The organism is Luteipulveratus flavus (assembly GCF_029439465.1).
Taxonomy (GTDB): Bacteria; Actinomycetota; Actinomycetes; order Actinomycetales; family Dermatophilaceae; genus Luteipulveratus; species Luteipulveratus flavus.
Genome location: NZ_JAROAV010000028.1, coordinates 1 through 54,634, shown reverse-complemented (window position 1 = coordinate 54,634; position 54,634 = coordinate 1). Strand labels below are relative to the sequence as shown.

General features: G+C 71.4%; 58 protein-coding genes (1 of these 58 cut by a window edge). 30 read left to right on the top strand and 28 right to left on the bottom strand.

Translation table 11 applies throughout. The features are described from left to right. On the bottom strand, positions 1-855 hold the 5' portion of the coding sequence (locus P4R38_RS08980) for an alpha/beta hydrolase (protein ID WP_277191895.1). 132 nt of this gene lie to the left of the window's left edge; only the first 855 of its 987 coding nucleotides appear in the window; its start codon is at positions 853-855; its stop codon lies off the left edge, out of view. 106 nt (positions 856-961) lie between these two features. On the opposite strand from P4R38_RS08980, the gene P4R38_RS08975 reads away from it, so the two are divergent. From P4R38_RS08975 to P4R38_RS08960, 4 genes are read left to right on the top strand one after another with little or no spacing between them, the layout of a single operon-like run. Further along, positions 962-2,332 (top strand): WS/DGAT/MGAT family O-acyltransferase, encoded by a 1,371-nt coding sequence (locus P4R38_RS08975; RefSeq protein WP_277192269.1) that lies wholly within the window; start codon positions 962-964, stop codon positions 2,330-2,332. Positions 2,333-2,390: 58 nt separating this feature from the next. Beyond that, on the top strand, positions 2,391-4,082 hold the full coding sequence (locus P4R38_RS08970) for an ABC-F family ATP-binding cassette domain-containing protein (protein ID WP_277191894.1): 1,692 nt from the start codon (positions 2,391-2,393) through the stop codon (positions 4,080-4,082). A 48-nt stretch (positions 4,083-4,130) separates the two neighbouring features. Then, positions 4,131-4,388, top strand: a complete 258-nt coding sequence (locus tag P4R38_RS08965) for a FitA-like ribbon-helix-helix domain-containing protein (RefSeq protein ID WP_277191893.1) — start codon at positions 4,131-4,133, stop codon at positions 4,386-4,388. Next, on the top strand, positions 4,385-4,765 hold the full coding sequence (locus tag P4R38_RS08960) for a type II toxin-antitoxin system VapC family toxin (protein WP_277191892.1): 381 nt from the start codon (positions 4,385-4,387) through the stop codon (positions 4,763-4,765). The genes P4R38_RS08965 and P4R38_RS08960 overlap by 4 nt, the downstream gene beginning before the upstream one ends. Before the next feature lie 85 nt (positions 4,766-4,850). On the opposite strand, the gene P4R38_RS08955 is transcribed toward P4R38_RS08960, so the two are convergent. Continuing rightward, complete coding sequence (locus tag P4R38_RS08955; protein ID WP_277191891.1) at positions 4,851-5,417, bottom strand: winged helix-turn-helix domain-containing protein; 567 nt, start codon at positions 5,415-5,417, stop codon at positions 4,851-4,853. 199 nt (positions 5,418-5,616) lie between these two features. Between P4R38_RS08955 and rplM the strand changes: the two genes are divergently transcribed. The 3 genes from rplM to glmM all read left to right on the top strand — a co-directional run bounded on the left by rplM (position 5,617) and on the right by glmM (position 8,059). Then, complete coding sequence (rplM, locus tag P4R38_RS08950) at positions 5,617-6,066, top strand: 50S ribosomal protein L13 (RefSeq protein WP_275237759.1); 450 nt, start codon at positions 5,617-5,619, stop codon at positions 6,064-6,066. Between the two features lie 36 nt (positions 6,067-6,102). Then, complete coding sequence (rpsI, locus tag P4R38_RS08945; protein ID WP_275237760.1) at positions 6,103-6,609, top strand: 30S ribosomal protein S9; 507 nt, start codon at positions 6,103-6,105, stop codon at positions 6,607-6,609. A gap of 103 nt (positions 6,610-6,712) precedes the next feature. Beyond that, a complete protein-coding gene (gene glmM, locus P4R38_RS08940; RefSeq protein ID WP_277191890.1) occupies positions 6,713-8,059 on the top strand; it encodes a phosphoglucosamine mutase in 1,347 nt (448 codons plus the stop codon). 69 nt (positions 8,060-8,128) lie between these two features. Here the strand turns inward: glmM and P4R38_RS08935 are convergent, their stop codons facing one another. Then, a complete protein-coding gene (locus P4R38_RS08935; protein ID WP_275237762.1) occupies positions 8,129-8,683 on the bottom strand; it encodes an NADPH-dependent FMN reductase in 555 nt (184 codons plus the stop codon). A 96-nt stretch (positions 8,684-8,779) separates the two neighbouring features. Here P4R38_RS08935 and P4R38_RS08930 point away from each other — a divergent pair, with 96 nt between their 5' ends. The 4 genes from P4R38_RS08930 (at position 8,780) to pdxR (ending at position 12,506) form a co-directional block, all read left to right on the top strand. After that, positions 8,780-9,388, top strand: a complete 609-nt coding sequence (locus P4R38_RS08930) for a TetR/AcrR family transcriptional regulator (protein ID WP_277191889.1) — start codon at positions 8,780-8,782, stop codon at positions 9,386-9,388. After that, positions 9,385-10,539 (top strand): pyridoxal phosphate-dependent aminotransferase, encoded by a 1,155-nt coding sequence (locus P4R38_RS08925; protein WP_277191888.1) that lies wholly within the window; start codon positions 9,385-9,387, stop codon positions 10,537-10,539. Before P4R38_RS08930 ends, P4R38_RS08925 begins: the two co-directional genes overlap by 4 nt. A 36-nt stretch (positions 10,540-10,575) precedes the next feature. After that, entirely contained in the window at positions 10,576-11,001 is a 426-nt protein-coding gene (locus tag P4R38_RS08920) for an Ohr family peroxiredoxin (protein WP_277191887.1), read from the top strand. A gap of 71 nt (positions 11,002-11,072) precedes the next feature. Next, complete coding sequence (gene pdxR, locus P4R38_RS08915; RefSeq protein ID WP_277191886.1) at positions 11,073-12,506, top strand: MocR-like pyridoxine biosynthesis transcription factor PdxR; 1,434 nt, start codon at positions 11,073-11,075, stop codon at positions 12,504-12,506. Here the strand turns inward: pdxR and P4R38_RS08910 are convergent. The 4 genes from P4R38_RS08910 to P4R38_RS08895 all read right to left on the bottom strand — a co-directional run bounded on the left by P4R38_RS08910 (position 12,422) and on the right by P4R38_RS08895 (position 16,325). Further along, on the bottom strand, positions 12,422-13,762 hold the full coding sequence (locus P4R38_RS08910; RefSeq protein ID WP_277191885.1) for an APC family permease: 1,341 nt from the start codon (positions 13,760-13,762) through the stop codon (positions 12,422-12,424). The two genes, pdxR and P4R38_RS08910, sit on opposite strands and share 85 nt — an antisense overlap. Positions 13,763-13,851: 89 nt before the next feature. Next, positions 13,852-14,361, bottom strand: coding sequence for a beta-class carbonic anhydrase (locus P4R38_RS08905; RefSeq protein ID WP_277191884.1), 510 nt, complete (start codon positions 14,359-14,361; stop codon positions 13,852-13,854). Next, the gene (locus P4R38_RS08900; RefSeq protein WP_277191883.1) at positions 14,358-16,061 is read right to left on the bottom strand and encodes a fumarate hydratase; all 1,704 of its coding nucleotides are present in this window, start codon (positions 16,059-16,061) and stop codon (positions 14,358-14,360) included. The genes P4R38_RS08905 and P4R38_RS08900 overlap by 4 nt, the downstream gene beginning before the upstream one ends. A 30-nt stretch (positions 16,062-16,091) precedes the next feature. Continuing rightward, positions 16,092-16,325 (bottom strand): hypothetical protein, encoded by a 234-nt coding sequence (locus P4R38_RS08895; RefSeq protein WP_275237770.1) that lies wholly within the window; start codon positions 16,323-16,325, stop codon positions 16,092-16,094. A gap of 218 nt (positions 16,326-16,543) precedes the next feature. Between P4R38_RS08895 and P4R38_RS08890 the strand changes: the two genes are divergently transcribed. Genes P4R38_RS08890 through P4R38_RS08870 form a run of 5 tightly spaced genes read left to right on the top strand, consistent with a single transcriptional unit; the run spans position 16,544 to position 21,745 of the window. After that, on the top strand, positions 16,544-17,854 hold the full coding sequence (locus P4R38_RS08890) for an extracellular solute-binding protein (RefSeq protein ID WP_277191882.1): 1,311 nt from the start codon (positions 16,544-16,546) through the stop codon (positions 17,852-17,854). Further along, positions 17,851-18,816, top strand: a complete 966-nt coding sequence (locus P4R38_RS08885; protein WP_277191881.1) for a carbohydrate ABC transporter permease — start codon at positions 17,851-17,853, stop codon at positions 18,814-18,816. Before P4R38_RS08890 ends, P4R38_RS08885 begins: the two co-directional genes overlap by 4 nt. 3 nt (positions 18,817-18,819) lie before the next feature. After that, positions 18,820-19,683 (top strand): carbohydrate ABC transporter permease, encoded by an 864-nt coding sequence (locus P4R38_RS08880; RefSeq protein WP_277191880.1) that lies wholly within the window; start codon positions 18,820-18,822, stop codon positions 19,681-19,683. A gap of 27 nt (positions 19,684-19,710) precedes the next feature. Continuing rightward, the gene (locus tag P4R38_RS08875; RefSeq protein ID WP_277191879.1) at positions 19,711-20,997 is read left to right on the top strand and encodes an ABC transporter ATP-binding protein; all 1,287 of its coding nucleotides are present in this window, start codon (positions 19,711-19,713) and stop codon (positions 20,995-20,997) included. A gap of 22 nt (positions 20,998-21,019) precedes the next feature. Next, positions 21,020-21,745: an SDR family oxidoreductase gene (locus P4R38_RS08870; protein WP_277191878.1), complete on the top strand. Its 726-nt coding sequence runs from the start codon at positions 21,020-21,022 to the stop codon at positions 21,743-21,745. Positions 21,746-21,756: 11 nt separating this feature from the next. Here P4R38_RS08870 and P4R38_RS08865 read toward each other — a convergent pair whose 3' ends face one another. Together P4R38_RS08865 and glpX are read right to left on the bottom strand one after the other, a co-directional pair. Then, positions 21,757-22,674 (bottom strand): carbohydrate kinase family protein, encoded by a 918-nt coding sequence (locus tag P4R38_RS08865; RefSeq protein WP_277191877.1) that lies wholly within the window; start codon positions 22,672-22,674, stop codon positions 21,757-21,759. Between the two features lie 11 nt (positions 22,675-22,685). Beyond that, the gene (glpX, locus tag P4R38_RS08860) at positions 22,686-23,708 is read right to left on the bottom strand and encodes a class II fructose-bisphosphatase (RefSeq protein ID WP_277191876.1); all 1,023 of its coding nucleotides are present in this window, start codon (positions 23,706-23,708) and stop codon (positions 22,686-22,688) included. Between glpX and P4R38_RS20055 the strand changes: the two genes are divergently transcribed. Next, positions 23,611-24,414 carry a DUF4245 domain-containing protein gene (locus P4R38_RS20055; RefSeq protein WP_346770749.1) on the top strand — a complete coding sequence of 268 codons (804 nt, stop codon included), beginning with the start codon at positions 23,611-23,613 and terminating at the stop codon, positions 24,412-24,414. The genes glpX and P4R38_RS20055 overlap by 98 nt on opposite strands. Positions 24,415-24,424: 10 nt before the next feature. Here P4R38_RS20055 and P4R38_RS08850 read toward each other — a convergent pair whose 3' ends face one another. Both P4R38_RS08850 and xseA read right to left on the bottom strand, forming a co-directional pair. Next, a complete protein-coding gene (locus P4R38_RS08850; RefSeq protein WP_275237778.1) occupies positions 24,425-24,676 on the bottom strand; it encodes an exodeoxyribonuclease VII small subunit in 252 nt (83 codons plus the stop codon). A gap of 10 nt (positions 24,677-24,686) precedes the next feature. Continuing rightward, on the bottom strand, positions 24,687-25,910 hold the full coding sequence (gene xseA, locus P4R38_RS08845) for an exodeoxyribonuclease VII large subunit (RefSeq protein WP_277191875.1): 1,224 nt from the start codon (positions 25,908-25,910) through the stop codon (positions 24,687-24,689). A gap of 321 nt (positions 25,911-26,231) precedes the next feature. Here xseA and P4R38_RS08840 point away from each other — a divergent pair, with 321 nt between their 5' ends. Both P4R38_RS08840 and P4R38_RS08835 read left to right on the top strand, forming a co-directional pair. Further along, positions 26,232-27,509: a cytochrome P450 gene (locus P4R38_RS08840; RefSeq protein ID WP_277191874.1), complete on the top strand. Its 1,278-nt coding sequence runs from the start codon at positions 26,232-26,234 to the stop codon at positions 27,507-27,509. Positions 27,510-27,546: 37 nt separating this feature from the next. Next, complete coding sequence (locus tag P4R38_RS08835; RefSeq protein WP_277191873.1) at positions 27,547-28,578, top strand: 4-hydroxy-3-methylbut-2-enyl diphosphate reductase; 1,032 nt, start codon at positions 27,547-27,549, stop codon at positions 28,576-28,578. A gap of 35 nt (positions 28,579-28,613) precedes the next feature. On the opposite strand, the gene P4R38_RS08830 is transcribed toward P4R38_RS08835, so the two are convergent. The 6 genes from P4R38_RS08830 to P4R38_RS08805 form a co-directional block, all read right to left on the bottom strand. Then, a complete protein-coding gene (locus P4R38_RS08830; RefSeq protein WP_277191872.1) occupies positions 28,614-29,807 on the bottom strand; it encodes a DNA recombination protein RmuC in 1,194 nt (397 codons plus the stop codon). Positions 29,808-29,820: 13 nt separating this feature from the next. Continuing rightward, a complete protein-coding gene (locus P4R38_RS08825) occupies positions 29,821-30,777 on the bottom strand; it encodes a DUF389 domain-containing protein (RefSeq protein ID WP_277191871.1) in 957 nt (318 codons plus the stop codon). After that, the gene (locus P4R38_RS08820; RefSeq protein WP_277191870.1) at positions 30,774-31,490 is read right to left on the bottom strand and encodes an anti-sigma factor; all 717 of its coding nucleotides are present in this window, start codon (positions 31,488-31,490) and stop codon (positions 30,774-30,776) included. The genes P4R38_RS08825 and P4R38_RS08820 overlap by 4 nt, the downstream gene beginning before the upstream one ends. Next, complete coding sequence (gene sigK, locus P4R38_RS08815; protein WP_275237785.1) at positions 31,487-32,077, bottom strand: ECF RNA polymerase sigma factor SigK; 591 nt, start codon at positions 32,075-32,077, stop codon at positions 31,487-31,489. Before sigK ends, P4R38_RS08820 begins: the two co-directional genes overlap by 4 nt. 60 nt (positions 32,078-32,137) lie before the next feature. After that, positions 32,138-32,881, bottom strand: a complete 744-nt coding sequence (locus tag P4R38_RS08810) for a fasciclin domain-containing protein (protein WP_277191869.1) — start codon at positions 32,879-32,881, stop codon at positions 32,138-32,140. A gap of 88 nt (positions 32,882-32,969) precedes the next feature. Further along, positions 32,970-34,508 (bottom strand): molybdopterin-dependent oxidoreductase, encoded by a 1,539-nt coding sequence (locus tag P4R38_RS08805; RefSeq protein WP_277191868.1) that lies wholly within the window; start codon positions 34,506-34,508, stop codon positions 32,970-32,972. 68 nt (positions 34,509-34,576) lie between these two features. Here P4R38_RS08805 and ychF point away from each other — a divergent pair, with 68 nt between their 5' ends. Continuing rightward, the gene (gene ychF, locus P4R38_RS08800; protein WP_277191867.1) at positions 34,577-35,668 is read left to right on the top strand and encodes a redox-regulated ATPase YchF; all 1,092 of its coding nucleotides are present in this window, start codon (positions 34,577-34,579) and stop codon (positions 35,666-35,668) included. Positions 35,669-36,034: 366 nt separating this feature from the next. Here ychF and P4R38_RS08795 read toward each other — a convergent pair whose 3' ends face one another. Both P4R38_RS08795 and P4R38_RS08790 read right to left on the bottom strand, forming a co-directional pair. Next, entirely contained in the window at positions 36,035-36,652 is a 618-nt protein-coding gene (locus tag P4R38_RS08795; RefSeq protein WP_277191866.1) for a hypothetical protein, read from the bottom strand. A gap of 136 nt (positions 36,653-36,788) precedes the next feature. Then, the gene (locus tag P4R38_RS08790; RefSeq protein ID WP_277191865.1) at positions 36,789-37,673 is read right to left on the bottom strand and encodes a hypothetical protein; all 885 of its coding nucleotides are present in this window, start codon (positions 37,671-37,673) and stop codon (positions 36,789-36,791) included. A 340-nt stretch (positions 37,674-38,013) separates the two neighbouring features. Between P4R38_RS08790 and P4R38_RS08785 the strand changes: the two genes are divergently transcribed. Both P4R38_RS08785 and P4R38_RS08780 read left to right on the top strand, forming a co-directional pair. After that, positions 38,014-38,487 (top strand): SRPBCC family protein, encoded by a 474-nt coding sequence (locus P4R38_RS08785; RefSeq protein ID WP_277191864.1) that lies wholly within the window; start codon positions 38,014-38,016, stop codon positions 38,485-38,487. A 152-nt stretch (positions 38,488-38,639) separates the two neighbouring features. Then, a complete protein-coding gene (locus P4R38_RS08780; protein WP_277191863.1) occupies positions 38,640-39,173 on the top strand; it encodes a hypothetical protein in 534 nt (177 codons plus the stop codon). A gap of 125 nt (positions 39,174-39,298) precedes the next feature. Here P4R38_RS08780 and P4R38_RS08775 read toward each other — a convergent pair whose 3' ends face one another. Beyond that, complete coding sequence (locus P4R38_RS08775; protein WP_277191862.1) at positions 39,299-39,772, bottom strand: SRPBCC family protein; 474 nt, start codon at positions 39,770-39,772, stop codon at positions 39,299-39,301. 94 nt (positions 39,773-39,866) lie between these two features. Here P4R38_RS08775 and P4R38_RS08770 point away from each other — a divergent pair, with 94 nt between their 5' ends. Together P4R38_RS08770 and P4R38_RS08765 are read left to right on the top strand one after the other, a co-directional pair. Further along, on the top strand, positions 39,867-40,463 hold the full coding sequence (locus P4R38_RS08770) for a TetR/AcrR family transcriptional regulator (RefSeq protein WP_277191861.1): 597 nt from the start codon (positions 39,867-39,869) through the stop codon (positions 40,461-40,463). A 95-nt stretch (positions 40,464-40,558) separates the two neighbouring features. Continuing rightward, on the top strand, positions 40,559-41,530 hold the full coding sequence (locus P4R38_RS08765) for a GNAT family N-acetyltransferase (RefSeq protein WP_277191860.1): 972 nt from the start codon (positions 40,559-40,561) through the stop codon (positions 41,528-41,530). On the opposite strand, the gene P4R38_RS08760 is transcribed toward P4R38_RS08765, so the two are convergent. Genes P4R38_RS08760 through P4R38_RS08750 form a run of 3 tightly spaced genes read right to left on the bottom strand, consistent with a single transcriptional unit; the run spans position 41,492 to position 43,640 of the window. Next, positions 41,492-41,836: a VOC family protein gene (locus tag P4R38_RS08760; RefSeq protein ID WP_277191859.1), complete on the bottom strand. Its 345-nt coding sequence runs from the start codon at positions 41,834-41,836 to the stop codon at positions 41,492-41,494. The two genes, P4R38_RS08765 and P4R38_RS08760, sit on opposite strands and share 39 nt — an antisense overlap. Before the next feature lie 48 nt (positions 41,837-41,884). Further along, positions 41,885-43,294 (bottom strand): lipase maturation factor family protein, encoded by a 1,410-nt coding sequence (locus tag P4R38_RS08755; RefSeq protein WP_277191858.1) that lies wholly within the window; start codon positions 43,292-43,294, stop codon positions 41,885-41,887. A 34-nt stretch (positions 43,295-43,328) separates the two neighbouring features. Further along, positions 43,329-43,640: a DUF1905 domain-containing protein gene (locus P4R38_RS08750; protein WP_277191857.1), complete on the bottom strand. Its 312-nt coding sequence runs from the start codon at positions 43,638-43,640 to the stop codon at positions 43,329-43,331. A 70-nt stretch (positions 43,641-43,710) separates the two neighbouring features. Here P4R38_RS08750 and P4R38_RS08745 point away from each other — a divergent pair, with 70 nt between their 5' ends. Next, the gene (locus P4R38_RS08745; RefSeq protein WP_277191856.1) at positions 43,711-44,706 is read left to right on the top strand and encodes a helix-turn-helix transcriptional regulator; all 996 of its coding nucleotides are present in this window, start codon (positions 43,711-43,713) and stop codon (positions 44,704-44,706) included. Here the strand turns inward: P4R38_RS08745 and P4R38_RS08740 are convergent. Then, positions 44,679-46,205: an MFS transporter gene (locus tag P4R38_RS08740; RefSeq protein ID WP_275236548.1), complete on the bottom strand. Its 1,527-nt coding sequence runs from the start codon at positions 46,203-46,205 to the stop codon at positions 44,679-44,681. The two genes, P4R38_RS08745 and P4R38_RS08740, sit on opposite strands and share 28 nt — an antisense overlap. A 115-nt stretch (positions 46,206-46,320) precedes the next feature. Between P4R38_RS08740 and P4R38_RS08735 the strand changes: the two genes are divergently transcribed. The 3 genes from P4R38_RS08735 to P4R38_RS08725 are packed head-to-tail and all read left to right on the top strand — an operon-like array spanning position 46,321 to position 48,691. Continuing rightward, positions 46,321-47,376, top strand: coding sequence for an Lrp/AsnC family transcriptional regulator (locus tag P4R38_RS08735; RefSeq protein WP_275236547.1), 1,056 nt, complete (start codon positions 46,321-46,323; stop codon positions 47,374-47,376). A 44-nt stretch (positions 47,377-47,420) separates the two neighbouring features. Beyond that, entirely contained in the window at positions 47,421-48,173 is a 753-nt protein-coding gene (locus P4R38_RS08730) for a class I SAM-dependent methyltransferase (RefSeq protein WP_275236546.1), read from the top strand. A gap of 14 nt (positions 48,174-48,187) precedes the next feature. Next, complete coding sequence (locus P4R38_RS08725) at positions 48,188-48,691, top strand: OsmC family protein (RefSeq protein WP_275236545.1); 504 nt, start codon at positions 48,188-48,190, stop codon at positions 48,689-48,691. A 7-nt stretch (positions 48,692-48,698) separates the two neighbouring features. Here the strand turns inward: P4R38_RS08725 and P4R38_RS08720 are convergent, their stop codons facing one another. Beyond that, positions 48,699-49,163 carry a DUF1877 family protein gene (locus P4R38_RS08720; RefSeq protein WP_275236544.1) on the bottom strand — a complete coding sequence of 155 codons (465 nt, stop codon included), beginning with the start codon at positions 49,161-49,163 and terminating at the stop codon, positions 48,699-48,701. A 54-nt stretch (positions 49,164-49,217) separates the two neighbouring features. Continuing rightward, positions 49,218-50,972 (bottom strand): HNH endonuclease signature motif containing protein, encoded by a 1,755-nt coding sequence (locus tag P4R38_RS08715; RefSeq protein ID WP_275236543.1) that lies wholly within the window; start codon positions 50,970-50,972, stop codon positions 49,218-49,220. Between the two features lie 136 nt (positions 50,973-51,108). Between P4R38_RS08715 and P4R38_RS08710 the strand changes: the two genes are divergently transcribed. Beyond that, the gene (locus tag P4R38_RS08710; protein ID WP_275236542.1) at positions 51,109-51,645 is read left to right on the top strand and encodes a hypothetical protein; all 537 of its coding nucleotides are present in this window, start codon (positions 51,109-51,111) and stop codon (positions 51,643-51,645) included. Between the two features lie 10 nt (positions 51,646-51,655). On the opposite strand, the gene P4R38_RS08705 is transcribed toward P4R38_RS08710, so the two are convergent. Then, positions 51,656-52,717 (bottom strand): acyl-CoA dehydrogenase family protein, encoded by a 1,062-nt coding sequence (locus P4R38_RS08705; RefSeq protein ID WP_275236541.1) that lies wholly within the window; start codon positions 52,715-52,717, stop codon positions 51,656-51,658. A 1-nt stretch (position 52,718) separates the two neighbouring features. Continuing rightward, entirely contained in the window at positions 52,719-53,882 is a 1,164-nt protein-coding gene (locus P4R38_RS08700) for an acyl-CoA dehydrogenase family protein (RefSeq protein ID WP_275236540.1), read from the bottom strand. 184 nt (positions 53,883-54,066) lie between these two features. Between P4R38_RS08700 and panD the strand changes: the two genes are divergently transcribed. Then, entirely contained in the window at positions 54,067-54,525 is a 459-nt protein-coding gene (gene panD / locus P4R38_RS08695; protein ID WP_275236539.1) for an aspartate 1-decarboxylase, read from the top strand. Positions 54,526-54,634 lie beyond the last annotated feature (109 nt).

Genomic DNA, 54,634 nt, shown 5'->3' with positions numbered 1-54,634 from the left:
CGACGCCGGGACCCCGGACGCCGCGAGCAGGTCGACCATCTCCTCGCACTCGGACCGCAGGATCTCGCGCGAGCCGATCTGGATGAGCACGGGCGGCAGGCCGGTGAGGTCGGCGTCGATCGGCGAGACGCGCGGGCCCACGACCTCGTGCTGGGCGTCGACCGCCGCGGTGAACCTGGCCAGGCCGCGGCAGGCCCGCACGGTGAAGACGTCGCAGCGGTCGTTGTACGGGCTGGCCTCCTTGCGCTCGGTGCCCAGGTCCAGCAGCGGCGACATCCCGACCAGACCGGCCGGCATCGGCAGGCCCTCGTCGCGGATGGCGATGGCGGTGAGGAACGCAAGGAACCCGCCCGCGGAGTCGCCGATGACGGAGATCCGGTCCGCGGCGTACCCCTGGGCCAGCAGCCAGCGGTAGCCGGAGAGGCAGTCGGCCACCATGTGCTCGACGGTGACCTGCGGCATCATCCGGAAGTCGACGTTGAGCGCGGGCGCACCGGTGGCGTGCGAGACGTACGCGACCAGGCGGCGGTGGGTGGCCAGGCTGCAGGTGACCAGCGCCCCGCCGTGCAGGTAGAGCACCGCCCGGTCCTTCTTCCGCACGTCGACGCCCGGCCCGACGATCCACTCCGCGCCGCACTCGCCGAGCCGGACCCGCTCGACCGTGGAGCCGTCGGGTGCCGGGAGGTGCTCGGCGGCGCGGTCCAGGATCCGGGAGGGCCAGATGACCGAGGGCACGAAGCTCCAGGCGACCAGGGTGGGCTTGACGGTGTGGCGCAGGCCGGCCGCGAGGATCTGCGACTGCACGCTGCGACGCGGCCAGCTGGTCCGCACCGCGGTCACGGTCGCTGTCGGCACGTCGGCCCCCTTCGGCATGGCATGGTGTTCCAGGTCACACTCAGCAGCTCCACCTTACGTCTACTCGGCAGTAGATCGAGGAACCGGAGGCACGATCGTGGCCGTGATGGGACCCACCGACTCGATGTTCCTGCTCGTGGAGTCACGCGAGCACCCGATGCACGTCGGCGGGCTGCAGCTGTTCAGCCCGCCCGAGGACGCCGGACCCGGCTGGGTCGCCGACGAGCTGCTCCCGGTGCTGCGTCCGCCGGGTCCGATCCACCCTCGCTTCCGGTTGCGGCCGGCGCTGCCCGTCGGCACGGTCGGCAACGTGCTGTGGCGCGAGGACGAGGAGATCGACCTGGACCACCACGTCCGCCCCTCGGCGGTGCCGGCCCCCGGGCGGCTGCGTGAGCTGTTCGAGCTGACCTCGCGCTGGCAGGGCTCGCTGCTGGACCGGTACCGGCCGCTGTGGGAGTCCTACGTCGTCGAGGGGCTCGAAGGCGGCCGCGTCGCGGTGTTCAGCAAGGTCCACCACGCCCTGCTGGACGGGGTGTCGGCGCTGCAGCTGATGCAGCGCGCCTGCAGCCCCGACCCCGACGCGCGCGACTGCGTCCCGGCGTACGCCGCCCCGGAGACGTCCGTCGTGCCGAAGGAGAGCGGTCCGACGCCCGGCCCCCTCGCGCCGTCGACCCTCGCGCGCGGCGGGCGCGAGGTGGTCCAGGAGCTGGCGACGATCGGACCGCGGGCCCTGCAGGTCGGCTGGCGGTCCCTGCGCGACCCCGACCTCGCGACCGCCTTCGACGCGCCGCGGACGATCCTGAACGGCCGCGTCGGCGCCGCGCGCCGGTTCGTGGCGCAGACCTTCGAGCGCGACCGGTTCCGCGTGATCAGCAAGGCCGCGGACGTCTCGTTCAACGACGTGGTCCTCGCCGCCTGCTCGGGTGCCCTGCGGGCCTACCTGGACGAGCTCGGTGCCCTGCCCAACCGTTCCCTCACCGCGATGTGCCCGGTGGACCTGCGCGACGACCTCGCCGTCGTCGGCGGCAACAGCGTCGGCGCGATCATCGCGACGCTCGCCACCGACACCCCGGACCCGTTCGTGCGGCTGGAGACCATCCACGCCTCGACCACCGCGGCGAAGGCGACGATGCGGCAGCTGAGCCCGCTGCAGACGCTGCTCATGTCGGGGCTCAACATCGCCGGGCTCGGCCTGGCGTCCGTGCCGGGCTACCTCGACCTGTCCGGTCCGCCGTTCAACGTGGTGATCTCCAACGTCCCGGGGCCGCGCAAGCAGCTGTGGTTCAACGGCGCCCACCTCGACGGCACGTACCCCGCCTCGATCGCGTACGACGGGCTCGCCGTGAACATCACCCTCGTCACCTACGACGACCAGGTCGACTTCGGCATCACGGCGTGCCGGCGCAGCGCACCTCACGTGCAGCGGATCATCCACCACCTGGAGGACTCGCTCGCCGAGCTCGAGGCGGTGGTCTGACCGGGGGCACGGCATAACGACGTGACGTACGCGCGCGGCTGGGTCACACTCGAGCGCTGTGGGACACGTCGACGTCAACAGCATCAGCTACTCCCTGCCAGACGGCAGGCCGCTCCTGGGGGACGTGAGCCTGCGGGTCGGAGAGGGCGCCAAGGTCGCGCTGGTCGGGCCGAACGGCACGGGCAAGACGACGCTACTGCGGATCATCTCCGGTGACCTCGACGCGCACGACGGAGCCATCACCCGCAGCGGCGGCCTCGGCGTGATGCCGCAGTTCATCGGGAAGGTCGGCCGGGACGGGCAGCAGGTCACCGTCCGGGACCTGCTGGTCAGCGTCGCCCCGGCGCCCATCCGCACGGCGGCCGAGGCCGTCGACGCCTCCGAGCAGGCGATCATGGAGCGCGACGACGAGCCCGCGCAGATGGCGTACGCGCAGGCGCTCGCGGACTGGGCCGACGTGGACGGGTACGAGTGGGAGACCCTCTGGGACGTCTGCACCGTGGCCGCGCTCGGGACGCCGTACGACAAGGCGCAGTGGCGCGACGTCAACACCCTCTCCGGCGGCGAGCAGAAACGGGTCGTGCTGGAGGCGCTGCTGCGCGGGCCCGAGGAGGTCCTGCTGCTGGACGAGCCGGACAACTACCTCGACGTGCCGACCAAGCGCTGGCTCGAGGAGCAGCTGCGGACCTCGCCGAAGACCGTCCTGCTGGTCAGCCACGATCGGGAGCTGCTGGACCAGGTCGCCACCCGCATCGCGACCCTGGAGCCGACGGCCGCCGGCAGCATCGCCTGGGTGCACCCGGGCCGGTTCTCGACCTACCACGAGGCCCGGGCGGACCGGCACGCGCGGCTGGAGGAGATGCGCCGCCGCTGGGACGAGGAGCACGCCAAGCTCAAGGCGCTCGTGCAGATGTACAAGACGAAGGCCGCCTACAACGACGGGCTCGCCTCGCGGTACCAGGCGGCCAAGACGCGGCTGGCGAAGTTCGAGGAGGCCGGTCCGCCCGAGGCGACGCCGTACGAGCAGAACGTCACGATGCGGCTCAAGGGCGGCCGGACGGCCAAGCGCGCGGTCGTCGTCGACCGGCTGGAGCTCGCCGGTCTGATGAAGCCGTTCGACCTGGAGGTCTGGTACGGCGAACGCGTGGCCGTCCTCGGCTCGAACGGCTCCGGCAAGAGCCACTTCCTGCGACTCCTGGCCGCCGGCGGGTCCGACCCGGAGCCCGAGCACCGACCGGTGGGCGACGTACGGCCCGAGCCGGTGGTCCACCAGGGAGTGGCCCGGCTGGGGTCGCGGGTGCGGCCGGGCTGGTTCGCCCAGACCCATCAGCACCCGTCGCTGGTCGGGCGCACGCTGCTGGAGATCCTGCACCGCGGCGACGATCACCGGCAGGGCATGCCGCGCGACCTGGCCGCGCGGGCGCTGGACCGGTACGAGCTCGCGCACGCGGCCGAGCAGACGTTCGGCTCGTTGTCGGGCGGTCAGCAGGCGCGCTTCCAGATCCTGCTGCTGGAGCTGAGCGGGGCGACGATGCTGCTGCTGGACGAGCCGACCGACAACCTGGACCTGCACTCGGCGGAGGCGCTGGAGGAGGGGCTGGAGGCGTTCGAGGGCACCGTCGTCGCCGTCACGCACGACCGCTGGTTCTCCCGTGGCTTCGACCGGTTCCTGGTCTTCGGCGCCGACGGCCGGGTGTACGAGTCGGCCGAACCGGTCTGGGACGAGGGGCGCGTCCTGCGGGCCCGCTGACGGCCAGGATCATCCCGTCTGCATGCACATGCATGCTACCGTTGCCGTATGGCGACGAACATCCAGGTCCGCTCGGTCGATGACGACCTCGCTGAGGCGGCCAAGCGGCGTGCGGCCGAGACGCATCGCAGCCTGTCGGCGTACGTCCGGGACCTGATCGAGCGCGACGTCGCACAGCACGGCGCGCGCGCGAGGATGCAGGGCGTGCTCGATGAGATCCGCGCCGACGTGGTGCGGCCGCAGGCGACCCGCGCCCAGGTGCTCGAGGCGTTGGAGCAGGCTCGACGCGAGATGTACTCCGCGTGATCGTGCTGGACGCCTCAGCCTGGGTCGATGTGGTCGCCGGCGGCTCCCGAGGCAGCGTCCTCGAGAGCAAGGACATCACGGTGCCGCCGCACTTCGACGTCGAGGTGATCGGATCGATCCGGGCGCTGCACCAGCGGCGCGTGCTGACCGATGACGCAGCCGATCGGGCCGTCGACCGCCACCTGCGCGCACCGTTCGTCCGGTCGTTCGAGCCGGCCGACGCTCGCGCAGCGTGGACGCTGCGCGAGGCCATGTCCTCCCGCGACGCCTGGTACGTCGCACTGGCGCAGCGGCTCGAGGCCGTCTGGGTCACAGCCGACCTGCGCGCAGCCCGCGTCGCCGGACGACACGTCCGCGTACACGTCGTGGCGGACTGATCGACCGCGCGAACCACCTGAGGAGGCGGCCGGACCGGTCCGCGCACGAGGGCGACATCCAGGGCATGCGCGCCGCGGTGGGCGGTCACGCCGTCGGTGGAGGGTCGACCGGCAGCAGGCAGGTGTACGCCGCGACCCGGCGGGCGCCCGGCGTGCCCGCACCCGCTCGCCGGTAGCGGTCCAGCACCTCGGCCAGCTCGGCGGACAGCGCGGTGAGCTGCTCGGTGGTGACGAGCACGGCGTGGTCGTCCAGGCCGCAGTGCTGACGCCAGGTCGTGGGCCAGCGGCCGCGCTCGCCGACCCACGCGTCGGCCCGTACGGCGAAGTGCTGGACGTAGTCGCGCGCCAGCCAGTCGGCGGCTGCCTCGTCGTCGGCGTCCAGGGCCAGGTCCGGATCGCCCGCGCCGGGCAGCTCCGGCTCGGCCGCGGCGGCCCAGACACGGCGCCGGCCCGTGCCGGTCCCGGTGTCGGTGACCAGGCCGACCTCCTCGAGCTTGCGCAGGTGGTAGGACGTCGCTCCCGTGTGGGTCTCGAGCGCGGCAGCGAGCTCGGTGGCGGTGGCCGGACCGTGCACGCGCAGGTGCCCGAGCACCCGGGACCGGACCGGGTGGGCGAGGACGCGCAGGGCGGGACGAGTGGTCGGACGGGCCATGTGGATGCACAATAGTTGTGCACACTCACGCTGCACAACGGGCACGCGGGTCGGTCGGAGGGCCGAGATTCCCTTGCGGCGACTGGGATGTCCGCCGATTTGGAGGGGTACGCGCGGGCCCGGTAATCTTGATCTCTGCTGCAGTACGCGCGTTCGTCGCGCGGCGCAGCTCCCGGATACTCAAACGAAGGCTACGACTGTGCGTACGTTCACCCCGAAGCCGGCAGAGGTCAGCAAGGACCGCGCCTGGCACATCATTGACGCCACCGACGTCGTCCTCGGCCGGCTCGCGAGCCAGGTCGCCATCCTGCTGCGGGGCAAGCACAAGACGACCTTCGCCCCGCACGTCGACACCGGTGACTTCGTCATCATCATCAACGCCGACAAGGTCGCCCTGACCGGCGCCAAGCTGCAGAAGAAGGTCGCCTACCGCCACTCCGGCTTCCCGGGCGGCCTCAAGGCGACCTCGTACACCGAGCTCATGGCCAAGGACCCGGCCAAGGCTGTCGAGAAGGCCGTGCGCGGCATGATCCCGCACAACTCCCTCGGCCGTCAGCAGATGAGCAAGCTGAAGGTCTACGCCGGCGCCGAGCACCCGCACGGTGCGCAGCAGCCGAAGCCCTTCACCATCGACCAGGTCGCGCAGTAATAGCCGCGGCGACTGCCAGGAATACAAGGAGAACCCGTGGCTGACCAGACCCAGACCGAGGCCCTCGAGACCGAGGAGCCCCAGCTGACCGAGTACACCAGCGAGAGCGCCGCCGCTCCCGCCGAGGGCGAGGAGGTGCGTCGCCCGAGCGCGTCCGCGCCGAGCGCCGGCACCGGCCGTCGCAAGCAGGCCATCGCCCGCGTGCGCATCGTCCCCGGCAGCGGTGAGTGGAAGATCAACGGCCGCTCGCTGGACGAGTACTTCCCGAACAAGGTCCACCAGCAGATCGTCAACGAGCCGCTGAAGGTCCTGGAGCTCGACGGCGCGTACGACGTCCTCGTGCGCGTGCACGGCGGTGGCCCCTCCGGCCAGGCCGGTGCCGTCCGCCTGGGTGTCGCGCGTTCGCTGAACGACGTCGACCCCGAGCTCAACCGCCCGGCCCTGAAGAAGGCCGGCTTCCTGACCCGCGATGCCCGCGTCCCGGAGCGCAAGAAGGCCGGTCTCAAGAAGGCCCGCAAGGCGCCGCAGTACAGCAAGCGCTGATCGAGGACGTCTCGTCCGCAGCGTGACGTTCGTGAGCACCCCGGGCGCCCTTGCCACGTGCAAGGGTGCTCGGGGTGTCTCTGTGTGAGAGGAGTTGACGCCCATGGGGCGGATGTTCGGGACCGACGGCGTACGCGGCGTCGCCAATGTCGACATCACGGCCGAGACGGCCCTCGACCTGGCGATCGCGGCGGCGCACGTCCTCGGTGAGCAGGGCGAGTTCCGCGGCCACCGGCCCAAGGCCGTGGTGGGTCGCGATCCGCGCGCGTCCGGGGAGTTCCTCTCGGCCGCGACGGTGGCCGGCCTGGCCTCGGCCGGTGTCGACGTGCACGACGCGGGCGTCCTGCCGACGCCGGCGATCGCGTACCTGACGGCGCACACGGGCGCCGACCTCGGCGTGATGATCTCCGCCTCGCACAACCCGATGCCCGACAACGGCATCAAGTTCTTCTCCCGCGGCGGGCACAAGCTGCCCGATGCGGTCGAGGACGCGATCGAGACGCGCCTGCGCGAGGAGCGGGAGCGTCCCACCGGCGCGCGCGTCGGCCGGATCCGGACGTACGACGACGGTGGCCGCGACTACGTCGAGCACCTCATCGCCGCGCTGCCGCACTCGCTGGAGGGCCTGCACGTGGTCGTCGACGCCGCGCACGGCGCGGCGAGTGTGGTCGGCCCCCAGGTCTTCGAAGCCGCTGGTGCGAGGGTGACCGTCATCGGCGCCGAGCCGGACGGGCTGAACATCAACGACGGCCACGGCTCGACGCACCTGGAGCCGCTGCAGGAGGCCGTCCTGGCGCACCGCGCCGACCTCGGCGTCGCCCTCGACGGGGACGCCGACCGCTGCCTGGCGATCGACGCCTCCGGCCAGGTCGTCGACGGCGACCAGATCATGGCCGTCCTCGCGCTCGACCTCAAGGAGCGCGGCGTGCTCGCCCACGACACGCTGGTCGCGACGGTCATGAGCAACCTCGGCATGATCCAGGCGATGGACCGCGAGGGCGTCTCCGTCCTGCAGACCGGTGTCGGCGACCGCTACGTCCTGGAGGCCATGCGCAAGGGCGGCTTCTCCCTCGGCGGTGAGCAGTCCGGCCACGTCATCATGCTCGATCACGGCACCACCGGCGACGGTGTGCTCACCGGCCTCGTGCTCGCGGCCCGGGTGGCCGCGACCGGCAAGCCGCTGGCCGACCTCGCCGCGGTGATGACGCACCTGCCCCAGACGATGATCAACGTCGACGGCGTCGACAAGCATGCCGTTGACACGCACGCGGTCGTCCAGGCCGCCGTCCTGCAGGCGCAGACGACACTCGCGGGCATCGGCCGGGTGCTGCTGCGCAAGTCGGGCACCGAGCCGCTGGTACGCGTGATGGTCGAGGCCGACACGGCCGAGCGCGCGCACGAGGTGGCCGAGCAGCTGGCGTCCGTGGTCCGCCGCGAGCTGGCTCTTTGACCTCACGACGACGAAGGGCCCGTCAGCAGCACTGCTGCTGACGGGCCCTTCGTCGCGAGCGACTCGAGGTCAGGCGGCGGCGGTCTCCCGCGCCTGCTGCGTCAGGGTCTCCAGCGTCCGGGTGACGGCCTCGACGACGTCGGCCTGCTCCTCCGGGTGGCCCGAGCCGGTCCACTCGGTGACCTTGAAGGAGCCGGCCGGCTCCTCGTGCGGCTTCGCGCCGGCGATCTTGACCGACTTCAGCGAGTCCTGGTGGGCCCACACGCCGCCGAACTGACCGAAGGCCGCACCGAGCGCGGCGGCCGGCTTACCGGTGATCGAGCCCTGACCGTACGGGCGGGAGGCCCAGTCGATGGCGTTCTTCAGGACGGCGGGGAGGCCGCCGTTGTACTCGGGCGTGACGAGCAGCAGCGCGTCCGCGGCGGCGACCTGCTCGCGCAGGCGCTCGGCGGCGGCGGGCGCGTCGGCGCCGTCGATGTCCTCGTTGTAGAACGGGACCTCGCCGAGCCCCTCGGCGATCCGGACCTCGGTGCCCTCCGGGGCGAGGCGCTGCGCCAGCTCGGCGATCTTGCGGTTGGTGGAGTCAGCGCGCAGGCTGCCGACGAGGGCGAGGACGACGGTCATGAGAGGGTGCCTTTCGTGTGCCGTACGGGGGTACATTCGATCTAAACGGACTGTAGTCCGTTTTGTTCCGTCCATGTCGAGCTCGCGGGGTGTTCTGTGTCACGTACGGGTGCGGGGACCTCCCTGCTGGGTCCACCGCCGGGTAGCGGCCGACGGGACGCGCAGCGCAACACCGCCCGCGTGCTGGACGCCGCCGCGCTCCTGATCACCCGCTGCGGGCCGGACGCGCTCACGATGGACGCCGTCGCCGCGCAGGCGGGGGTCGGCAAGGGCACCGTGTTCCGCCGGTTCGGCAACCGGGCGGGCCTGATGGCGGCGCTGATGGACCACACCGAGCGCGAGCTGCAGGAGCGGTTCATGTCCGGTCCGCCGCCGCTCGGGCCCGGCGCGCCGCCACTGGAGCGGCTGCTGGCCTTCGGTGAGGCCCGGTTGCACCTGGTGGCAGCCCAGGGCCCGATCATGCGGGCGATCGGCGACCTCGACAGCAGGTTCGAGGTGCCGGCGCACGGGCTCGCGCTCACGCACGTCCGGCTGCTGCTGCAGGCCCTGGAGACCGGGGGCGACGTCGAGCTGCTCGCGAGTGCGCTGATGGCCCCGCTGGACCCCGCTCTGGTGAGCCTGCAGGTCCAGCACGGAGTGTCAATGGATCGCATCACGGCGGCCTGGCAGGACCTCGTCCGCCGGGTCGTGGGGTCGCGCCGATGAGGCAGCCGTCCCGCCGCGGGCAGGTCGAGCCGTTCCACGTCATGGAGGTGCTCAAGGCGGGCGCGCAGCGACAGCGCACGCACGGCGACGTCATCCTCATGTGCGCCGGGCAGCCGTCCACGCCGGCACCGCAGGTCGTGCTCGAGGCCGCCCGCAATGCGCTCACCGCAGGCCCGCTCGGCTACACCGAGACCGCCGGCATCCTGCCGCTGCGCCAGGCGATCGCCGACCACCACACGAGCACGTACGGCGTCGAGGTCGACCCCGAGCAGGTGGTCGTGACGACCGGCTCGTCGGGTGGTTTCACGGCGCTGTTCCTCGCGGCGTTCGAGCCGGGCGACGTGGTCGCGATGACCAGGCCCGGCTACCCCGCGTACCGGAACACGTTGCAGGCGCTGGGAATTGCGCCGTACGAGCTGGAGTGCGGGCCGGAGACGCGGTTCCAGCCGACGGTGGCGATGCTGGAGGCGATGCCCGAGCCGCCGGCCGGCGTCATCATCGCCAGCCCGGCCAACCCGACCGGCACCATCATCGACGCGGACGAGCTGGCGGCGATCGCCCGCTGGTGCGACGAGCACGACTGCCTGCTGATCAGCGACGAGATCTACCACGGCATCTCCTACGGGCGGTCGTGCGCGAGCGCGTGGGAGACGTCGACGTCGAGCGTCGTCGTCGGGTCGGTGAGCAAGTACTTCTCGATGACCGGGTGGCGGCTGGGCTGGATGCTGCTGCCGCGCACGCTCGCCCGCCCGGTGGAGCTGCTGTCGGGCAACCTGTCCATCTGCCCGCCGGCGGTCGCCCAGCACGCCGCGCTCGCCTGCTTCACGCCGCCGGCGCGGGCCGAGCTGGACGGCCACGTGCTCCGGTACGCCGAGAGCCGCGCGCACCTGGTCGAGGCGCTGCCGCGGATCGGTGTGACGTCGTACGCCCCGCCGGACGGTGCGTTCTACGCGTGGTGCGACGTGCGGCACCTCACCGACGACTCGACCGCCTGGTGCCGCGAGGTGCTGGCGCGCACCGGCGTCGCGATCACCCCGGGCGTCGACTTCGATCCGGTCGACGGGCGGCACTTCATGCGGCTGTCGTTCGCCGGATCGACCGCCGAGGTGACGAAGGCGATGGAGCGCCTCGTGGCCCACGTCGTAGGTTGAGACCGTTGATCGTTCACCTGACCGAAGGGAACCAGCATGCCGTTCGAGGAAGTCACCGAGACCCTGTACACCACTGCCGCCACCGCCAAGGGTGGCCGCGAGGGCGTCGTCAAGAGCGAGGACGGGGTCGTCGAGTTCCAGCTGGGCAAGCCCGGCAGCAAGAGCAACCCGAAGGCCAACCCCGAGACGCTGTTCGCCGCCGGCTACGCCGCGTGCTTCGGCGGCGCGATCAACCACCTGGCCGCGGAGGAGGGCATCGACACCACCGAGTCCACCGTCACCGCGAACGTCACGTTCGGCAAGACCGCCAGCGGTGTCGGCCTGGCCGTCGACATCAAGGCGACCCTGCCCGGCGTCGACCCGGCCAAGGCCGAGGAGCTCGTCCGGCGGGCGCACGAGGAGGTCTGCCCGTACTCCAAGGCGACCCGCGACAACATCACGGTGACGGTCGGCACCGCCTGACCCGCCTCCGTACGACCACGGCCGGTGCCCGCGCACCGGCCGTTGTCGTGCCTCGATGACACACTTTCTCGGTGGACCTCACCGTGCGGCTGGGCGAGCGGGGCGGTCGGACGAGCGCCATCTACGCGGCCCTCGTGGCGGCGATGACCGACGGCCGGCTGCACGCGGGCGACCGGCTGCCGCCGACCCGGCAGCTGGCGGCCGAGCTCGGTGTCTCGCGGACGACCGTGTCCGCGGCGTACGACCGGCTGATGGCCGAGGGCTACGTCGAGGCGCGTACGGGTGCGGGCACGTTCGTCTCCGCGGCCGCAGCGCCGGCGGATCCGCCCGTCGGCCGGGCGGACGGTGGCGCTCTGCGCCCGCGTGCCTCGTGGTCGCTGGAGCCCCTGGAGCGGGACGAGCGCACGAGGTACGCCTACGACTTCCGACCCGGCATCCCGGACGCGCGGCTGTTCCCGCTCGACGTCTGGCGGCGCCTCGTCGGTGCCCAGCTGCGGCGCAGCGCCCTGCCCGAGGCGTACGCGGGTCCGTTCGGCCATGCGGGCCTGCGGGCCGCGGTGGCCCGGCACCTCGGTCGCTCGCGGGGAGTGCTCGCCGAGCCGGACGACGTCATCGTGTGCAACGGCTCCCAGCAGGCGCTCGACCTCGTCTGCCGGGTCCTGGTCGAGGCCGGGGACCAGGTCGCGGTCGAGGACCCGGGCTACGACATGGCCCGCAGGGCGGTCGTCGCCCACGGCGCTCGCGTCGTGCCGGTCCCCGTCGACCGGCACGGGCTGCGCGTCGACCGGATCCCGCCCGGGGTCCGGCTGGTCCTCACGACGCCGTCCCACCAGTACCCGACCGGTGTGCCGATGACGCTGGCCCGCAGGCGCGCCCTGCTCGCCTGGGCGGACCAGCACGACGCTGCCGTCTTCGAGGACGACTACGACAGCGAGTTCCGTTACGGCTCAAGGCCGTTGGAGCCCCTGTACAGCCTCGACGCCACGGGTCGGGTGCTGTACGCCGGCACGTTCTCGAAGTCGCTGCTGCCGTCGTTGCGCCTGGGCTACCTGCTCGCGCCGGCGGGGCTGCGCCCGGCGCTCGCGGCCGCCCGTCAGGTGTCGGACTGGCACGGCGTGCTGCCGGTCCAGGCGGCCCTGGCGCACTTCATCGACGACGGTCTCCTCGGCGCGCACGTCCGTCGCGCGAACCGCGTGTACGCCGCGCGCCGGGACGCGATGACGGCGGGGGTCCGGGATCACCTGGGGGAGTGGTTCGACACGGTGCCCTCGGCGGCGGGGCTGCACCTGTGCGTGCGGCTGCGTGCCGGGCTCAGCGTCGACGACCGTCGGCTCGCAGCGGAGCTCGCCGGGGCCGGCGTCGGGCTGGAGCCGCTGTCGCCGATGTACGGCGGCGCGGCCCACCCCGGACTCGTCCTCGGCTACGGCCTCGCCTCGGAGCGGGCCATCGCGGAAGGACTGCCCGCCGCCCGCCGCGTGGTACGCCGGTGCGTCACCGCGTCGTAGACCAGCGCGGCGACCGCGATCCCGGCCGTCCACAGCACGTGCCGACCGGTCATCCAGAGGAGGGCGAGCGCACTCACGAACGACACGACCGCCGCCCGGTGGCCCCAGGTGCCGCGCGGGAGCAGGCGGATCGCCGCGGCCGAGCCGATCAGGTAGACCAGGGTGAACGACCCCGTCACCAGCAGCAGGGACGCGGTGAGCTCCAGGCCGGCCACCACGGTGACGGCGGTCGAGAGCAGGCACAGAGTGACCAGCAGGCCGAGCGAGCGCAGCGGGATCTCGCCGGCCTGGCTGCCCCGCGCCAGCCAGGCCGGCATCGCCCCGTCGCGGCCGAGCGCGGCGCCGAGGCGCGAGCCGCCCGCGAAGTAGGCGTTCATGGCGCCCGCGGTGAGCAGCAGCGCCGTGACGGTCGTGACGACGCGGGCGGGCTCGCCGAGGCCGGTCGCGAGCAGGTCGGACAGGGGCGCGTCCGAGGTCGCCGCTGCGGGGCCGAGCACCAGCACGCTGACCCCGGCCACCCCGACGTACAGCACGCCCACCACGGCGATGGCGATGCCGGTGGCGCGCGGGATGTCGCGCCGCGGCTCGCGGAAGTCGCAGGAGAGGGACGACGTCGCCTCCCAGCCGGCGAAGGCCCACACCAGCACGGCCGCGGCCGAGCCGACCGCCGCCCAGCCGTGCGGCGCGAACGGCGTCAGGTGGGTCGTGTCGGCGTGGGGGAGCGCCACGACGAGCGCGCCGGCGAGCAGCAGGACCAGGACGGCCGCCAGGGCCAGCTGGACCCTGCCGGAGAGCCGGATGCCGAACGCGTTCATGCCGCCGACCAGGACGGTCAGGGCGACGATGGTCAGCACCTCGGTGACGCGACCCCCGTCGGTGAGGTCGGCGAGGTACCCGCCGGCGAAGGACGCAGCCGGGGCGGCACCCATCGGGACGGCCAGGTAGAAGCACCAGCCCACGACCGCTGCCGCGCGCCGCCCGAACGCCAGCCGCGCGTACGTCGACACACCGCCGGTGTCGGGGTAGCGCGAGCCGAGCGCCGCGAAGGTCGTCGCCAGCGGTACGGACAGCAGCACGAGCGCCAGCCACGCGAGGAGTGATGCGGGCCCGGCCAGGTCGGCGGCGATCGCGGGCAGCGACAGCACGCCGGTGCCGAGGACCGCGCCCGTCGTCAGCGCGCTGCCCTGCAGCAGGGTCAGCCCGCCGCGGACGGGCGGCGGGACGACGGGAGGGACGGGCTGCTCGGTCGTGGTCACCGAAGTGACGCTAGGCGCGCAGCGGTCCACTCAGAAGGGCCACTTCGACCCCGTTCGACTGGGCCGCTGCGCGGGCGCGGACGGCCGGGTCAGCCGTGCTGGGTGAGCAGACCGGTGTCGACGTCGTACATGAACCCGCCGACCTGCACGGTGTCCGGGATGAGCGGGTGGCTGCGGACCTTCGCGACGTCCTGGGCCAGCGCGTCCAGCTGGTCGCCGACGACGTGGAAGCTCTGCCACGACGCGTCCTGGCCCGCCGACTCGCCGATGATCGTCCGCAGCTCCTGCTGCGAGCGGGACGCCATGGCGCACCGGGTGTGCGGGACGACCAGGACGCGCTGCACGTTGAGCAGGTGGACGCCGAGGACCAGGGCCTCGAGCGCGGAGCCGTCGACGCGACCACCGGGGTTGCGGAAGATCTTCGCATCGCCCGGCTTCAGCCCGATCATGCCGAGCGGGTCGATACGCGAGTCCATGCACGTGACGACCGCGACGCCCGCTCGGGCGACGCCGTCGAAGCCCTGCAGCGCGAACGAGCCCGCGAACTCCTCGTTCGCCGCGAGCAGGTCATCGAAGCCCACGCCGTTGCCGCCGCTCACAGGCCCGGCCGCTTCGTGATGGTGAACGCGGTCGGCTTGGCGGTCGCGGTGAAGAAGTCCTCGCCCTTGTCGTCGACCACGATGAACGCGGGGAAGTCCTCGACCTCGATCTTCCAGACGGCTTCCATGCCCAGCTCCTCGTACTCCAGTACCTCGACGCTCTTGATGCAGTCCTGGGCGAGCCGGGCCGCCGGCCCGCCGATCGAGCCCAGGTAGAAGCCGCCGTGGCTCGCGCAGGCGTCGGTCACCTGCTTGCTGCGGTTGCCCTTGGCGAGCATGACCTTCGAGCCACCGGCGGCCTGGAACTGCTCGACGTAGGAGTCCATCCGGCCGGCGGTGGTCGGGCCGAACGAGCCGGAGGCGTACCCCTGCGGCGTCTTGGCCGGGCCGGCGTAGTAGACGGCGTGGTCGCGCAGGTACTGCGGCATCTCCTCGCCGGCGTCCAGTCGCTCCTTGATCTTGGCGTGCGCGATGTCACGTGCGACCACCAGCGGGCCGGTCAACGACAGCCGCGTCTTGACCGGGTGCTTGCTCAGCTCGGCCAGGATCTCGGGCATCGGCCGGTTGAGGTCGATGGCCACGACCTCGTCGTCCCCGCCGGAGGCCTCCTCGCCACCGAGCTGGGCGTGCGTGGTGTCCGGCAGGAACCGGGCCGGGTCGCGCTCGAGCTCCTCGATTAACACGCCCTCGGGCGTGATCTTGGCCAGGCACTGACGGTCGGCCGAGCAGCTGACGGCGATGGCGACCGGCAGCGACGCGCCGTGCCGGGGGAGGCGGACGACGCGGACGTCGTGGCAGAAGTACTTCCCGCCGAACTGGGCGCCGATGCCGAACTGCCGGGTCAGCTCGAGGATCTGCTCCTCCAGCTCGCGGTCACGAAAACCATGACCCGTGTCCGGGTTGCCCTCCTTGGGCAGCTCGTCGAGGTACTTCGCGCTGGCGTACTTGGCCGTCTTCAGCGCGGCTTCGGCGCTGGTGCCGCCGATGACGACGGCCAGGTGGTACGGCGGGCAGGCGGCGGTGCCGAGCGCGCGGAGCTTCTCGTCCAGGAAGGCCATCATCCGCTCGGGGTTCAGGATCGCCTTGGTCTCCTGGTACAGGAACGACTTGTTCGCGGAGCCACCGCCCTTGGCCATGAACAGGAACTTGTACGACGTCTCGGCACCCGGCGCGGTGTTGGCGTACAGGTCGATCTGGGCGGGCAGATTGGAGCCGGTGTTCTTCTCCTCCCACATGGTGACGGGCGCCATCTGGGAGTACCGCAGGTTCAGGCGGGTGTACGCGTCGTACACGCCCCGCGCGATGGACGCCTCGTCCGGGGTGGACCCGTCGCCGACCAGGACGTGTGCGCCCTTCTTGCCCATCACGATCGCGGTGCCGGTGTCCTGGCACATCGGCAGGACGCCGGCGGCGGCGATGTTGGCGTTCTTCAGCAGATCCAGCGCCACGAACTTGTCGTTGTTCGAGGCCTCCGGGTCCTCCAGGATCGAGTGCAGCTGGGTCAGGTGCGCCGGGCGCAGGTAGTGCGCGATGTCGTGCATCGCGGTCTCGGTCAGCATCCGGATGGCCTCCGGGTCGACCTCGAGGAACGTCCGCCCGCCGGGGCCCTCGACCGTCCGTACACCGTCGGTCGTGAGCAGCCGGTACGACGTGTCGTCCGGCCCGGTGGGCAGCATGTCCTCGTACGCGAATTCCGCCATGCGCCGAGGGTATCTGCGCGCCCTTGCTGGTCAGGCGGTGAGGTCGACCTCCGCGGGGGCGAGCGCGCGCAGCCGACGGCTGATCCGGTCCGCTTCCTCGTGGAGCAGGTGCTGGCGGCGGCGCTCGCGCGTCGGTGAGCTGAGCGGGGTCCCCCGGAGCATCTGGTCCTCCACTGCCATCAGCTGCCGGATCAGGTCCCGGGCCGTCGGTGTCGTCTCCCGTTCCTCTGGGGTCCGGAGCGTGGGCAGTGCGGTGATGGTCATGGCGGTCCTGCTCTCGAGCGGTGTCACGTGTTGTCTGTCGTAGTACCCGTCGCGACGAATACTAACCCTCTACAAATCGATCGTTTTGTGGAGGGTTGCGTATAGGGTTTGAGAACGGCCCGGCGTGACGCGTGTGGAGAAAGTGGCGTCGGGCAGTGGCGTGGGTCACAGCGCCCGGTGTAGACCTGAGTTCACCTTCGGAAGGAACGAGGTAGCCGATGCAGTACGCAAGGAAGCGTCGTCGTCGGGGCACGGCACTCGTACTGGCTGCCACGATGGCGGCCAGTCTTGGTCTGGCCGCCTGCGGCAGTGACAGCTCCACCGGGGGCTCTCGCACTCTGACCTGGTACATCAACCCGGACGTGGGCAACGCCGACCCGACCAAGGGCGGGCAGGCCCAGCTGGCCAAGGAGTGCAGCGATGCCTCCGGTGGGAAGTACCGCATCAAGATCCAGCTGCTGCCCAACAGCGCGTCCGACCAGCGCACCCAGCTGCTGCGTCGGCTCGCCGCGGGGGACACCTCGATGGACCTGATGAGCATCGACCCGGTCTACGTCGCCGAGTTCGCCCAGGCCGGGTACCTCGCGCCCGTCCCGGCGGACCTGGACCAGCAGTTCCGCGAGGACCGCGTGAAGTCCTCGATCGAGGCCTCGACCTGGAAGGGCAAGCTGGTCGCTGTCCCGTTCTGGTCCAACACCCAGCTGCTCTGGTACCGCAAGTCGGCGGCCCAGAAGGCCGGCCTGACCATGGGCCCGGCCGTCACCTGGGACCAGCTGATCGGCGCCGCGAAGAAGACCGGCTCCGACATCGGTGTGCAGGCCTCGCTGTACGAGGGCTACGTCGTCTGGATCAACGCCCTCGTCGCCGGTGCCGGCGGCAAGATCGTCGAGAACCCGGGCGCGTCCGGCGAGGACACCAAGCTCGGTCTGGACAGCGCGGCGGGCAAGGACGCGGCCCGCATCATCAGCACCATCGCGGCCGCCGGGCTCGGCGGGCCGTCGATGGGCAGCAACGAGGAGACCGAGAGCCTCAACCTGTTCCAGAGCAAGCAGGCCAACTACCTCGTCAACTGGCCCTACACCTACAGCGCCCTGACCGGTGACAAGAAGGACGTCTCGGCGACGCTGTACCCCCGGACGGTGGCGGACAAGCCGTCCGCCCCGCCGTACGGCGGTATCCAGATCGGCATCGGCAACAAGAGCAAGAACCCCGCCGTCGCCTACCAGGCCGCAGCGTGCGTCACCGACGCCAAGCACCAGGCCGAGTACATGGCCGCCTCGGGCAACCCGGCGAGCCGGAAGGCGGCCTACCAGGACCCGGCGGTGCTCAAGGCCTTCCCCAACGGCATCGCCGCGACCATCCAGAAGTCCCTGGACCTGGCGACGCCACGGCCGCAGTCGCAGTACTACGGCGACATCTCCACCGGGCTGCAGCAGAAGTTCAGCCCGCCGAGCTCGGTGACGACCCAGACGCCGCAGTCGGCGCAGAAGTTCATCCTCGACGTCCTGAAAGGTGATGCCCTGCTATGAGCACCGTCGCCACCTCGGAGACCACCGGCGCTCAGCCCACCGGTGAGAAGGCGCCCAGGTCGCGCCTCTCGGACCGGGCCCGCGCCGAACGCTCCCTCGGCTGGAAGCTCGCCGGTCCCGCGTTCATCGTCATGCTGCTGGTGACGCTGTACCCGATCGCGTATGCCATCTACCTGTCGCTCTTCAGCTACCGACTGACCGACCCGCAGAGCCGGCGGTTCATCGGGCTGCAGAACTACATCACCTCCCTGACCGACCCGCTGTTCTGGGAGGCGTTCGTGACGACGACGATCATCGTCGTCATCACGCTGGTGATCGAGCTGGTCCTCGGCATGGCGATCGCGATGCTGATGAACCGGATCGTGCTGCCGCGCCGCACGCTGCGCACGATCGTGCTCATCCCGTACGCGATCATCACCGTCGTCTCGGCGTTCTCCTGGACGTTCGCGGCCTCGGTCGACACCGGGTTCATCAACCACTGGCTGCACACGCTCAGCTTCAGCCAGTTCCCGCTGGACTACGACTGGTTCGGTGGCCGGTGGTCGTCGCTGACGATCATCTGCCTGTCGGAGATCTGGAAGACCACGCCGTTCATGTCGCTGCTGCTGCTCGCCGGGCTCGCCCAGGTCGACAGCTCGCTGGAGGAGGCGGCCAAGGTGGACGGCGCCACCTGGTGGCAGCGCTTCCGCAGGGTGATCCTGCCGAACATGAAGGCCGCCCTCATGGTGGCCGTGCTGTTCCGCACCCTCGATGCGATCCGCATCTACGACAACCCGGTGATCATGACCGGTGGCGCCAACAAGACGACCACGCTGTCGATGCTGGTGGCCAACGAGACGATCAACCGGGTGGAGATCGGCATCGGGTCCGCGCTCGCGGTCATCCTGTTCATCATCGTGCTGATCGTGGCGTTCATCTTCGTCCGCGGGTTCAAGGTCGACCTCACCACCGGAGGCAAGTAGGCCATGCAGACCAACCTCAGCACCAAGACCCGGAACTGGATGGCCGTCGCCTCGATCCCGGTCATGATCTGGACGGCCATCCCGCTGCTGTGGATCCTCGCGACGTCCCTCAAGGGCACCGACGCGCTGGCCGACCCCACGAAGAACTCGTTCGGTAACTTCTGGCCGAAAGACCCGACCCTGGAGAACTACCGGGTCATCTTCACCGGTGGGGCGAGCGACCTGTTCAACCCGGCGCTGCGCAACTCGATCATCGTCTGCCTGGTCGCCACGCTGATCAGCGTCATCCTCGCGATGTTCTGCGCGTACGCCATCTCGCGGCTGGACTTTCCCGGCAAGAAGCTCATCCTGACCACGGCGCTGGCGGTGTCCTTCTTCCCGGTCATCGCGATGGTGACGCCGCTGTTCAACCTGTGGCGGCAGGTGGGGCTGTTCGACACGATCCCCGGCCTGATCATCCCCTACCTCGCGCTCACGCTGCCGCTGTCGATCTGGACCCTGTCGGCGTTCTTCCAGCAGATCCCGTGGGAGATGGAGCAGGCGGCCCAGGTGGACGGTGCGACCAGCTGGCAGGCGTTCCGCAAGGTGATCGCCCCGCTGGCGGCGCCCGGCGTCTTCACCACGGCGATCATCGCCTTCTTCACCGCGTGGAACGACTTCGTGTTCTCCTCCAACCTCACCTCCTCGAACAACTCGCGCACCGTGCCGGCGGCGCTGGCGTTCTTCACCGGCGCGAGCCAGTTCACCCAACCGACCGGGGCGATCGCCGCCGCCGCGGTCATCGTCACCATCCCCGTCGTCATCCTGGTCCTGCTGTTCCAGCGGCGGATCGTCGCCGGCCTCACCTCCGGCGCCGTCAAGGGCTGACCAGCGCTCACTCGTGAAGGAGTCCCCATGGCAAGCATCGAGCTGAAGAATCTCGTCAAGAAGTACGGTGACGGCTTCCCCGCGGTGAACGACGTGTCGCTCGACATCGCCGACGGCGAGTTCGTCATCCTGGTCGGTCCGTCCGGCTGCGGGAAGTCGACCCTGCTGCGGATGATCGTCGGCCTCGAGGACATCACCTCGGGCGACCTGATGATCGACGGCAAGCGCGTCAACGACCTCGCGCCGCGCGACCGCAACCTGTCGATGGTCTTCCAGAACTACGCGCTGTACCCGCACCTGACGGTGTTCGAGAACATCGCCTTCCCGCTGCGGCTGGCCAAGGGTCAGCACAACGAGGACGAGATCCGCAGCAAGGTCAACCAGGCCTCGTCCATGCTGGAGCTCAACGAGCACCTGGAGCGCAAGCCGGCGAACCTCTCCGGTGGTCAGCGGCAGCGGGTCGCGATGGGTCGCGCGATCGTCCGCGAGGCGGACGCGTTCCTGTTCGACGAGCCCCTGTCCAACCTGGACGCCAAGCTGCGCGGTCAGATGCGCACCGAGATCTCCCGGATGCAACGGCGCCTCGGGACGACGACGGTCTACGTCACGCACGACCAGATCGAGGCGATGACGCTCGGCGACCGGGTGGCGGTCCTGAAGAAGGGCGTCCTGCAGCAGGTCGCGTCGCCGCGTGAGCTGTACGAGCAGCCGGTCAACCTGTTCGTGGCCGGGTTCATCGGCTCGCCGCCGATGAACTTCCTGCCCGCCCAGGTGGTGGGCTCGACCCTGAAGCTGCCGTTCGTGGACGTGCCGATCTCGCAGAACCTGGCCGACCAGATCAAGGGCCACGAGTTCGTCATCGCGGGCATCCGGCCGGAGTACTTCAAGGACGCCTCGCTGGGCGGCGTCGAGGGCGTGCGGTTCTCGGCCGTCGTCGACCAGACGGAGTGGCTCGGCAACGAGCAGTACGCCTACATCCCGTTCGAGGCCCCGGAGGCGGTGCACTCGACGCTCGAGGAGCTCGACCGCGACCTGGACGGCGAGGGCCTGCGCACCCAGCTGGTCGTCAACCTGGACGCCCGCTCCCGGATCCGTGAGGGCCAGGAGGCCGAGCTGGTGTTCGACCCGGAGCTGATGCACGTGTTCGACCCGAACTCCGGGGACAACCTCACCCGGGACGACGCGAAGGCCACGGAGATCGCCCAGGACAGCGAGGACGCCCGCCGGGCGGCGCTGGAGCGGGCGCGGTCCCGTGAGTCGGTCAGCGACCGGCAGGCGGGCGAGGACGCGGCCGGGAGCCAGGAGGCGTCCTGAGCGGTAGCCGTACGGTGGCGGGATGACTGACTCCTCCGGCCGTCCACTCGTCCTCGTCACCGGCGGCACCCGCGGCATCGGCAAGGCGGTGTGCGACGCCCTCGCGCCGGACCACATGCTGATCGTCGGCGGGCGCGATCGCGCCGCCGTCGAGAAGGCTTGTGCGGCTTACGATTCCGCGCGCCCGTTCGTCGTCGACCTCGCCGACGAGGACTCCACGACGGATGCCGTCGCCGCGCTCGGGCTGGACCGGCTGGACGGCGTCGTGCATTCGGCCGGGCTGGGCGGCGGCGCGCGGACGGAGGAGTCCTCGCGGGCCCTGTGGCGGGAGATCCTCGAGGTCAACGTCATCGCGGTGTCCGATCTCACCCGGCTGCTGCTGCCCGCGCTGGTCGCGGCGCAGGGCACCGTGGTCACCATCAACTCCGGCTCGGGCCTGCGCGCCAGTGGCGCCGGCGGGCACTACCCGGCCTCGAAGTTCGCGCTGACCGCGCTCTCGGACGTGCTGCGCGAGGAGCTGCGTCCGGACGGCGTCCGCGTCTGCTCCGTGCACCCGGGTCGGGTGGACACCGACATGCAGCGCGAGCTGGTCGCGTCGGAGGGTCGGCCGTACGATCCCAAGGAGTTCCTGCGTCCCGAGTCGGTGGCCACGGCCGTCCGTACCGCGCTCACCGCCGGCCCGGACGCGACGTACGAGACGATCTCGATCCGCCCCGGCCCGGCCGCCACCCACCGACGGCGCGACTGAGGTCGTCCGGGTCAGCCGAGCTCGGCTCGCGTGGGCGGCTGCGCCCCTGCTCGCGACACGGTGATCGCCGAGGCCTGCACGGCGCGGTCGAGCGAGGGGCGTACATCCTCGAGGGTTGCGCGGCGCAGGCGCTCGCGCGCGTCGGGCTCGCCCAGCAGGCCCGCGTCGAGCAGGCCGGACAGCAGCCCGGACATGAACGAGTCGCCGGCGCCGACGGTGTCGACGACCTCGACCGCGCGCCCGGGCAGCTCGGCCGGCTCGTCGCTCGCGGCGAGGTGCAGCAGCGCACCATCGCCACCACGGGTGAGGACGACCAGCGACGGGCCGAGGCGCGCCCACAGGCGAGCCACCTGATCGATCGGGGCGTGCTCGCCGTAGAGCCAGCGCACGTCCTCGTCGCTGGCCTTGACGACGTCGGACAGCCCGACCAGCTGCTCGATGTCGGACCGGACGTCCTGCGGCTCACCCATCAGGGACGGCCGTACGTTCGGGTCGTACGACACCGTCGCGTGGGGCCGCGCCCGCTCGACCGCCTCCCGCACGGCGGTCGCCCCCGGCTGCAGAGCCGCCGCGATCGAGCCGGTGTGCAGGTGGCCGAACCCGTCGGACGGCAGCTCGCGCGGCGCCCACTCGATGTCGAACTCGTAGGTGGCAGAACCGTGCTCGTCCAGCGTCGCGGTGGCCGTCGGCGTACGGGACGCGCCGTCGCTGCCCACAGTCAGCGGCACGCCGTCGGCGGCGAGGTGGGACCGGATCGCGTCCCCGTGCTCGTCCCGCGCGATGGACGTCGCGAGCTGCACGGGATGGCCGAGCCGGGCCAGCCCGACCGCGACGTTCAGCGGGCTGCCGCCCGGGTGCGTTCGTTCGCTCCCGTCCGGGCGGCGGACGATGTCGACCAGGGCCTCGCCGACGACGAGCGTGCGGGTCATGGCGGTGGGGCTCAGTGCTCGAAGTCGACCGCGGCGTACTCCCGCAGCTTCGACAGCTGGTGGTAGCCGTCGATCAGCCGGATCGTGCCGCTCTTGGAGCGCATCACCAGCGACTGCGTGGTGCAGCCGCCCGAGCGGTACCGGACGCCCTTGAGGAGCTCGCCGTCGGTGATGCCGGTGGCGACGAAGAAGCAGTTGTCACCGGTCACCAGGTCGTTGGTGGACAGCACCGCGGTCAGGTCGTGACCGGCGTCGACGGCCTTCTGCCGCTCGTCGTCGTCCTTGGGCCACAGCTGGCCCTGCAGCACGCCGCCGAGGCACTTGATCGCGCAGGCGGCGATGATGCCCTCCGGGGTGCCGCCGATGCCGAGCAGCAGGTCGATGCCGGTGTCCTCGCGCGCCGCCATGATCGCGCCGGCGACGTCACCGTCGGAGATGTACCGGATCCGGGCGCCGGCGGTACGGATCTCGTCGGCGATCTGCTCGTGGCGCGGCCGGTCCAGCAGCACGACCGTCACGTCGGACACGCTGCGGCGCTTGGCCTTCGCCACCCGCTTGATGTTCTCGGCGACCGGCAGCCGGATGTCGACGACGTCGGCGGCCTCCGGGCCGGTGGCGAGCTTGTCCATGTAGAACACCGCGCTCGGGTCGTACATCGAGCCGCGTTCGCTGACCGCGAGGACCGACACGGCGTTGGTCATGCCCTTGGCGGTCAAGGTGGTGCCGTCGATCGGGTCGACCGCGACGTCGACCTCCGGGCCGGTGCCGTCACCGACCTGCTCGCCGTTGAAGAGCATCGGGGCGTCGTCCTTCTCGCCCTCGCCGATCACGACCGTGCCGTTCATGCTGACCGAGGCGATCAGGCTGCGCATCGCGGCGACGGCGGCACCGTCGGCGCCGTTCTTGTCCCCCCGACCGACCCAGCGGCCACCGGCCATGGCGGCCGCCTCGGTGACGCGGACGAGCTCGAGAGCCAGGTTGCGGTCGGGCACCTCGGCGCCGGTCGTTGAGGTGGGCGTGCTGTCCGCAGACATGGATCTCCTCGGGCAGGTCGGTGGCGGCTGGTCACCGCAGGTGGGCCGACTCTATCGAGACGCCCGCCGGTGGGCCGGGCCCGGTTCGACGGCGTACGACCTGATCGGCGACCATGGAGGGGTGAGCACTGCACCGGACACCACACCCGCGCCGTCTGGTTCTCCGGCGCCGCGACGCCGGGGGATGGGCGGTTCGGCACGCTCGATGATCATCTCGATGGTGGTCCTCATTGCCGCCTGCGCCGTCTGGGTGGCGATGGTGCCGCGTGTCAGCACCGTGCCCCGCAGCGTGCAGGACGTCCCGGGCATCGCCCGCGAGGTGAGCGCCCAGCAGAAGTGGCAGGTCGCGCTCCCGCAGGGGCTCTCCTCGGACTGGGTCCCCACCAACGTCCGGCTGCTGCGGTACGACGGGAAGGCCCCCAGCTGGCACGCCGGCTACCAGGCGCCGTCGGGGAAGTTCGTCTCGCTGGAGCAGACGAAGAACGGGACCGACGGCTGGGTGAAGGACCAGACCGGGTTCCGCGCCGAGACCGGTCAGCAGATCTCGCTCGCCGGTGTGGCCTGGACCAAGGTAGAGAACAAGGACAACGACCAGCGCAGTCTGGTCCGTGTCGAACCGCTGGCCGGGCTCGACACCGTGGTCACCGGCAAGGCCGGGTGGGCGGAGCTGCAGCGATTCGCCGGCTCCCTCCAGGCGGGTCGCTGAGGGCGGACCGTCAGTCCGAGGCGTCGTCCTCCTGAGCGGTCAGCCGCTGCTCCGCCTCGTCGAGCCACGCCTGACAGTGCTGCGCGAGCGCCTCGCCGCGCTCCCAGAGCTTCATCGACTCCTCGAGGGAGGCGTGGCCGCCCTCGAGCTTGGCGACGATGGCCGTGAGCTCCTCGCGGGCCGCTTCGTACCCCAGACCCGCGATGTCGGGGTGCGCCGCGAGGGCGACCTGGGAGGGCGGGCTCTGCTCGGTGCCAGACATGGCGGTCACCCTACGTGGCCTGCCTGACAGTGAGCTCGCCGCGCGCCACCGAGACCCGCAGCAGATCAGTGGGCTGCACCTGCGCCGGGTCGATGACCACGGTGTCGTCGGGGCGGCGCACGACGGCGTACCCGCGTTCGAGCGTGGACAGCGGCGACAGCGCGCGGATCTGCGCTCGCAGGTGGTCCACCTGGTCGGCCGCGCGCTCCAGCCGCGAGCGGAGCCGGTAGGTGGTGCGCTCGAGCAGCCCGTCGATCTCCTGCCGGCGCAGCCGCACGATCGTGTGCGGGTCGGCCAGGACGGGACGGCTGCGCAGCGCGTCCAGGTGCCGACGCTCGGAGACCAGGCGATGGCGCAGGGCCCGGGTCGCGCGCTCCCGAGTGGCCGTCAGCCCGGCCAGCTGCTCCTCCAGGGCCGGGACGATGTGCTTGGCCGCGTCGGTCGGCGTGGACGCACGGACGTCCGCGACGAAGTCGAGCAGGGGAGTGTCGACGTCGTGGCCGATCGCCGACACCACGGGAGTGGTGGCCTCGGCCACGGCCCGGACCAGGCTCTCGTTGCTGAACGGGAGCAGGTCCTCGAACGACCCGCCGCCCCGGGCGATGACGATGACGTCGACCTGCGGCATCCGGTCCAGCTCGCGCAACGCCTCGGTGACCGCCGGCACCGTGTCGGGCCCCTGGACCGCGACCTCGCGGATCTCGAACCGCGTCGCCGGCCAGCGACGGCGGGTGTTCTGGACGACGTCCTTCTCCGCGGCACCCCGGCGTCCGGTGATCAGGCCGACCGTCCGAGGGACGAACGGCAGGGGGCGCTTGCGCGACCGGTCGAACAGCCCCTCGCTGCGCAGCAGCTGCTTGAGGTGCTCCAGGCGCGCGAGCAGCTCGCCCACGCCCACCGGGCGGACCTGCCGCGCGTCCAGATGGAGGGTGCCCCGCTTGGTCCAGAACGTCGGCTTGGCGTGGACGACGACGCGCGCGCCCTCGCGGACCGCCGCGCCCATCGCGTCCAGGGTGTTGGCCGGGACGGTGACCGACAGCGACATGTCGACCTCGGTGTCGCGCAGCGTGAGGTAGCAGGTGCCCGGGCGGCGGTTCAGCTGCACCACCTGGCCCTCGACCCACAGCGGCGCCATCTTGTCGACGTAGTCGGAGATCTTCAGGCTGAGCGTGCGCACCGGCCAGGGCTGCTCGGCCGTGGTGTCCGCGGCGCGCTCGGGGAGGGGGGTGCTCACCCCGGCAGGCTATTGGCTGAGGACGACAGCGCCGACCAGGCTCGGACCTGACGGGGCAGACGAACTCTTGGGCAACTGTTGGTCTGCGCCGGAGGGAGCGCCGCTGGTGCCGTCGATACGTTGGCGACGCCAGCTCACCGGACGACAGTCCACGACGAGAAGGAGTCACATCATGGCCAGGATCGTCAAGCAGGTCTTCGCTCGTGCCACCGGCCGAACCAAGCTCGGTGGTCGCTACACCTACTGGAACTGACGCTCCGGTCGTCGGCCCGCGGTCCCGCCCAGCAAGGGCGGACCGCGGGCCGACGTGGTGAGTCCGTCATGAGTGCATCGACCTCCCGCCCGCCCGGCCCACGGGCCTCGCGGCTCCTCGGCAACACCCTCGCGTACGACCGCGACCGCCTGGGATTCCTGCGCGCCGCGCAGCAGGAGTACGGCGACGTGCTGTCCTACGACCGGCGGACCACGCTGATCGGCGACCCGGAGCTGATCCACCAGGTGCTCGCTCGCACGAACACCGACTTCGACGGGGACGGCAGCCCGTTCAGTGACGAGGTCGACCTCGAGGGCGCTGCCGCGAGCTCGGACAGCTGGATGGCCGCTCGTCGCGTCGGTTGGCACCGCCTGTCCCGGACGGCCGTGACCGCCCACGTCGGTCGGCTGCGCGAGCTGGTGGACCGGACGTTCCCGGGCCCGGGCGTGATCGACCCGATGCCGACGTTCGAGCGGCTCATGGGCGCGGCGACCGCCGACCACTGCCTCGGCCACAGCGCCGCCGGCGTGCCCGAGCTGGTCGCTGCGAACACCGCTGCCCTGGTGCCGGTGGGCGGGACGTCCTACCGGGTGCCGTCCTGGTGGCCGGGGCGCCGGCAGCGCAGCTTCGTCGCCCTGCGGGCCGAGCTGATGGACCGGTTGGGCGAGGCCGTGGCGGGCCGGATCGCCGAGCGGCGCGGCCGGAGCGGTGAGCCGCGCGACCTGCTCGACCAGCTCCTCGCCGGAGCGGAGCCGGTCGACGCGGTCAGCGCCCGGCGGTTCGTCCGGGGTGTGCTGATGGCGGGGTACGGCGTGCCCGCAGCGGCGATGGCGTGGGTGCTCGCCGACCTGGCGGCGTACCCGCAGGAGGCCGAGCGGGTACGGGCCGAGGCCGATGCCGCGGGTTCGGACGGTGTCGCGGAGCTGCCGGTGACGTCGGCGTTCATCCGGGAGGTGCTGCGGCGGCGTCCGCCCACCTGGCTGATCGGCCGACGGGTCCGGAGCGGGACGCAGCTCGGGCGGTGGCCGCTGCCCGCCGGGTACGAGGTCGTGTTCAGCCCGTACCTGCTGCACCGTGACCCGCGCTGGTGGCGCGACCCGACCGGGTTCGACCTGGACCGCTGGCTGCCCGGTGCGCCGGCGCCCCGAAGACACACCTACATCCCGTTCGGAGCCGGTCCGCGGGTGTGCGTCGGCGCCCAGCTCGGGATGCTGCAGCTGGCCCTCGTGACCACCTGGCTGGTGCGGCGCTTCGACCTCGTCGTCGAGACTCCACCGGCCGAGCGGTTCGAGGGGCTGCTGGTCCCCGGCGACTTCCGGGCGGAGCTGGTCGAGCGCCGAGGGTGAGGTCGGCGGCCGCGCACCGCCACCTACCATGGTGGTCATGACTGTCCCCACCGACGCCCAGGCCCAGACCCGGACCAAGCGCGTACTGCTCGCCGCCCCTCGCGGCTACTGCGCCGGCGTGGACCGCGCCGTGGTGACGGTGGAGAAGGCGCTGGACCTCTACGGCCCGCCGGTCTACGTCCGCAAGCAGATCGTGCACAACAAGCACGTCGTCACCACGCTGGAGAAGCGGGGCGCGATCTTCGTCGACGAGACCGACGAGGTGCCCGAGGGCGCCACGGTGATCTTCTCGGCGCACGGTGTCGCACCGGTCGTGCACGACGAGGCCAAGCAGCTGAGCCTGAAGACGATCGACGCCACGTGCCCGCTGGTCACGAAGGTGCACCGCGAGGCCGTCCGGTTCGCCGACGACGACTTCGACATCCTGCTCATCGGCCACGAGGGGCACGAGGAGGTCGTGGGCACCTCCGGTGAGGCGCCGGAGCACATCACGCTGGTGCAGAGCCCGGCGCACGTGGACGAGGTTGAGGTCCGCGACCCCGAGAAGGTGGTCTGGCTGTCCCAGACCACGCTGTCGGTCGACGAGACGATGGAGACGGTCCGCCGTCTGCGGGAGAAGTTCCCGAAGCTGCAGGACCCGCCCTCGGACGACATCTGCTACGCCACGCAGAACCGCCAGCTCGCGGTGAAGCAGATGGCGCCGGAGACCGACCTGATGATCGTGGTCGGCTCGACCAACTCCTCCAACTCGGTGCGGCTCGTCGAGGTGGCGCTCGAGCACGGCGCGCAGGACGGTCACCTGGTCGACTACGCCGACGAGATCGACGAGGCCTGGCTGGAGGGTGTGACCACCGTCGGCGTCACCTCCGGGGCGTCCGTCCCCGAGGTGCTCGTCCGCGACGTCCTCGACTTCCTCGCCCAGCGCGGGTACGGCGATGTCTCGCCGGTCGTGGCCGCCGAGGAGAGCCTGCTGTTCGCGCTCCCGAACGAGCTGCGTCGTGACCTCAAGGCGCGCGACGGCAACGAGGCGGCGGCCAAGGTCCGCCACGACGCGGGTTCGCTGCACTGAGTTCGCTGCACATCTCGCTGCGCTGAGTCGGCGGCTCAGCCGACCTCGCGGTCGCCGCGCGGCTGAGCTGAGGACGAGCGACCCAGCTCGAGCTGCGGGCGGGCGACGTCGTCGTCCACGGCGTCGATCAGCTCCTGGGCGGTCAGCGGTCGCGGCGCGGTGGTGACCGGCGCGATCAGCGGCAGCGGGTCGGCGGTGAGGTCCAGCTCGCCCATCCGACGAGCCGTCACCAGCACGCGCGACTCCAGCGAGCCGACCATCGCGTTGTACGTCTCCACCGAGCGCCGCAGCGAGGCACCCATGTCGGCGGTGTGCTTGCCGAGCGTGGCGAGCCGGGCGTAGAGCTCCTTCCCGAGCGTCAGCAGCTCACGGGCGCTGCCGGACAGCGCCTCCTGCTGCCAGGCGAAGGCGACCGACCGCAGCAGGGCGAGCAGCGTGCTGGGGGAGGCGAGCACGACGCGCCGGCTCATGGCGCGGTCGAGCAGGCCGGGGTCGGCGGCGAGGCCGGCCACCAGGATTGCGTCTCCGGGGACGAAGCAGACCACCATCTCCGGGGCGGTGGTGAAGGCCGACCAGTACTCCTTCGCGGCGAGCGCGTCGACGTGGCCGCGCAGCTTGCGGGCGTGGTCGGACAGGTGCCGCGAGCGCTCCTCATCGGAGAGCCCGTCGGCCTGCGCGGCGAGGAAGGAGGTCAGCGGCGCCTTGCTGTCGACGACCAGCACCTTCTCACCGGGCAGCCGGACCACGACGTCCGGGCGGACGCGTACGTCGTGGTGGGTGGTCGCGCTGACCTGCTCCTCGAAGTCGCAGTGCGCGAGCATGCCGGCGTGCTCCAGGACCCGGCGTAGCTGGACCTCGCCCCACGCGCCCCGGGTGGTGGAGGAGTTGAGCGCGCCGGCGAGGCTGGCGGTCTGGTCGCGCAGCGCCGTCGTGGTGCTGGCCACGTCGGTGAGGCGCGCGGCGAGCTCGCCGAACTGCTCGACCCGATCCCGCTCGAGGGTGCTGACCTGGCGCTCGACCCGGCCGAGCGCGTCCCGCAGCGGCAGAAGCACCGAGGCCGTCTGGGCGTCGTCGCTGACGGCCGCCTCGAGGTCGACCACGCGCTCCCGCAGCAGGTCCCGCTCGGTCGCCAGGCCGGCGGAGTGGGCGGCGTGGGACTGCCGGAGCCAGGCCGTGGCGCCGAGCGCGCCGAGCACGATGCCACCGATGAGGGCGAGCGCGATGATCATGGGTCACACCCTGTCAGCGACCTCCGACAGGCGGTCCGAGCCGCGCCACACGCGCCCAGGCCAGTTTGAGGGCCGCGACCGTCACGATGCCGGCGAGCACCATCCCGACGATGTTCACGCCGAGCTGGGTGGCGCTGCCCACGATCTCGCTGCGGTCGCCGATGGCCAGGCCGAGTGCGAGGTTGCCCGCGGCAGGCACGGTGGTGACGGAGATGAAGACGCCGACCATGGTGCTGCTCTTCCGGGTGGCCACGGCGAGGACGCCCGCGGCGCCGGCGACCAGCGCCACGACGAACGACCAGCGGTCGGGGTGCCAGATGAACCCGGTGAGTGGGCGCGGCCGGGTCACCATCGCGTCGCTGACGAACCCGGTCGCGACGGCCAGGAGGGCCAGGACGGTCACCAGCGCGATGGCGGCGGCGAAACCGGCGACCAGCAGGAGGAGGCTGCGCGCCGCGAGCGACCAGCGCCCCATGACCAGCCCGACGCAGACGGCCGCGACCGACACGAACTCCGGGCCGACGACCATGGCCCCGACGACGAGGACGGAGGAGTCGGTGATGACGGCGATCGAGGCGAGCACGGTCGCCAGGACGAGGAACGCCAGGTAGGTGATCGTCGGTCGGCTCGCAGCCTCGGCATCGTCGAGGACGGCACTCCAGATCACCGCGTCGTCGGGGTCGCCGGGAGCCGCGCGGTCCAGCTCCCGGGCGGCGGCGAACGGCGTGTCGGTCGGCTCGGAGACAACGATGCCGCCGCGGTCCGGCAGGCCGGTCGCAGCGAGGTCGTCGAGCACGCTGCTGGCCGCCTCGCGGGCGACGTCCGCCTCGATCACGTCACCGGCCGGCTTGCGGGCGGCGCCAGTGAGCACGACCACGTTGGTCGCGCACTCGTGGTCGACGAGCAGTCCGCGCACCTGGTCGGCGAGGTCCTCCGGCACGACGAGCCGGAGGTGGACCAGACCGGTCATGTCAGGGCGACGAGCACGACCGGCTTGGTGGTCGGGGCCTTGGAGCCACCGCTGGGCTCGACCGACAGCGCCAGCGATGGGCCGGGTACGCCGGTCAGCAGCTGGGGCCCGTCGTCGCGCAGGAGACCCGCGGACCGCGGCGTACCGGACGCGTCGAGGAACCACGCCTGGTACGTGCGGTCGCTCCCGACCGGCGGGAGGCGGTCGGTCGTGATCGTGGCGGCGCGCTCGGCGGCGGACGCGGTCACCAGCACGAACCCGTCGCCGACCCGGCCCTGGTACTCCTTGGCGTCCGGGGCGAGGCGGACGCGCTCGGCGGGTGAGAGCGACGCGACCGAGGTGGGCTGCTGCCAGGGCTGCGCGATCCCGACGCCGACGCCGGCGAGGAGCGCCACGACCGCGGCGGCGACGAGGAGGCGCGTCCGGCTCGCGAACGTCCGGCGCTCCGGCCGGTGCGCGGGCCGCGCACCGGCTGGAGCGGGTGCCGGCGCCTGCTCGGGGAGCGCGTCCATGATCCGGCTCTTCAGCGCCGGTGGCGGCGCCACCGGACGGGCCGTCGAGGCCAGGGCGACGAGCGCGTCGTCGTACGACGCGACCTCCTCCTGGCAGGCAGCGCAGGTCTTCAGGTGCCGCTCGAAGGAGGCGCGCTCGATGTCGTCGACGGCACCGAGGGCGTACGCCCCGGCGAGCTCGTGGATCTCGTCGTCGTTCATCGTTCACCTCCGATGTGGTCTCGAAGTCGGCGTAGTCCGTCGCGGATGCGGGACTTGGCGGTGCCGAGCGGTATCCCCAACGTCTCGGCTATCTCAGTGTGCGTCCGGCCGCCGAAGTACGCCATCTCGACGGCCTCGCGCTGGTGGTCGGTCAGCCGGGCGAGCGCGCCCCGGACCTGCTCGGCGTCCAGCAGCGCGGTCACCGTCTCGGCCGTGCTGTCGTACGGACCGGCGGACGCCTGCCGCTCGTACGTCACGTCCCGCGTACGGGCGGCGGCGCTCGAGCGCACCCGGTCCACGGCGCGGCGGTGCGCGATCGTCAGCAACCAGCCGAATGCGGAACCGCGTGCGGCCTCGAACCGCGGTGCGGTCCGCCAGATCTCCAGGAAGACCTCCTGGGTGACCTCCTCGGCCTGCGCGGGGTCGGCGAGGACCCGGAGCACGAGGCCGTGCACGCGGGGCGCGGTCTCGTCGTACAGGCGCTCGAACGCCGCCCGGTCACCGCTCGCGACGGCCGTCAGCAGCCCGCTGACACCGCTCCCCGAGGCTGCGTCCTCGCGCGCACGGGGCGACGACGCGGGAGCCATGCCGACCATCATGGCCGATGACCTCGGGAAAGCGGCGACTGCGGTCATGTCGGTGCGCCGTCAGCCCTTCGGGAGCAGCACGGAGTCGATGATGTAGACCGTCGCGTTGGCGGTGGGGACGTTGCCGCACACGACCTTGGCAGTGCCGTCGGCCGTGAACGACTGACCCGAGCCGGTGATCTTCACCATGCTGCCGGACAGCGTCTTGTGCGTGCCGGCCAGCTGCTCCGGCGAGAGCTTGCCGGGGATCACGTGACCGGTGAGGACCGTGGTGAGCAGGCCCTTCGGGTCACCCATCGCCTTGTCCATGGTGGCCTTCGGCACCTTGGAGAACGCGTCGTTCGTCGGGGCGAGGACGGTGATGTCCTTGGCGTTGTTCAGGGTGTCGACGAGGCCGGCCTTCTTGACGGCGGTGACGAGGGTCGACAGGGCGGGGTTGTTGCTGGCGGCGGTCGCGACCGGGTCCTGGGCCATGCCGGAGAAGGATCCCTTGCCCGACTTCGGGACGGCTGCACAGCCGGATCCGAACGGCGCGGCGGCGCCACCCATGTCGTGCGACATGCCCGAGTGGGACATGCCGCTCATCCCGCTCATCCCGCTGGAGGACGAGCCGCTGCCCATGCCGCCCATCGTGCTGGACGAGCCGGCCGACGACGAGCCGGCGGACGACGAGCCGCCGGCGGCGGACGCCGCGGCACTGGGCGTACCGGAGCTGCTGCTGGAGTCGCTGGACCCACAGGCGCCCAGCGCCAGCGGCAGGCTCAGGACGAGTGCTGCGGTGAGCCCGCGGCGGGTGGTCTTCATGGTGGTGCTCCTTCACGTCGGTCGTTCGCGTCGGCAGGGGTTCGGCGCGGACGACCATTCGGATCGGTTTGTGCAGCAACGTTTTTCGTCAACCCACAAGAACGACCACCTCCTGGATGCCCGAGGAGCCCGACGGGAAGACCGGGGCCCGCTCGTCGTTCTGGACCTGACCGCGGCCGTCGGTCACGCGGGCCCGGATGGAGTGGCGTCCGGTGCCGCCGAGGTCGGCCTTCAGGACCCACTGGCGCCAGTAGTCGACGCCGACGTCGGGGCCGAGCGTTGCGGGTCGCCACGGCCCGTCGTCGATCGACACCTCGACCCGCACGACCCCGTGCCGCTGTGCCCAGGCGACACCGCCGATGGTGACCGTTCCTGGGGGCAGGCTCGCCAGGCTCGCGGGCGTGTCGATCCGGGCCGACGGCTTCACCGGGGCGTCGGTGGCCCAGCCGCGCCGGGTCCAGTACGCCCGGGCGGCGTCGTACGTGGTGACGGTGAGCCGGGTGACCCACTTGGTGGAGCCGACGAACCCGTACAGGCCGGGTGTCACCAGCCGGGCGGGGAAGCCGTGCGTGGCCGGCAGCGGGGCGCCGTTCATGCCGATGGCGAGGAGGGCGTCCCGGTCGTCGGTCAGCGCGCCCAGCGGCGTGCTGACCGTGAACCCGTCCACCGACCGGCTGAGCACCTGGCGACCCGGCCGGCCCGGGTCCACGACCTCGGCGTGCCGGAGCAGGTCGGCCACCCGCACGCCCAGCCAGCGCGCCGCGCCGACGTACTGGCCGCCGACCTCGTTGCTCACGCAGGTCATGGTGATGTCGCGCTCGATCAGCGGCATCGCGCGGATGTCGTCGTAGGTGAGGGTGTACGGCCGGCGGACGTCGCCGTCGATCCGCAGCTCCCAGGTGTCCGCCTTCACGCGGGGGACGACGAGGGCGGTGTCGACGCGGTAGAACCCCTGGTTCGGGGTGCGCAGCGAGCTGATGTCCCGGTACGTCGGCTCCAGGCCGCGGGGGAGCGCGGGTTCGGTCCGGGCAGCCTGCGGGAGCCGCACGTCGCTGCTCGGGTCGCCTCCGGTCAGGTGCTGCCCGAACGCCGCGGCCCCGACGGACGCGGCGGCGACGGTGCCCGTCCCGAGGAGGAACCCGCGGCGGGTGTCCATGCCGGACGGGTACGCGGAGAGCTCGGTCGCGCGCCCGGGCACCCGGAAGCGGGCCGGCAGCAGGGCCAGCAGGACGGCACATCCGACCACGGCGGTGACCACTGACGGCAGGACGTACTGGCCGTCGGCCGCGGGTCGGTTCAGCGCGGCGGCCCCGGCGACCGCGGACAGCAGGACCAGGAGGGCGACGCCGGCGAGCGGGCGACGCCGCGCCAGCAGACCGGCGGTGGCCGCGAGCAGGAGAGTCACCAGCGACACCGAGCCCAGCAGGACGGGCTTGTCCCAGGTGCCGAGGGTCCGCACCGCCCACTCCTTGACCGGCGTGGGTGTGCGGTCGATCACGGCCGACCCGACCGCGGGCACGGGGGAGGCCTCGGGACGGGTCAGACCGGCGGCGAGATGGCCCGCGGCCATGCCCGCTGCGGCGGCGAGGACGCCGGCGACCAGGGCGCGCGGCGCGGAGAAGTTCACCGATGGAGTTCGGCGCCGAGCGCTCGGCGGATGGGAAGACGCGCCGGAGCACCTAGACTCTTGTGCCCGTGGCCCTCACCATCGGAATCGTCGGACTGCCCAACGTCGGCAAGTCGACCATGTTCAACGCCCTGACCAAGAACAACGTGCTCGCGGCGAACTACCCGTTCGCGACGATCGAGCCCAACGTCGGGGTCGTCCCGCTGCCCGACCCGCGGCTGAAGGTGCTCGCCGACCTGTTCAGCTCGGAGAAGGTGCTGCCCGCGACGGTGTCGTTCGTCGACATCGCCGGCATCGTGCGCGGCGCGTCCGAGGGCGAGGGTCTGGGCAACAAGTTCCTCGCCAACATTCGCGAGGCGGACGCCATCTGCCAGGTCGTGCGCGCGTTCGTCGACGACGACGTCACGCACGTCGACGGCAAGATCTCGCCCTCCTCGGACATGGAGACGATCAACACCGAGCTGATCCTCGCCGACCTGCAGACCCTCGAGAACGCGGTCCCGCGCATCGAGAAGGAGGTCAAGGGCAAGAAGACCGACAAGGCCGTCCTCGACACGGCGCTGGCAGCGCGCGCGGTGCTGGAGGAGGGGCAGACGCTCTTCGCGGCGATGTCCGCGGGCAACAAGGACATTGACCCGGCGTACACCCGCCAGCTCGGGCTGCTCACCACCAAGCCGTTCCTGTATGTCTTCAACGTGGACGAGGACCAGCTGACCGACGAGGCGTTCCAGGCGCAGATGCAGGCGCTCGTGACCCCGGCGGACGCGATCTTCCTCAACGCCAAGCTGGAGTCCGAGGTCGCCGAGCTGGACGACGAGGACGCGGCCGAGCTGCTGGAGTCGGTCGGTGTGACCGAGCGCGGGCTGGGGCAGCTGGCGCACAAGGGCTTCCACACCCTCGGCCTGCAGACGTACCTGACGGCGGGGCCGAAGGAGTCGCGCGCCTGGACGATCCCGGCCGGCGCGACGGCGCCCCAGGCGGCCGGTGTGATCCACACCGACTTCCAGAAGGGCTTCATCAAGGCCGAGGTCATCTCCTACGACGACCTGGTCGACGCCGGCTCCGTCGCCGAGGCCCGCTCGCGCGGCAAGGCCCGCATGGAGGGCAAGGACTACGTGATGCAGGACGGCGACGTCGTCGAGTTCCGCTTCAACGTGTAGAGCGGCCGTGTAGGGCTGATGATGCGTCCTCCGCCCCTCACCAGGGCTGAGGATCTGGGCGGCAAGCCCTTGAGGCGGCGTCGCGCACCCGATTCGTGGCGGTCGGACACCATTGGTGGGCCTAGGCGGACGGTCTAGTCGTGGATGTGGCGTGGCCGAGGGCGCGCTGGGCGGCAAAGCCGTCGCAGCGGGATGCGATCGGGCCGGAGGCGAAGAGTGCCTCAGATCGTGGAGTCTCACGCCCGCCACGCCTGCCCTGGTCAACGTCGTGCGCCAGCGGTAGCCGAATGCCCGGTGCAACACCGGCCACTCGGCCATCGGCCCCCATGTGATGGCAGCCGGGGGATCGAAGGCGAACCTCGAGAGCTACCCACCCAACAGCGCCTCCGCGGCTGCGACGCCCGGCGGCAGAAGAATCACGGTCTCGCTGTCCTTGTCGTACTCGACCAGGCGCTCCTTATGCATTGGAACGATTACGCGGGCTCTGAAGTGGTCAAGCCGCGGCGCTTCCACCCACGAGCACAGGTCCTCGACGGGCGTTGCCTCCTCCTTCTCTGAGTACAGGAGGGTGAGCACCTGGTTGCTGCGCGACAGTTGTGGTTTCAGCACGCGCTTGCCGCCTGCGCCGGACCAGACGAGTGGCAATTCCCGCTCGGCGAGGGCGTCGACGACCCTCTGCGCATCCTCCATCGGAAGGGTCGATGTGACGCGGATCAGTTCCGCGACGCACCAATTTGCCAAGGCTACGACCGCTGATGCATCTGCCTCGTGCGAGTTAACCTCCTGGCCCTCATGACCCATGCCGCGCTTGTTTCGCATCGTGTACACGAAGTTCAACGCACGCGGGATCAAGATGCGCAACTCGTCGCCACCGGCCGCCTTCGGAGACTGCTCCATGCTCTTGCACAGATCTGAGAAATTGGAGAGCGGAGTGCCGAACGGCGTTGGTTTGCCTAGCAACGTCGCCTGGAGGTACCGGATCATGGTCTCGCAGATCTTTCCTGCCTGGACCCCGCAAGCGTCGTGCTCCTGCGCTCGGTGGGCCGCCTTCATCTTCGTGTGCGCCCTGGCCAACCGATTTCTATACAAGGCGGGAACCCCGCTGAGCGCCGCTTCGAGATCAGACTGCGCTGTAGACATACTGCTTGTCCGCTTTCTCGCGCCGGAGCTTGCCTTCCCGCAACAGCCGGGTGAGTCCCGGGGACAGGTCCGTAGCTTCGAAACTCATGGCCTTTTGGTCGCGCAGTTGTGTCCTGATGTCGCCGATCGTGCGTGGGGTAGCGAAGAAGCCTTCGCCGATCAGCACCTCCAACATCGCCTTTGGGCCCTTTCTGCCTCGGCCAGTGGAGGCTGCCTTAGCCGTCGTCGGCGCCCCTTTGGCCTTGGCGCCGGTCGGCGTCGTTCCCGTCGCCTTGGTTGGCGCAATGGTCTTCTTCGTGGTCGCGCGCCGACGGGTCCGAGCGGCCGTGGGCTTGCTTCGCTCGTCCACTGGAGTGGCCAACCACTCCTCACCCGCCCTCATGACGCGGTAAACCGCGGCGGCTGTGCCGCTCTTGTGCCGGTCAACCATATTTCCCGCATTGTCTAGCGCCATGATCACCGCTTGCCGGGTCGTCCTATGGCGGAACTTCTCGGTCAAAATCTGTGCGAGGTCTTTCGCAGTTAGGCCATCTACGCCGGCTTCTCGGCTCGCAACAACTAGCAGCGCGATTGACCGTCCCAGGACTGCTTTTTCTTGGTCGACTTCCGTGGCCTTATCTCGCGACACCGCCATAACCCTCGCCAGGCCGTCAACCGAATCCTCGGACGGTTGGCCCTCTTGCTCGACTCTCCGTCCGTCCGGGTTCTCAGGCTTGACCACCGCAGGTCCGGCATTTGAACTTCCAGTGCCTGTGAGCAGATCCAAGGCTCGATGAAAGGCTGCCTCTTGCATAGATGGAGGCACCACTGAGGCGATTTCGGCTGCCTTCTTGAAGAGCCCTTGCATGTCGTCGGCCTTTGACATTTGCCCACCCTCTCCAGTCGCCAATGTCAGCATGGCAGGTGGACGCGTGTGAGGTTGTCCTTCCGCCCGAGCTTGGCGTGTCCCGAGCATTCCCCTGAGGTCTATCGAGAGGGCTCCAACCGATCTCGACTCCGTGCCGCGGAGCATGGCGCGGCCGACAACGACGTCCAGCAGCCCACGACCGCACGTTACCGGGCAAGATCCAGCGTGGGAATGCTTCGCGCTTGCGAAAGCTGGCGGCGTACAGGAGCGTGACGGAGGCGCGCCGTCCGTCGGCGACTTCGCCGCGGCGATGAGATACGACGGGAGAGCCGACGCGCCGCGCCCGTACGGTGACCTGGTGCCTCTCGTGATCGCCGACGTCGTGGACAACCGGGTGCAGATGACGTGGCGGGTCGATGCCGCGCCCGAACGTGTCTGGCAGGCGCTCACCAGCCCTCCAGGGATGGCCGAGTGGCTGGGCGAGGTCGTGTCGGGCGCGGTCGCCCCGGACGAGTCGTTCGTGGTCGATCACGGGGACGGGCACCGCTGTGCCTCGACGGTGACGGCGCTCGTGCCCGGCGAGGCCCTGACGTACTCGTGGGAGTTCCCGGACGAGCCACGCAGCGAGGTCTCCTGGACGCTGTCGCCCGCCGACGAGGGGACGATGCTGGAGGTGACCCACGCCGGGCTCGGCGACCTGGCCCGCTCCTACCGCGACGGGTGGACGGTGCACCTGACGTACCTGGAGGCCTCGGCCCACGGCGTACCCCTGCCGTCGGCGATGTTCTGGCCGCTGCACGCCACGGTCGTGCGGCTCAGCCAGGACAGGTGACCCGGCACGGCCGGTCACCCCTGGGTGGCGGCCCTGATGCCGGCCAGGTCCGACGCCCTGAGTCACGCGTCGGTGTCGGTTCGCGTGAACCGCGTCCCTCTCCCACCCGGCGACGCGCGAAGATGGGCGTTCCGATCAGGATGGAGAACCAGATGAAGGTCATGATCGCCGTGCTCACCGCGGTGGCGGCGTCGGTCGCGCTCAGCGGGTGCGGCGGCGGCAGCAGCTCGGCGCCCACGTCGCAGGCTGCCGTCACGGTGAACGCGACTCACGACGCGCCCACGGCCACGCCGTCGGACGTCGGCGTCTCCCCGTTCGGTGAGGCCCGCGCGTCGACCACGGGAGCGACCGTCATGCTGGAGAAGCCGCGTCTGGTGGCGCTGAAGGACGACGACGTCGACCACTCCCGCAAGTACGCCGACGTGCGGATCACCCTGTCCAACAGCAGCAAGGACCCCTTCCCGTCGTCGGACGTCTCGTTCCAGGGCATGTGCGGCGGGAAGAAGGCGACCTCGCCGAAGGCCGACATCGGCGAGGCAGGTCTGGCGTACGGCCCGGTGAGCCGCTACGTCCAGCCCGGGCGCGAGGTCCACTTCCGGCTGGTCTACGCGTGCGACGAGATCGAGTCGCTGACCGTGTCGGCGTCGATGGCCGAGGGCACCTTCGCCACGTTCGGGAGCTCATGAGCAGAGTGCTCGGGCCGTGTCTCGTCAGGCGTGCGACCCCACCTTGACCATCCGGCCGGAGCCGCCCCGGTAGAAGGACCGGCGCACGCGCTCGATGCTCATGGGTCTCCTGACGAGAGAAGGGCTCAGGCCTCGGCGGCGGCTTTGATGCCGGCCAGTGTCCGGCGTGCACCGTCGCGTATCGTGCTGCCGAAGCTCTCCAGCCCGCCCAGGTTGCTGGCGACCCAGCGGGCCGCGTCGGGGGAGACGCCGTCCGGTGTCTCACGGCGCTGGACGAGACGGGTGCGGTCCGCACCGAGCGGCTCGACGACGAACGACCAGATCACCCAGTTCTCCGCGATCCGGAACGCCACCTCGCGCGCCGGGTCGTACCTGACGATCTCGCCGTGGGTGACCCACGCGACCTCGCCCGCGACGTTGCGGTTGGTGAACTCGGTGCCGAGGGCGATGTCGTCCCAGCCGGCCCGCAGACGTGTCGACTCGACCTGCGGGCTCCACTCGGGGATCCGCCGCACGTCGCGCACCAGGTCCCAGACACGCTCGGGCGGCGCATCGATCTCGACGCTGTGCTTCAGGGCCAGGTCGTCGAACGTGATCATCACGGGCTCCCTCGATATGCGACCGAACGGTCGTACTGGTGTCGTCGCCGAGCGTAGCCGACTTCACGTCCGATCGGTCGCGTAGCCTGGGGCGATGACCATGGACGGCCGCCGGGCGCGGGGAGACGCGACCCGGCGTACGGCGGCGCGCCACGCGGCGAAGATCGCCACCACGCACGGGCTCGACTCGATCACCGTCGGGTCACTGGCGTCGGCGACCGGCTTGAGCAAGAGCGGCATCCTCACCGTGTTCGGCAGCCGTGAGGCGATCCAGGTCGCCGCCGTCGCCGAGGCGCGCCGCATCTACCGGGAGACCGTCATCGCGCCCGTGTGGGACCGCGAGCCAGGCGTGCCACGGCTGAGCGCGCTGCTGGACGCGTGGGTCGCGTACCTGCGCGCGTACGTCTTTCCCGGCGGCTGTTTCATCGCCGCGACCACCGTCGAGTACGGCCACCGCGAGGGCCCCGTGGCCGACGCCGTACGCCGCCTCAAGCGGGAGTGGCTGGACCTGCTGGAGGCCGAGCTGGCGACGGCCGGCGCGACGGACCCGGCCGGCGACGCGTTCCGGATCGACGCCTACCTCAATGCCGCCAACGGCCGGCGCGAGCTGTTCGGCGACGACGCGGCGCTTGACCGGGCGCTCGCCATGGCGCGCGACGTGGTGACGGCCGCTTCCGGCGTGCATCAGTAATCGGTTGCTCGGGACCTCGCATCCCCGGCACGCTGCAGGCGACCCCGCCCTCGAGCACCGCCCGCATCACAGGAGCCGACCTGACCACTGCATCCGTGACCTACCGACCGCTGACCGGCCCCGAGGAGATCGACCTCTTCTGCCGGCTCTCCTACGTCCTGGACCACGAGCTGACCGACGACTTCGCGAACGGGTGCCGACAGCCCGGCTGGACCTGGGTCGCTCTGGACGGCGACCGCCTCCTCGCGCGGCTCGCCTGGTGGACGCCCCCGGGCGGCGACGCACCGCAGCAGCTCGACGTCTTCGACGTCGACGACAGCCTGCCCAGGGCTGAGCGCCACGAGATCGGCCTACGACTGTTCCGGACGGCGGTAGCCGCCGTGTTCCGGGCAGGAGCGCGGCTACCGGAGTACGGCCGCTTCCTCCCCGCCGACTGGCGCGAGGACCCCGCAGCCCGCGAGGTCGTCGAGTCCCGGACGCGCGTGCTGGAGAGTACTGGCGCCCGGCTGCTGGTCGAGCGGCTGCGGCTGCAGTGGGCATCGCCCTCCCCACTCCCGAGGCCCGACGGACGACTCGTGTTCCGCCCGGTGGCCGGCCGCGAGGACCTGCTCGCCCTGATGACCCCGGTCATGGAGGGCACCCTCGACGCGCACGGCCAGGCGGACCTGGCGTCCGGGCTGAGCGCGCGAGCGGCGGCCGAGCAGCACTACGACGACGAGCTGGTCACGTACGAGAGTCCGCAAAAGTGGTGGCGCATCGCCGAGCTGCCCGACGGTGGCGGCCCGGTCGGCTTCGGCGTCCCGGCGCACAACACCTACAACCCGATCATCGCGTACATCGGTGTGCTGCCCGCTCACCGCGGGCACGGCTACATCGACGAGATCCTGGCCGAGGGCACTCGCATCCTCGCCGCCGAGGGCGTGGACCGGATCAGGGCCTCGACGGACGTCGGCAACGTCCCCATGGCGAAGGCGTTCGCCCGCGCCGGGTACGACACCTTCCAGCGCTCCATCAACCTGGTCTGGGACTCAGGTGTGCATGCCGACGTTGATGACGCGACCGGATGAGTCGCGGTAGAAGAAGCGCGTGACGCCCCACTCCTCGTCGGTCAGCGGGTGCACGATCTCGACGCCGGCTGCCGCCGCAGCGTCGTACGCCGAGCGCACGTCGTCGACGAAGACCGACACGTCGGGGTTGACCGGCGCACCGGCGTCCTTGGTCATCAGACTCAGCTGCCTGCCTTCCTCGTCGGCGAGCGTGACGATCCAGCCGTGGTCCATGACGACCTCCAGCCCGAGGACGGCCCGGTGCTCACGCACGGCGGCGGCGAGGTCGGTGACGGTCAGGTCCGGGACGATGCGCTCGATCCTCATGGACCCCATTGAACAAGTGGACCCGTTGAGCAAGTCCGCGAGCGCGCATCACAGGCTCATCGGCGGGACGAGCTCACCGCAGCGCTCGCGGTGCCACCACGCGCCGGTGGCCCGTCGCTCGGCTCGCGTCGTGTACCGGTACTCGTAGACGACCGCGCGGATCGCCAGAGGCGGTGCGTCGGGAAAAGGGTTGTGCCGCAACAGCTTCAGCGTCGCCTCGTCGCCGGCGAGCAGCTTGCGCAGGAACGGCATGAACCAGGACAGGTGGGACGTCCGGTCCAGCGCGAGGAACCACATCAGCCAGTCCAGCCGCAGGTGGTACGGCGCGAACTGGCGCGGGCGGTACCACGGGTCGCCAGGCTTGCCCTTGAACTCGTACTCGCGCCACGCGTCGTCCTCGAACGGGTTGTCGCTGCCTTCGACGACGATCTCGCGACGCACGCGGGTGATGGACCCGAACGCGCCGTACGCGTTGACCAGGTGCAGCCGGTTGAAACTGGCGTTCATCAGCTGCCGGCGGGCGACGAGGTTGCGCGCCGGCCACCAGCTCAGGACCAGCACGACCGCCGCGAACGCGATCACGACCGCCTCGAACCACGCGGGCGAGGAGGCCGTGCCGCTGGCCGAGAGGCCGACCCGCGACCACAGCGAGTCCGGCACCACCGAGAGCGCGATGACGACGGCCAGCCAGTTGAGCCAGGAGAAGTTGCCGCTGGCGATCAGCCACAGCTGGGTGACGATCATGACGACCGCGGCCACCGTCGAGACCGGGCGAGGGAGGAAGAGCAGGACCGGCACCACGAGCTGGGTGACGTGGTTCGCCAGCACCTCCGCGCGGTGCAGCGGCTTGGGCAGGTGGTGGAAGTACCAGCTGAACGGGCCTGGCATCGGCTGCGTCTCGTGGTGGTAGTACAGGGCGGTCAGGTCGCGCCAGACGTGCGAGCCGCGCATCTTGATCATCCCCGCGCCGAACTCCAGCCGGAACAGCAGCCAGCGCAGCGCGATCAGCGCCAGCCACGGTGGTGAGACATCGTTGTTGCCGAGAAAGACCGCGTACCAACCACATTCGCACAGCAGGCTCTCCCAGCCGAAGCCGTACCAGACCTGTCCGACGTTGACGATGGACAGGTACAGCACCCACGGCACGAGCCACAGCAGCATGCCCGCCCAGAGCGGCAGCAGGTCGGCCAGCCCGAGCAGCAGCGCCGCCGAGACCGCCGCGCCGGCCCACGCGACGGCGGCGAAGAGGCCGTCGGAGTAGCGCACCCGGAACAGCGTCGGGGAACGACGGCCGTACGCACGCCTCAGGTACGCCGGGACCGGCGTGAGGCCCTGCGCACCGATGAGCACCCGGAACTGGTTCGCGGCGCACACGAACGCCACCAGGTAGACGACCGCGAGCGAGCGCTGGAAGAGCAGGCGCCCCATCCAGTACCCGTCCGCGGCGAACCAGTCCACCCCTCAGGTGTACTCGCCCGCGACGGGCGGTGGGTCAGTGACGCTCGATGATCGTCAGGGTGACGGTCACGACGTCATCCAGCTCGATGCTCTCGGTGGCTCGGACCCTGTCCTTCAGGGGGATGACGTACCCGCCGTCCTTAGGCCATAGCGCGGTCTCGAACTCTGTCGCGCCCAGCCGACCGCGGACGGGGATCATGCCCCAGCCGTACGTCACCTCGGCGGCGACCTCACGGATCTCCTCCGACTGCTCCGGCGGCACCGTCACGAAGTGGTACGGCGCCGGCCCGCGCCAGTGCCAGACCTCGCCGGTCACCTCCAACTCCATGACCTCCACCGCTGTCATGGGGTGAGGCTACGGTGTTTTCCGGACGAGTCCCTTCCGGATCAGGGAGACGCAGGATGAGGGCGACACCATGGTGAGAGCGGAGACCAGCCCTACCGCCCGGGCGCTGCTCACGCTGGAGCTCATCCAGGGCAGTCCCGGCATCAGCGCCGAACGCCTCGCGGACAAGCTCGGCGTCTCCGAGCGTGCCGCGCGGCGCTACGTCGCGATCCTGCGCGAGGCGGAGATCCCGATCGAGTCCGAGCGCGGCCCGTACGGCGGGTACCGCGTCGGCCGGGGCCTGCGGCTGCCGCCGCTGATGTTCAGCGCGACCGAGGCGCTCGGCCTGGTGATGGCGGTGCTCGATGGGCACCACGCGGCGGGCGACCCGACCGACCCGGTGGGCAGCGGGCTAGGGAAGATCGTGCGCGCCCTCCCGGAGCCGGTCGCGGCCCAGGCCGAGGTGGTCCGGCAGCGGGCCGCCGCGGCGGTCGACCGCTCCGCGGCGCGGCCCGACCCTGCGGTCACCAGCACGCTGGTGCAGGCCTCGGTCGACCGGTACCGGGTGCAGCTGGACTACCGCACCGAGGCGGGCACCGAGTGGACCGCGCAGGTCGAGCCGTGGGCGGTCGTCGTCCGCCACGGCCGCTGGTACCTCCTGTGCCACTCCCACGCCGTGGACGCGCAGCGGGCGTACCGCATCGACCGGGTCCGCGCCGTCGAGGTGCTGGCCGACTCCTTCGAGGCACCGGCGGACCTGGACGCCGTCGCCCTGCTCGAGGACCATCTCGCCGTCGGCTGGGAGCACGAGACCGAGGTCGTCATCGCCGGTCCGCTGGAGCTCGTCCGCCGCTGCACGCCCCGAGCCATCGGACGGCTGGAGGCGATCGACGCCAGGACGACCAGGCTGACCGGCAGCACCAGCAATCCCGCGTGGTACGCCGAACAGCTGGCCGTCCTCCCCGCGCCGTTCCGGGTCGTCGGCAGCGAGCCGGTGCGCCGGGCGGCCCGGGCGCTGGGCGAGCGTCTGCTCGCCGCGACCGAGCCGCCGGCACCACCTCAGACGGCGAGCGTCTCCTCGCGCTGAGCGCCCTCCGCCTCGGGTGCGGCCTGCGGGCGGGGCCGGATCAGCATCGCCGCCACGACGCCGCCGACCACGCCGAGGAAGCCGGCGACCAGCGCCGTCGTCCGCAGCCCGTCGGCCGAGGCCAGCCGGACCGCCGACTCCAGCGCACCGCGGACCTCGGCCGGTGCGTGCGCGAGCGCGATCCGCGACTGACCGCCCGCCACCAGGTCGGCGACGTCGGACGCGCGCGGCACCGCACGGTCCTGCAGCGTGGCGTGGATCCGGGCGGAGAAGACGCTCCCCAGAGCCGCGATGCCGAGAGCGAACCCGAGCTGGCGGGCGGTGTTGACCGCTCCGGCGGCCATGCCACCGCGCGCGGCCGATACGGCGGCCATTGCGGTTGAGCTGATCGTCGGGGCGGCGAGTCCGACCCCGACGCCCGAGATGGTCATTCCCGCGATCAGCGCCTTCCAGTCGGCTCCCGCGCCGAGCTGCGCCGCGACGGCGAGCCCGCCGACGCCGGTGAGGACGATGCCCACGCCCACCGCGAGCCAGGTGCGCGACCCGTGCAGCAGCCGGCCGACACTGGCGCTCGTCACGAAGGACGCCACCGCGAGCGGCAGGGACGCCAGACCGGCTTCGACCGGTGACATGCCGAGCACCGACTGCATCCAGATCGAGGCGTACGTCAGGTAGGCGAACGCTCCGGCCGTGAGGACGAACCCGGCGATCAGCGCGCCGACGAACGCACCGCTGCGCAGCAGGGACAGGTCGAGCATCGGGTGCGGCAGCCGCGCCTCCAGGGCCACGAACGCCACCAGGGCGAGCACGCTCACGCTGACGAGAGCGAGCACCGACGTCGAGCCCCAGCCGTCCTCGTTCGCCCGGATCAGCGCGTACGTCAGCGTGCCGGCGAAGGCGGTGAACGTCAGCATGCCGAGCACGTCCAGCGGGGTCCGGCGACCGTCGGTGTCGGCGTCCAGCACCCGGAAGCACAGGGCGACGGCCAGCAGCGCGAACGGCAGGTTCACGAAGAAGATCCAGCGCCACGACAGGTGCTCGGTGAGCAGTCCGCCGGCGATCGGGCCGATCGCCGCCGCGGCGCCCGAGACCGCGCCCCACATGCCGTACGCGGTGCCGCGGTCACGGCCGGAGTAGGAGGAGTTGAGCAGGGCGAACGTCGTGGCGAACATCGCGGCGGCCCCGAGGCCCTGGGCACCACGCGCGGCGACGAGCACCCCCGGTGAGCCGGCCAGGCCCGACGCGGCAGAGGCAGCGGCGAAGAGCACCAGCCCGGCCACGTACGTGCGCCGGTGGCCGAGCCGGTCGGCGAGGCTGCCGACGCTCATCAGCAGCGCCGCCAGCACGAGGGCGTAGATGTCCACGACCCACTGCAAGGCCGTGAAGGAGGTGTCGAGGTCACCGGCCATGTCTGGCAGGGCGACGTTCACGATGGTCACGTCGACCAGCAGCATCAGCGTGCCGATGCAGATCGTGGTGAGGGGTAGCCACTTGCGCAAGGGAGGTCTCCTGGTCCGAAGAGGTGTCGTTCGCGGGCTGCCGCGGGCGCACCATCAGGATCGACCGGTGCACCGCCGCGACCTAGCCAGCAGCCCGTCGGCGTAGATTTCCGTCATGGCCACGGTCGACGGCAGTGAGAAGATCCAGATCGGCGACCTCGACGTCCGGATCCTGCACTGCCTCCAGGTGGCGCCGCGAGCGCCGTTCGCGGTCGTCGCGGACGTGCTCGGGGTGTCCGAGCAGACCGTCGCCCGCCGGTTCCGTCGGCTGCGGTCCGTTGGTGTCGTCCGGGTCGTCGGCCTGGTGAACCCGGTCCGCCTCGGCCAGACCGGCTGGGGCGTACGGGTGCGGTGCCGGCCCCAGGCGACCACGGAGATCGGGCGGGCACTGGCCCGCCGTCCCGACGTCAGCTGGGTCACCGTGGCGACCGGCGGCACCGAGCTGATCTGCGTGCTGCGCTCGCGCAGCGAGGCCGACCGGGACGCGCTGATGCTCGACCAGCTGCCTCGCACGACCCAGGTGCTCTCCATCGACGCGTACGCCTTTCTGCACGTCTTCCGCGGGTCCACCACCCACGACTGGCGGCTCGGCGGCCGGTTGCTCCCGGGCTCCGACGTCGAGCGGCTGACGGCCACCCAGCCCGCCGCGCCGTCCGGTACCGGGGAGCGCCCGGTCGAGCTGACTCCCGAGGACGAGCCGCTGCTGGCCGAGCTGGCCGTCGACGGGCGAGCGACGTACGCGGCGCTCGCCGCGGCGACCGGGTGGAGCGAGGGGCGGGTCACGCGCCGGCTCGCCCAGCTGCTCGGGGCGGGTGTGGTGTACCTCGACATCGACTTCGCCATGCGCGAGCTCGGCTACCCGACGTCGGCGTTCGTCAGCCTCACCGTCGCGCCGGGTGACCTGCACGAGGTCGGGCTGGCGCTCGCGAGCCATGACCACGTGATGTTCGTGGGCGCCACCACCGGGCGCTTCAACCTCGTGGTGAGTGCGGCGTTCCGGTCGGCCGAGGAGCTGTACCGGTTCGTCACCGACGACCTCGGATCGCTGCGCGGCGTCGGTCAGGTCGAGGTGACCCTCATCGCGCGCACGCTCAAGCAGGCCGGCTCGCTGCTGCACGACGGCCGGTTGTCGCCGCCTGCACCTCCCGCGGCACCGGCTCGACGCCGCTGAGATAACCGGGTGCCGGGAGCCTGCGCGGTTCCTACGGTGAGGGCATGGTTGATGCCGCCTTCGCCGACCCCCGGATGGCTCGCCACTACGACGCGCTCGATCCCGACCGCAGCGATCTCGACGTCTATGCCGCCCTCGTGGACGAGCTCGGCGCGCGCCAGGTGCTCGACATCGGTTGTGGCACAGGCACGTTCGCGTGCCTCCTGGCGCGGCGAGGGGTGCAGGTCATCGGTGTCGACCCGGCCGCGGCGTCCGTCGACCTGGCTCGGGCGAAGCCGGGCGCCGAGCGGGTCCGCTGGTTCGTCGGGGAGACACCGTCCCTGCCGCCGATGCAGGTCGACCTCGCCGTGATGACCGCCAACGTCGCGCAGGTCTTCGTCGACGACCGTTCGTGGCGGGAGACGCTGGCGGCGGCGTACGAGCGGGTCCGGCCGGGCGGGCACCTCGTCCTCGAGACGCGGGTGCCGGCGTACCGAGCGTGGGAGTCCTGGGTCCGGGAGCAGACGTACGCGGTCGCTCCGGCGGAGGGCGTCGCCGAGGCGTGGCAGGACCTGCTGGAGGTGGCGGGCGACCCGGAGGCGCCATCGCGCGCGGCGCCGCTGCTGGTGACCTTTCGCGGCACGATGGTGCTGGACGCGGGAGAGCGGCTGGAGTCGACGTCGACCCTGCGCTTCCGGTCCCGGGGCGAGGTCGAGACGTCGCTGGCCGATGAAGGGTGGACCGTGGATGAGGTGCGGGACGCCCCTGACCGGCCCGGCCGCGAGTGGGTGTTCCTCGCCCGTCGAGGAGAGCGCTGAGCGATCATGGCGGCATGGACGCTGCTGAGCTGAAGGCCGCGCAGGCGCCGCTGCGCGAGAGGTACGTCTCCGACCCCGACGCCGCCCGGACCCCCGTCCGCGCGAGTGGGGACTTCCGCGATCCGGGCGTCACCGCCACGATCGACGGGTTCGCCGGGCCGGTTCGGGCCGGTCTGCACGAGGCGACCGGTGGTGACGGCAGCGACGCGTGCTCCGGCGACATGCTGCTGGAGGCTCTGCTCGGATGTGCGGGCGTGACGCTGCGGGCAGTCTGCACGTCGATGGGGCTCGACGTCCGTTCGGCGCGGTTGCGCGCGGACGGGGTGTTCGACGCGCGCGGCACGCTCGGGATCGACCGAGCGGCACCCGTCGGCGTGACGGACGTGGTCGTGACGGCCTCGCTGGACACCGACGCCGACGACGCCCAGCTCGCGCGTCTGGCGATGTCGGTCGAGCGCTACTGCGTGGTGGGGCGGTCCTTGGCGGAGAAGCCGCGCTTCGTCGTCGAGCGGGCGTGACCGCGAGTCAGGCGATCGTGTAGCTCACCGCCCAGCCGTTCTCGGCAGCGCGCGCGAAGTAGCGCTGCGCACGCCCGAGGAAGTGGGCGACCTCGTCCTCGTCGTCCGGTCGGATCCGTCCGGTGTGCACAGCGGCGCGAACGTCGAAGCGGGTGACGGTCGCGAGGTCTGCCGCGCCGGTGACCACCTCCGCCGGCCCAACCACGCGCATGTACGGCCAGTGCTCGCCCTCGTTCGCCATGATCACCTGCCCCTCGAACAACCGGTACGCGGCACGAGGCGGTTCGTCGTCCTGCGGCTCGAGGAGGCGCTGGAGGCGGGACCACGCCTTGTCGAGGTCACAGTCGTGGTCGGGGTTCTCCAGCGAGAGGCGCTGCATGAGCGGGGCTCGCTGGTAGTAGCCGTCGAGGAGCTCCTGCTCGGCCTGGACGTTGTGCGGCAGGACGGCATGTGCGTAGTAGCGGATTCCCATGCCGGCAGGATGGTCGCTCCCCGCGGTCTGCTCCCTTCGTTGTCCACAGGGTCGTCAGAACGGCGCTGGATCGTCCGGCCGCTCGTCCGATGGTTTCTCGTCCGATGGTTCCTCGTCCGGTGCGTCCTCGTGGGTGGTGCGGCGGGTGGTCACGGCATCACGGATCGCGGCCATCTCTGCGGTCAGCGGAGCCGGATCGGCGGCGTCCTCGATCAACGCGGCGAGCGCGACCTCCATCCGGGAGTGCGCGACGGCGCTGAGATCTTCCAGCGCATGCAGATTCGCGGCGCGTGTCGTGATGGCCGATCCGGTGAGGGTCTGCCAGATGACGTCTCCGTCGTCGGACTGCTCCGACCGCCACCAGCCCCGGGTCTTGGCCTGATGGTGGGCGCGGTGCAGCGCGTGCAGATTGTCCGGATGGGTCGCGCCGTCGGCAACATTCTGCGCTCCGGGGCGCCATCGGGTGTCGTGGTCGAGGTCGCACTCGACGGCGGGATGCTCGCAGCCCGGGGCTCGGCATCGCTGGTCCCGAGCCTGCACCAGCCGTCGCATCGGCGCGGGAGGGCGGTAGGTGGACGCGGCGTCGATGACCGCGCCGGTGATCGGATCAGTGACGAGGCGTCGCCAGGTCGAGCCCTGCGCGCACGCGACCGCCCGGACCTGCGCCGCGCTCAGGAACCCGACTCCGGGCACCTCGCCGACGCCCGTGCCGAGGGCGGGGGAGAGGCTCCCTGCGCCGTCATCAGCGTCGCCGTCCGCGCCGTTGTATGCGACGCCGTCCGCGGCGGCAGAGGTGCTGGTCGCGGCGGGTGGCAGTAGCGTCGCGAGGTTCACGACGACGTGGAGCTGGGCCGCCGGGGCATCGGCGAGGAGGACATCGCCGGGCACCTGGCCGCGGATCAGCAGATCGGTGGCGATGTCGGACCGCAGCTGCGCGAGGGTGCGTGGGTCGCCCGCGGCCCGGGCCGACCGGGCGATCGAGGTGACGCGCTGCTGCGCGGCGAACGCCCGTTCACGTGAAGCGGTGACGGCCGTCTCGGCCACGCCGTGGCGGCCGGGCTCGGTGCGCACGTCGCGTGCGCTCACCGCTTCGCGATGACGCCGAGCGCCGTAGACGGTGGCTGACTCGGCGAGCGCGACCTGACGTGCGAGGCGACGTCGAAACGTGCTCTGCGACAGCGGTTTCTGCGTCAGAACTGCGGCGAGCTCGTCTCCGCTCTCACCGGGCCACGCATCCGCGGGAGAGCCGTCGAGCGCCGGCTGCCCCACCCAGCCGAGTGGGGCCAGGACACGGGCGGCGACGGCGCCGGCCGTGAGCGGGTCGAGGTGTCGCGTCTCCTTGAGCAGCGTCGTGGCGCGCCAGGCGGACACCGTCCCCGCGGCCATCCGTGCTCGTAGGCCGCCGGCGCGCTCACGCGTAGCGGTGGCCAGAGCGATGCGGTCACGGCACTGACCCAGCGGCGAGCCGGTGAGCAGCTGCAGCTCTGTCGCGGCCGCCGTGCGTGCCAGCGCCCGACGGGTCTGCGGTGTCGAACGGCGCTCGTGCTGGCCGAGGTCGAGTGCGAGGTCGTCCTCGATCCCGCCCACCAGGCGCTGAACGGCATCGATCTCGGCAGCCTCGGCCCACGCCTGAACTCCCTGTGCTGCGGCGATCAGCGCCGCGGCGGCTGCCCGAGTCGCCTCCGGCGACAGGTCGGCGCCACCGGCAGCAGGAGGACCGGTCAGCTGGTCGAGCCACGCGGCGACGTGGGACGGCAGGCCAGATGCCTTGGTGATGCCCGGCAGTCGCTGAGCCGTTGACCTGTTCACCCGCACCCCCTGAGTTCGAACGTGTGTACGAATATAGCGCCTCGGTGGGATCACCACAACGCGTACGCGAGCGCTCGTCAGGAGAGATCCCGGTGCGTCGGCCCCGCCAGGCAGCGGGGTGAGTCATCCTGGCGCAGTGAGGATCTCGGGCGCCCTGACCGGCGTCGACCATCATCAGTTCTATCTCGACGCGAACGTCGATGACTTCTTCCCGGAGTACCCGATGGGGCAGGACGCGTGCGGGCTGGTGGCCGCAGTGCCCTCGGGTGGGGCGATCTGCGTGACGACGGGAATCGCGACGGGAACGGTGGCTCTGACCATCGACCTGCTCGACGCCCCGCCGGCGCAGATCGACGCATCCGAGCCGTGGGAGGTGATCGGGCAGAGCTCGTTCCGGGCGACCGCGGAGACGGCGTCGATCTTCCTTCTCATGGACTGGCCGCCGAAGCCGTTCGACGCGCTCGAGCTCCCGGCGGGAGCCGGCTGGTACGCCGTGCGTGCCCACGCGATCGGCCGTGCTCTCGACTACGACCTGGTCGTCCCGGATCCGTTCGACCCGAACCCCGGCGATCCCCGTGAGCGGCATCTCCTGCAGGTCTGGCCCACCCCCGCCCCGAGCGAGGACGCAGTGCTGCTCCGGGACGAACCCTGGGCGCGGCAGGGGACCGGGTGAGCGGCCCGCCTCAGGCCAGGACGTCGACCTGTCCGTGGTCGGACAGACCCGCGGCGAGCGCGGCCAGGTGCTGGCGGGTGTCGCCGTAGGTCCGCTCGATCGCGGTGAGTCGCGTGGTGAGGTGACCGACGGCGTACTCGGCGGTCATGCCGATGCCGCCGTGCAGCTGGATGGCCTCCTGGCCGATGTGCCGGCCGGACTGACCGGTGACCACCTTCGTGCGCGACACGGTGGCCGAGTCCTCCGGGTTGTCGGCGATCGCCATGGCCGCGAACTGGACGGTGCTGCGCGCCAGCTCGAGCGAGACGTACATGTCGGCGGCGCGCTGCGTCAGCGTCTGGAACGTCATCAGCGGCACCCCGAACTGCTTGCGCGTCTTGAGGTACTCGACGGTCATCGTGGTGGCGGCGTCCATCGTGCCGAGAGCCTCGGCGCACAGGGCGACCGTCCCCAGGTTCACCGCCTGAGCGAGCGCACCCGCGGTGGCCGAGGCGTCGAGCAGCCGCGTCGCCTTGGTGCTGTCGAGGACGACGTGACCGTTCTCCACCGTCGGCGACTCGACCAGGTAGAGCGCCAGAGCGCCGTCCTCCGTCGCCGGGACGATGACGTGGGAGGCGGCGTCCGCGTACGGCACCGGGCCCTTGCGACCGGTCAGCGTCGAGTCCTCCGCCTGCACCGACGAGGACGCGAGCGACCAGGCCCGACCGGGCTCGGCGAGCGCCGGGACGACCAGCGCCGATCCCTCGGTCAGGTCGCCGAGCAGCTCGTGACCCGCCTGCGCGAGCAGCGAACCCGCCACGAGCGACTCGGCGTACGCCGTGAGGACGCCCGCACGGCCGAGCTCGGACGCGACGACGGCCACCTCGACGGCCGAGGCGCCGAATCCGCCGGCGTCCTCGGGGTAGGGCAGGCCCAGGGCGCCGACCTCGGCGAGGGCCGACCAGGTGTCGGCGTCGTGGGTCGCAGGGCCGACCGGTGCATCGCCCTGACCGTGCTGCGGTGCGTGCCGGGACGCGAGCTCGCGGACGGCGTCGCGCAGCGCCTTCTGCTCGGAGTCGATCGAGAAGTCCATGTCAGCCCCTCAGCCCAAGGATCCCGGACGAGATGACCTGACGCTGCACCTCGTTGGACCCGCCGTAGATGGATGCCTTGCGGAAGTTCAGGTACGTCGGGGCGGCCAGGCCCTCCCACGAGGTGTCGTCCCAGCGCAGACCGGCCGGCCCGGCGATGTCGACGACGAGCTCGAGGACATCCTGCTGCAGCTGCGAGCCGCGCAGCTTCAGGATCGAGGACGCGGGATCCGGTTTGCCCTCACGGGAGTTCGCGGCGACGCGCAGGACGGTGAGCTCCAGGGCCAGGACCTGGCACTCCAGCTCGGCGATGCGCGCGGCGAGCAGGGGGTCGTCCAGCAGCGTGCCGTCGTCCGTGCTCACGGTGCCGGCCCACTCCTTCGCCTCGGCGAGGCGGCGCTTGATCGAGCCGACCGGCGCGACGCCGACGCGCTCGTTGCCGAGCAGGAACTTGGCGTAGTCCCAGCCCTTGTTCTCCTCGCCGACGAGCTGGTCGGCGGGGACGCGCACGTTGTCGAAGAAGACCTCGTTGACCTCGTGGCCGCCGTCGATCAGCTGGATGGGCCGGACGGTGACCCCGGGGCTGCTCATCTCGATGAGCAGGAACGAGATGCCCATCTGCTTCTTCGGCGCGTCCGGGTCGGTGCGCACGAGCGCGAAGATCCAGTCGGCGTGCTGGCCGAGGGTGGTCCACGTCTTCTGACCGTTGACGACCCACTCGTCGCCGTCCTTGACCGCGGTCGTCCGCAGGGAGGCGAGGTCGGAGCCGGCGTCCGGCTCGGAGAAGCCCTGGCACCACCAGATGTCCAGGCTCGCGGTCGGCGGGAGGAAGCGGTCCTTCTGCTCCTGGGACCCGAACGCCGCGATCACCGGGCCGACCATGTTGGCGTTGAACGCCAGCGGCGGCGGGACGGAGGCGGCCTGCATCTCCTGCAGGTAGATGTGACGCTGGAGCATCGTCCAGTCCTGACCGCCGTACTCGGCCGGCCAGTGGGGGACGGCGAGGCCGTCCTCGTGCAGGCGGCGTTGCGCGGCGCGGATCACCTCCGGGTCGGGCTCGCCGCCGGCGGACCAGCGCTCGCGCAGGTCCGCGGGGAACTCGGTGGTGAAGTACGTCCGCATCCGCTGCTGGAACGCGGCGTCGTCGGGGCTGAGCCGGCGCTGCATCGTGAACTCCGTCCGCTGTGGGCTAGGTCACCGCCGCCCATGCTGCCATCCGGGCTACTCGCGAGTACACCTGGGGCCCGCGGCGGGCGCGTCGCGACCTTCGCGGGAGGTGGTCCGTCGATTCGCGTTCGCCCCTCCGCTCACATACCGTTGACCGGCTGTCACCGCGATCCCGGAGGCCCCGATGCAGCGCACCATGCTGAAGTCCAAGATCCACCGCGCCACCGTCACCCAGGCGGACCTGCACTACGTCGGCTCGCTGACGGTCAGCAAGGACCTGATGGAGGCGGCCGACCTTCTCCCCGGCGAGCAGATCGACATCGTCGACATCGACAACGGCAACCGCCTGACGACGTACGTCATCGAGGGACCGGCGGGCTCCGGGGTGATCGGCATCAACGGCGCCGCCGCTCGGCTGATCAGCCCCGGGGACCTGGTGATCATCATCAGCTACGCCGTGGTGGACGACGCCGAGGCCCGCAGCCTGGAGCCGCGCATCGTGTTCGTCGACGAGCAGAACGCGATCGTCGAGGCCGGTCACGACCCGGCGCACGTGCCGGACGGCGTCGAGGACCTCCTCGACCCGCGCCTGGACGCGCACGGTCCGACGGCCGTCCACCGCCCCCGCACGCTCCACCCCTGACCCGTACGCGGGTGGCGCCACCGGTCGAGCAGCACCCACCGCCGGGCGAGTAGGCGAGCCCCCAGGGCGAGCCGTATCGAGACCAGGTGCACGCGGTCACCGGGTCTCG

What these genes read in the sequence shown, in the direction of transcription:
- panD (WP_275236539.1), top strand. Translation starts at nt 54,067, where the DNA reads ATGCAGCGCACCATGCTGAAGTCCAAGATCCACCGCGCCACCGTCACC.
- P4R38_RS08865 (WP_277191877.1), bottom strand. Translation starts at nt 22,674, where the DNA reads ATGACCCGCACGCTCGTCGTCGGCGAGGCCCTGGTCGACATCGTCCGC.
- P4R38_RS08735 (WP_275236547.1), top strand. Translation starts at nt 46,321, where the DNA reads ATGGCCACGGTCGACGGCAGTGAGAAGATCCAGATCGGCGACCTCGAC.
- sigK (WP_275237785.1), bottom strand. Translation starts at nt 32,077, where the DNA reads ATGGCTCCCGCGTCGTCGCCCCGTGCGCGCGAGGACGCAGCCTCGGGG.
- P4R38_RS08795 (WP_277191866.1), bottom strand. Translation starts at nt 36,652, where the DNA reads ATGATCCGGTACCTCCAGGCGACGTTGCTAGGCAAACCAACGCCGTTC.
- P4R38_RS08745 (WP_277191856.1), top strand. Translation starts at nt 43,711, where the DNA reads ATGGTGAGAGCGGAGACCAGCCCTACCGCCCGGGCGCTGCTCACGCTG.
- P4R38_RS08885 (WP_277191881.1), top strand. Translation starts at nt 17,851, where the DNA reads ATGAGCACCGTCGCCACCTCGGAGACCACCGGCGCTCAGCCCACCGGT.
- P4R38_RS08780 (WP_277191863.1), top strand. Translation starts at nt 38,640, where the DNA reads ATGAAGGTCATGATCGCCGTGCTCACCGCGGTGGCGGCGTCGGTCGCG.
- P4R38_RS08825 (WP_277191871.1), bottom strand. Translation starts at nt 30,777, where the DNA reads ATGACCGGTCTGGTCCACCTCCGGCTCGTCGTGCCGGAGGACCTCGCC.
- P4R38_RS08835 (WP_277191873.1), top strand. Translation starts at nt 27,547, where the DNA reads ATGACTGTCCCCACCGACGCCCAGGCCCAGACCCGGACCAAGCGCGTA.
- P4R38_RS08920 (WP_277191887.1), top strand. Translation starts at nt 10,576, where the DNA reads ATGCCGTTCGAGGAAGTCACCGAGACCCTGTACACCACTGCCGCCACC.
- P4R38_RS08850 (WP_275237778.1), bottom strand. Translation starts at nt 24,676, where the DNA reads ATGTCTGGCACCGAGCAGAGCCCGCCCTCCCAGGTCGCCCTCGCGGCG.
- P4R38_RS08760 (WP_277191859.1), bottom strand. Translation starts at nt 41,836, where the DNA reads ATGAGGATCGAGCGCATCGTCCCGGACCTGACCGTCACCGACCTCGCC.
- P4R38_RS08925 (WP_277191888.1), top strand. Translation starts at nt 9,385, where the DNA reads ATGAGGCAGCCGTCCCGCCGCGGGCAGGTCGAGCCGTTCCACGTCATG.
- P4R38_RS08720 (WP_275236544.1), bottom strand. Translation starts at nt 49,163, where the DNA reads ATGGGAATCCGCTACTACGCACATGCCGTCCTGCCGCACAACGTCCAG.
- P4R38_RS08890 (WP_277191882.1), top strand. Translation starts at nt 16,544, where the DNA reads ATGCAGTACGCAAGGAAGCGTCGTCGTCGGGGCACGGCACTCGTACTG.
- P4R38_RS08900 (WP_277191883.1), bottom strand. Translation starts at nt 16,061, where the DNA reads ATGGCGGAATTCGCGTACGAGGACATGCTGCCCACCGGGCCGGACGAC.
- P4R38_RS08975 (WP_277192269.1), top strand. Translation starts at nt 962, where the DNA reads ATGGGACCCACCGACTCGATGTTCCTGCTCGTGGAGTCACGCGAGCAC.
- P4R38_RS08830 (WP_277191872.1), bottom strand. Translation starts at nt 29,807, where the DNA reads ATGATCATCGCGCTCGCCCTCATCGGTGGCATCGTGCTCGGCGCGCTC.
- P4R38_RS08935 (WP_275237762.1), bottom strand. Translation starts at nt 8,683, where the DNA reads ATGACCGTCGTCCTCGCCCTCGTCGGCAGCCTGCGCGCTGACTCCACC.
- P4R38_RS08820 (WP_277191870.1), bottom strand. Translation starts at nt 31,490, where the DNA reads ATGAACGACGACGAGATCCACGAGCTCGCCGGGGCGTACGCCCTCGGT.
- P4R38_RS08750 (WP_277191857.1), bottom strand. Translation starts at nt 43,640, where the DNA reads ATGACAGCGGTGGAGGTCATGGAGTTGGAGGTGACCGGCGAGGTCTGG.
- glpX (WP_277191876.1), bottom strand. Translation starts at nt 23,708, where the DNA reads ATGTCTGCGGACAGCACGCCCACCTCAACGACCGGCGCCGAGGTGCCC.
- P4R38_RS08725 (WP_275236545.1), top strand. Translation starts at nt 48,188, where the DNA reads ATGGACGCTGCTGAGCTGAAGGCCGCGCAGGCGCCGCTGCGCGAGAGG.
- P4R38_RS08730 (WP_275236546.1), top strand. Translation starts at nt 47,421, where the DNA reads ATGGTTGATGCCGCCTTCGCCGACCCCCGGATGGCTCGCCACTACGAC.
- glmM (WP_277191890.1), top strand. Translation starts at nt 6,713, where the DNA reads ATGGGGCGGATGTTCGGGACCGACGGCGTACGCGGCGTCGCCAATGTC.
- P4R38_RS08790 (WP_277191865.1), bottom strand. Translation starts at nt 37,673, where the DNA reads ATGTCAAAGGCCGACGACATGCAAGGGCTCTTCAAGAAGGCAGCCGAA.
- P4R38_RS20055 (WP_346770749.1), top strand. Translation starts at nt 23,611, where the DNA reads ATGGCGGCCGCCTCGGTGACGCGGACGAGCTCGAGAGCCAGGTTGCGG.
- P4R38_RS08700 (WP_275236540.1), bottom strand. Translation starts at nt 53,882, where the DNA reads ATGCAGCGCCGGCTCAGCCCCGACGACGCCGCGTTCCAGCAGCGGATG.
- P4R38_RS08810 (WP_277191869.1), bottom strand. Translation starts at nt 32,881, where the DNA reads ATGAAGACCACCCGCCGCGGGCTCACCGCAGCACTCGTCCTGAGCCTG.
- P4R38_RS08895 (WP_275237770.1), bottom strand. Translation starts at nt 16,325, where the DNA reads ATGACCATCACCGCACTGCCCACGCTCCGGACCCCAGAGGAACGGGAG.
- P4R38_RS08955 (WP_277191891.1), bottom strand. Translation starts at nt 5,417, where the DNA reads ATGGCCCGTCCGACCACTCGTCCCGCCCTGCGCGTCCTCGCCCACCCG.
- P4R38_RS08880 (WP_277191880.1), top strand. Translation starts at nt 18,820, where the DNA reads ATGCAGACCAACCTCAGCACCAAGACCCGGAACTGGATGGCCGTCGCC.
- P4R38_RS08770 (WP_277191861.1), top strand. Translation starts at nt 39,867, where the DNA reads ATGACCATGGACGGCCGCCGGGCGCGGGGAGACGCGACCCGGCGTACG.
- P4R38_RS08775 (WP_277191862.1), bottom strand. Translation starts at nt 39,772, where the DNA reads ATGATCACGTTCGACGACCTGGCCCTGAAGCACAGCGTCGAGATCGAT.
- P4R38_RS08870 (WP_277191878.1), top strand. Translation starts at nt 21,020, where the DNA reads ATGACTGACTCCTCCGGCCGTCCACTCGTCCTCGTCACCGGCGGCACC.
- P4R38_RS08875 (WP_277191879.1), top strand. Translation starts at nt 19,711, where the DNA reads ATGGCAAGCATCGAGCTGAAGAATCTCGTCAAGAAGTACGGTGACGGC.
- P4R38_RS08705 (WP_275236541.1), bottom strand. Translation starts at nt 52,717, where the DNA reads ATGGACTTCTCGATCGACTCCGAGCAGAAGGCGCTGCGCGACGCCGTC.
- P4R38_RS08965 (WP_277191893.1), top strand. Translation starts at nt 4,131, where the DNA reads ATGGCGACGAACATCCAGGTCCGCTCGGTCGATGACGACCTCGCTGAG.
- P4R38_RS08840 (WP_277191874.1), top strand. Translation starts at nt 26,232, where the DNA reads ATGAGTGCATCGACCTCCCGCCCGCCCGGCCCACGGGCCTCGCGGCTC.